The sequence below is a fragment of the Bacillus sp. K2I17 genome, assembly GCF_002209985.1.
GTDB classification, from domain to species: Bacteria; Bacillota; Bacilli; order Bacillales; family Bacillaceae_G; genus Bacillus_A; species Bacillus_A wiedmannii.
Genome location: NZ_NJGF01000012.1, coordinates 57,672 through 115,342, shown reverse-complemented (window position 1 = coordinate 115,342; position 57,671 = coordinate 57,672). Strand labels below are relative to the sequence as shown.

The 57,671-nt window shown below is 34.5% G+C and carries 48 protein-coding genes, 2 pseudogenes and 3 other annotated features (2 of these 53 cut by a window edge); of the genes and pseudogenes, 10 read left to right on the top strand and 40 right to left on the bottom strand.

Annotation, left to right across the window (positions count from 1 at the left end; all coding sequences use genetic code 11):
• Positions 1–243 carry the 3' portion of an Hsp20/alpha crystallin family protein gene (locus CER22_RS16085; protein ID WP_001288088.1) on the top strand. The gene continues 222 nt to the left of window position 1, outside the view, so the window shows 243 of its 465 coding nt (coding positions 223–465); its start codon lies off the left edge, out of view; it ends in the stop codon at positions 241–243.
• A gap of 34 nt (positions 244–277) precedes the next feature.
• On the opposite strand, the gene CER22_RS16080 is transcribed toward CER22_RS16085, so the two are convergent.
• Positions 278–865, bottom strand: coding sequence for an SCO family protein (locus CER22_RS16080; protein ID WP_088609135.1), 588 nt, complete (start codon positions 863–865; stop codon positions 278–280).
• 334 nt (positions 866–1,199) lie between these two features.
• On the opposite strand from CER22_RS16080, the gene CER22_RS16075 reads away from it, so the two are divergent.
• The gene (locus CER22_RS16075; RefSeq protein ID WP_088609134.1) at positions 1,200–2,174 is read left to right on the top strand and encodes an MBL fold metallo-hydrolase; all 975 of its coding nucleotides are present in this window, start codon (positions 1,200–1,202) and stop codon (positions 2,172–2,174) included.
• 199 nt (positions 2,175–2,373) lie between these two features.
• Here CER22_RS16075 and CER22_RS16070 read toward each other — a convergent pair whose 3' ends face one another.
• The 4 genes from CER22_RS16070 to CER22_RS16050 all read right to left on the bottom strand — a co-directional run bounded on the left by CER22_RS16070 (position 2,374) and on the right by CER22_RS16050 (position 4,920).
• On the bottom strand, positions 2,374–3,216 hold the full coding sequence (locus CER22_RS16070) for a DegV family protein (protein ID WP_088609153.1): 843 nt from the start codon (positions 3,214–3,216) through the stop codon (positions 2,374–2,376).
• Positions 3,217–3,368: 152 nt separating this feature from the next.
• A complete protein-coding gene (locus tag CER22_RS16065) occupies positions 3,369–3,620 on the bottom strand; it encodes a DUF2535 family protein (RefSeq protein ID WP_000629012.1) in 252 nt (83 codons plus the stop codon).
• Between the two features lie 328 nt (positions 3,621–3,948).
• On the bottom strand, positions 3,949–4,692 hold the full coding sequence (tatC, locus tag CER22_RS16055; RefSeq protein WP_000390128.1) for a twin-arginine translocase subunit TatC: 744 nt from the start codon (positions 4,690–4,692) through the stop codon (positions 3,949–3,951).
• A 42-nt stretch (positions 4,693–4,734) separates the two neighbouring features.
• Positions 4,735–4,920 carry a twin-arginine translocase TatA/TatE family subunit gene (locus CER22_RS16050; protein WP_000492443.1) on the bottom strand — a complete coding sequence of 62 codons (186 nt, stop codon included), beginning with the start codon at positions 4,918–4,920 and terminating at the stop codon, positions 4,735–4,737.
• A 213-nt stretch (positions 4,921–5,133) separates the two neighbouring features.
• Here CER22_RS16050 and trhA point away from each other — a divergent pair, with 213 nt between their 5' ends.
• Complete coding sequence (gene trhA / locus CER22_RS16045; RefSeq protein WP_088609133.1) at positions 5,134–5,790, top strand: PAQR family membrane homeostasis protein TrhA; 657 nt, start codon at positions 5,134–5,136, stop codon at positions 5,788–5,790.
• Between the two features lie 40 nt (positions 5,791–5,830).
• On the opposite strand, the gene CER22_RS16040 is transcribed toward trhA, so the two are convergent.
• From CER22_RS16040 to CER22_RS16015, 6 genes are all read right to left on the bottom strand, one after another.
• Entirely contained in the window at positions 5,831–6,550 is a 720-nt protein-coding gene (locus CER22_RS16040; RefSeq protein ID WP_088609132.1) for a lysophospholipid acyltransferase family protein, read from the bottom strand.
• A gap of 111 nt (positions 6,551–6,661) precedes the next feature.
• Entirely contained in the window at positions 6,662–7,297 is a 636-nt protein-coding gene (locus CER22_RS16035; protein WP_048541201.1) for an FMN-dependent NADH-azoreductase, read from the bottom strand.
• Positions 7,298–7,516: 219 nt separating this feature from the next.
• The gene (gene pbpC / locus CER22_RS16030) at positions 7,517–9,502 is read right to left on the bottom strand and encodes a penicillin-binding protein 3 (RefSeq protein WP_088609131.1); all 1,986 of its coding nucleotides are present in this window, start codon (positions 9,500–9,502) and stop codon (positions 7,517–7,519) included.
• Positions 9,503–9,657: 155 nt separating this feature from the next.
• Positions 9,658–10,146: a dihydrofolate reductase gene (locus tag CER22_RS16025; RefSeq protein WP_061679531.1), complete on the bottom strand. Its 489-nt coding sequence runs from the start codon at positions 10,144–10,146 to the stop codon at positions 9,658–9,660.
• A 19-nt stretch (positions 10,147–10,165) separates the two neighbouring features.
• On the bottom strand, positions 10,166–11,122 hold the full coding sequence (locus tag CER22_RS16020) for a thymidylate synthase (protein WP_088609130.1): 957 nt from the start codon (positions 11,120–11,122) through the stop codon (positions 10,166–10,168).
• Between the two features lie 107 nt (positions 11,123–11,229).
• Positions 11,230–13,812 carry an alpha-L-rhamnosidase gene (locus CER22_RS16015; protein ID WP_088609129.1) on the bottom strand — a complete coding sequence of 861 codons (2,583 nt, stop codon included), beginning with the start codon at positions 13,810–13,812 and terminating at the stop codon, positions 11,230–11,232.
• Positions 13,813–13,996: 184 nt separating this feature from the next.
• On the opposite strand from CER22_RS16015, the gene CER22_RS16010 reads away from it, so the two are divergent.
• Both CER22_RS16010 and CER22_RS16005 read left to right on the top strand, forming a co-directional pair.
• Entirely contained in the window at positions 13,997–15,454 is a 1,458-nt protein-coding gene (locus CER22_RS16010) for a serine hydrolase (protein WP_088609128.1), read from the top strand.
• A gap of 124 nt (positions 15,455–15,578) precedes the next feature.
• On the top strand, positions 15,579–16,862 hold the full coding sequence (locus CER22_RS16005) for a S41 family peptidase (protein WP_088609127.1): 1,284 nt from the start codon (positions 15,579–15,581) through the stop codon (positions 16,860–16,862).
• Between the two features lie 35 nt (positions 16,863–16,897).
• On the opposite strand, the gene CER22_RS16000 is transcribed toward CER22_RS16005, so the two are convergent.
• The 5 genes from CER22_RS16000 to CER22_RS15980 form a co-directional block, all read right to left on the bottom strand.
• Positions 16,898–17,830, bottom strand: coding sequence for an aminoglycoside phosphotransferase family protein (locus CER22_RS16000; RefSeq protein WP_088609126.1), 933 nt, complete (start codon positions 17,828–17,830; stop codon positions 16,898–16,900).
• 141 nt (positions 17,831–17,971) lie between these two features.
• Entirely contained in the window at positions 17,972–18,607 is a 636-nt protein-coding gene (locus CER22_RS15995) for an HAD family hydrolase (RefSeq protein WP_141540980.1), read from the bottom strand.
• Positions 18,608–18,712: 105 nt separating this feature from the next.
• Entirely contained in the window at positions 18,713–19,300 is a 588-nt protein-coding gene (locus CER22_RS15990; RefSeq protein WP_001134418.1) for a YpjP family protein, read from the bottom strand.
• Positions 19,301–19,583: 283 nt separating this feature from the next.
• Complete coding sequence (locus CER22_RS15985; RefSeq protein WP_088609125.1) at positions 19,584–20,783, bottom strand: ABC transporter permease; 1,200 nt, start codon at positions 20,781–20,783, stop codon at positions 19,584–19,586.
• A complete protein-coding gene (locus tag CER22_RS15980; RefSeq protein WP_088609124.1) occupies positions 20,776–21,486 on the bottom strand; it encodes an ABC transporter ATP-binding protein in 711 nt (236 codons plus the stop codon). Before CER22_RS15980 ends, CER22_RS15985 begins: the two co-directional genes overlap by 8 nt.
• Before the next feature lie 153 nt (positions 21,487–21,639).
• Here CER22_RS15980 and CER22_RS15975 point away from each other — a divergent pair, with 153 nt between their 5' ends.
• Positions 21,640–22,071: a GNAT family N-acetyltransferase gene (locus CER22_RS15975; RefSeq protein WP_088063244.1), complete on the top strand. Its 432-nt coding sequence runs from the start codon at positions 21,640–21,642 to the stop codon at positions 22,069–22,071.
• Positions 22,072–22,100: 29 nt separating this feature from the next.
• The gene (locus CER22_RS15970) at positions 22,101–22,628 is read left to right on the top strand and encodes an HAD-IIIA family hydrolase (protein WP_060488621.1); all 528 of its coding nucleotides are present in this window, start codon (positions 22,101–22,103) and stop codon (positions 22,626–22,628) included.
• A gap of 57 nt (positions 22,629–22,685) precedes the next feature.
• On the opposite strand, the gene CER22_RS15965 is transcribed toward CER22_RS15970, so the two are convergent.
• The 6 genes and pseudogenes from CER22_RS15965 to CER22_RS15940 all read right to left on the bottom strand — a co-directional run bounded on the left by CER22_RS15965 (position 22,686) and on the right by CER22_RS15940 (position 28,244).
• Entirely contained in the window at positions 22,686–23,126 is a 441-nt protein-coding gene (locus tag CER22_RS15965; RefSeq protein ID WP_048540883.1) for a GNAT family N-acetyltransferase, read from the bottom strand.
• On the bottom strand, positions 23,123–23,596 hold the full coding sequence (locus CER22_RS15960) for an SAM-dependent methyltransferase (RefSeq protein WP_087982557.1): 474 nt from the start codon (positions 23,594–23,596) through the stop codon (positions 23,123–23,125). Before CER22_RS15960 ends, CER22_RS15965 begins: the two co-directional genes overlap by 4 nt.
• A gap of 87 nt (positions 23,597–23,683) precedes the next feature.
• Positions 23,684–24,380: pseudogene (locus tag CER22_RS15955) on the bottom strand (aspartate/glutamate racemase family protein).
• Between the two features lie 147 nt (positions 24,381–24,527).
• Positions 24,528–25,730 (bottom strand): alcohol dehydrogenase EutG, encoded by a 1,203-nt coding sequence (gene eutG, locus CER22_RS15950; protein ID WP_088609123.1) that lies wholly within the window; start codon positions 25,728–25,730, stop codon positions 24,528–24,530.
• A 52-nt stretch (positions 25,731–25,782) separates the two neighbouring features.
• Positions 25,783–27,222: a GntP family permease gene (locus CER22_RS15945; RefSeq protein ID WP_088609122.1), complete on the bottom strand. Its 1,440-nt coding sequence runs from the start codon at positions 27,220–27,222 to the stop codon at positions 25,783–25,785.
• Positions 27,223–27,578: 356 nt separating this feature from the next.
• Positions 27,579–28,244 carry an HAD family hydrolase gene (locus CER22_RS15940; protein WP_088609121.1) on the bottom strand — a complete coding sequence of 222 codons (666 nt, stop codon included), beginning with the start codon at positions 28,242–28,244 and terminating at the stop codon, positions 27,579–27,581.
• A gap of 191 nt (positions 28,245–28,435) precedes the next feature.
• On the opposite strand from CER22_RS15940, the gene CER22_RS15935 reads away from it, so the two are divergent.
• Together CER22_RS15935 and CER22_RS15930 are read left to right on the top strand one after the other, a co-directional pair.
• On the top strand, positions 28,436–29,233 hold the full coding sequence (locus CER22_RS15935; protein ID WP_088609120.1) for a lipid II flippase family protein: 798 nt from the start codon (positions 28,436–28,438) through the stop codon (positions 29,231–29,233).
• 24 nt (positions 29,234–29,257) lie between these two features.
• Complete coding sequence (locus CER22_RS15930) at positions 29,258–29,833, top strand: nucleotidyltransferase family protein (RefSeq protein ID WP_088609119.1); 576 nt, start codon at positions 29,258–29,260, stop codon at positions 29,831–29,833.
• Between the two features lie 38 nt (positions 29,834–29,871).
• On the opposite strand, the gene CER22_RS15925 is transcribed toward CER22_RS15930, so the two are convergent.
• From CER22_RS15925 to CER22_RS15840, 15 genes and pseudogenes are all read right to left on the bottom strand, one after another.
• On the bottom strand, positions 29,872–30,786 hold the full coding sequence (locus CER22_RS15925; RefSeq protein WP_088609118.1) for an alpha/beta fold hydrolase: 915 nt from the start codon (positions 30,784–30,786) through the stop codon (positions 29,872–29,874).
• 37 nt (positions 30,787–30,823) lie between these two features.
• Positions 30,824–32,164, bottom strand: coding sequence for a sodium-dependent transporter (locus CER22_RS15920; protein WP_088609117.1), 1,341 nt, complete (start codon positions 32,162–32,164; stop codon positions 30,824–30,826).
• Positions 32,165–32,280: 116 nt separating this feature from the next.
• Positions 32,281–32,529, bottom strand: a binding site (T-box leader).
• A 99-nt stretch (positions 32,530–32,628) separates the two neighbouring features.
• Positions 32,629–32,791: pseudogene (locus CER22_RS34295) on the bottom strand (PepSY domain-containing protein); the annotation flags it as partial.
• Positions 32,792–33,387: 596 nt separating this feature from the next.
• Positions 33,388–33,843, bottom strand: coding sequence for an immunity protein YezG family protein (locus CER22_RS15910; RefSeq protein WP_088063235.1), 456 nt, complete (start codon positions 33,841–33,843; stop codon positions 33,388–33,390).
• Between the two features lie 21 nt (positions 33,844–33,864).
• Complete coding sequence (locus CER22_RS15905; RefSeq protein WP_088609116.1) at positions 33,865–35,292, bottom strand: WXG100 family type VII secretion target; 1,428 nt, start codon at positions 35,290–35,292, stop codon at positions 33,865–33,867.
• Positions 35,293–35,348: 56 nt separating this feature from the next.
• Positions 35,349–35,786, bottom strand: a complete 438-nt coding sequence (locus CER22_RS15900; RefSeq protein ID WP_088063233.1) for an SseB family protein — start codon at positions 35,784–35,786, stop codon at positions 35,349–35,351.
• A gap of 70 nt (positions 35,787–35,856) precedes the next feature.
• The gene (locus tag CER22_RS32580; protein ID WP_142293491.1) at positions 35,857–38,577 is read right to left on the bottom strand and encodes a hypothetical protein; all 2,721 of its coding nucleotides are present in this window, start codon (positions 38,575–38,577) and stop codon (positions 35,857–35,859) included.
• Between the two features lie 23 nt (positions 38,578–38,600).
• On the bottom strand, positions 38,601–41,276 hold the full coding sequence (locus CER22_RS15880) for a tetratricopeptide repeat protein (protein WP_088609115.1): 2,676 nt from the start codon (positions 41,274–41,276) through the stop codon (positions 38,601–38,603).
• Positions 41,277–41,358: 82 nt separating this feature from the next.
• The gene (locus CER22_RS15875) at positions 41,359–41,631 is read right to left on the bottom strand and encodes a WXG100 family type VII secretion target (protein WP_002141592.1); all 273 of its coding nucleotides are present in this window, start codon (positions 41,629–41,631) and stop codon (positions 41,359–41,361) included.
• Positions 41,632–41,758: 127 nt separating this feature from the next.
• The gene (gene essC / locus CER22_RS15870) at positions 41,759–45,766 is read right to left on the bottom strand and encodes a type VII secretion protein EssC (RefSeq protein ID WP_142293490.1); all 4,008 of its coding nucleotides are present in this window, start codon (positions 45,764–45,766) and stop codon (positions 41,759–41,761) included.
• A 31-nt stretch (positions 45,767–45,797) separates the two neighbouring features.
• Positions 45,798–46,160 carry an EsaB/YukD family protein gene (locus CER22_RS15865; RefSeq protein WP_000391141.1) on the bottom strand — a complete coding sequence of 121 codons (363 nt, stop codon included), beginning with the start codon at positions 46,158–46,160 and terminating at the stop codon, positions 45,798–45,800.
• Between the two features lie 29 nt (positions 46,161–46,189).
• Positions 46,190–46,960: a hypothetical protein gene (locus CER22_RS15860; protein WP_088063231.1), complete on the bottom strand. Its 771-nt coding sequence runs from the start codon at positions 46,958–46,960 to the stop codon at positions 46,190–46,192.
• A 14-nt stretch (positions 46,961–46,974) separates the two neighbouring features.
• Positions 46,975–47,739, bottom strand: coding sequence for a vWA domain-containing protein (locus CER22_RS15855; protein ID WP_044792564.1), 765 nt, complete (start codon positions 47,737–47,739; stop codon positions 46,975–46,977).
• A gap of 195 nt (positions 47,740–47,934) precedes the next feature.
• Positions 47,935–49,221 carry an aspartate--tRNA(Asn) ligase gene (aspS, locus tag CER22_RS15850; RefSeq protein ID WP_088609114.1) on the bottom strand — a complete coding sequence of 429 codons (1,287 nt, stop codon included), beginning with the start codon at positions 49,219–49,221 and terminating at the stop codon, positions 47,935–47,937.
• A 108-nt stretch (positions 49,222–49,329) separates the two neighbouring features.
• Positions 49,330–49,541, bottom strand: a binding site (T-box leader).
• A 66-nt stretch (positions 49,542–49,607) separates the two neighbouring features.
• A complete protein-coding gene (locus CER22_RS15840; RefSeq protein ID WP_141542758.1) occupies positions 49,608–50,963 on the bottom strand; it encodes a UDP-N-acetylmuramoyl-tripeptide--D-alanyl-D-alanine ligase in 1,356 nt (451 codons plus the stop codon).
• Between the two features lie 244 nt (positions 50,964–51,207).
• Between CER22_RS15840 and CER22_RS15835 the strand changes: the two genes are divergently transcribed.
• Complete coding sequence (locus CER22_RS15835) at positions 51,208–51,690, top strand: hypothetical protein (RefSeq protein ID WP_088609112.1); 483 nt, start codon at positions 51,208–51,210, stop codon at positions 51,688–51,690.
• Between the two features lie 103 nt (positions 51,691–51,793).
• Here CER22_RS15835 and CER22_RS15830 read toward each other — a convergent pair whose 3' ends face one another.
• From CER22_RS15830 to CER22_RS15820, 3 genes are all read right to left on the bottom strand, one after another.
• Positions 51,794–53,305 (bottom strand): M36 family metallopeptidase, encoded by a 1,512-nt coding sequence (locus CER22_RS15830; RefSeq protein WP_046959291.1) that lies wholly within the window; start codon positions 53,303–53,305, stop codon positions 51,794–51,796.
• Between the two features lie 332 nt (positions 53,306–53,637).
• Positions 53,638–56,739 (bottom strand): isoleucine--tRNA ligase, encoded by a 3,102-nt coding sequence (gene ileS, locus CER22_RS15825; RefSeq protein ID WP_088609111.1) that lies wholly within the window; start codon positions 56,737–56,739, stop codon positions 53,638–53,640.
• A 54-nt stretch (positions 56,740–56,793) separates the two neighbouring features.
• Positions 56,794–57,032: a binding site (T-box leader), on the bottom strand.
• Between the two features lie 99 nt (positions 57,033–57,131).
• Positions 57,132–57,671, bottom strand: the 3' portion of a protein-coding gene (locus CER22_RS15820) for a bacteriocin-processing peptidase family protein (RefSeq protein WP_088609110.1). It continues 3,663 nt past the right edge of the window; 540 of the gene's 4,203 nt are visible here — the last part of the coding sequence; its start codon lies off the right edge, out of view; its stop codon occupies positions 57,132–57,134.

Genomic DNA, 57,671 nt, shown 5'->3' with positions numbered 1-57,671 from the left:
CAAATTGAAATACAAAGTGAATACTTAAAAGTCTCTGTAAAAGAAGAGATACTTGAAGAGGTCGAGGAAGAAACATCTCATAACTATTATCGCCGAGAACGTTCCATTTCAGAAGCATCAAGATTGATTAAATTACCGTACTCAATTAATAAAAAAGCAGCGAAAGCTTCGTATCAAAACGGCGTGTTAGAAATTCGGGCACCAAAACTTCCACAACAACATGACATTTTATCCATAGACTAATGTAAAAAAAGAAGGGTGCTATGCACCCTTCTTTTTAATCCACTAATCTCTTCATATCACGTATAATGTCTTCGTACGGCGTATTACTAATACCACTATACTTTTTCATTACTTTTCCGTTTTGATCAATTAAATAAAATGATGTACCATGTATAACTTGACCATCCTCAGGTTTATCTACAAGTGATTGGAAATTATCTTTTGAAAACTTTGTAATATCTTCTAATGAATAACCCGTTAATAAATTCCAGTTACTAGTATTCTCTGTAAACTTTTGAATGAAAGCCTTCAAATTCTCCGGCTTATCAAGGTCTGGATCTACACTAAACGAAACAAACTGAACGTCTAATTTCTCTTCTTTGGCCATCTTTTGCAGTTTTGCCATATTGGCAGTCATTGGCGGACAAACTGTTTGGCAATTTGTGAACATAAAATCAGCAACCCAAACTTTCCCTTTTAAATCTTTTGTACCAAATGACTTTCCATCTTGATTTGTAAATTGGAAAGTTTCTAAATCCCAATTCAATGGTTTACGAAGCTTTGAACCCGATCCACTACATCCAGCAAGTACAAAGAGACAAAATACAACCATAAGACCAATTATTTTTTGATAACGCTTCATTTATAAACCTCTTTTCTCTATCCTAAATTTAAATAGGTTATGTTTATCATAACAAAAGTTAACACTACGAGAAAATTATTTACTACATTTGTTCACGAAATCGTACGAATTTACGTATGTTACTTCTTTATTTTAAGCCAATTACTAGACAAAATTTATTTTTTACTATTATTTCTCTAAATAGAAGTTGCAAAACTAATTTTATTGTTACTTTTGTAAACGCATCCCCCTATTTTTTAACAATTCCTTAAACATTCATCCATGTTATACACTGTATTCCTTAACAACATTTCGGTACAATACAATTACAACGATTTTAAATGAGGTGATGTTCATGACAAAACGTTATGAAAACATGGATAATGTGAGTACAAAAAAATCAATTCGTTCCTTTATACGTTGGCGAAAAGAACGAAAACAAAATAAAAAGGATTTTTCTTTTTTAGTAGAACAATCACCTGTTAAGCAAAGTAAATTTCTACAAAACAACTTTGAAAAGACGTCTGTAACTTGGATTGGTCATTCCACATTCCTTATCCAAACGAATGGGCTGAATATATTAACAGATCCAGTATGGGCTACTAAATTAAAATTAGTTCCAAGACTTACTGAACCTGGTCTTTCTATACAAGAACTACCTAAAATTGATATTGTCCTCATTTCACACGGTCATTATGACCATTTAGATTTTTCAACGCTTCGCCAGCTAAATGATGATGTTTTATACCTTGTTCCTATTGGACTGAAAAAACTATTTACTCGCAAAAAATTTACTCGTGTAGAAGAGTATAATTGGTGGGAAAATACGATCATTAATGATGTTTCCTTTCACTTCGTACCGGCCCAGCACTGGACGAGAAGATCCTTATTTGATATGAATACATCTCACTGGGGGGGATGGATTATTAATAATGAACCAACGAAAGAAACCGTTTATTTTTGTGGTGACAGTGGCTATTTCCAAGGTTTCAAAGAAATTGGCAGACGCTTTTCAATTGATATTGCCCTTATGCCAATTGGCGCTTATGAACCAGAGTGGTTTATGAAAGTATCTCATGTTTCACCTGAAGAGGCAGTGCAAGCTTATTTAGATTTAAACGCTACACACTTTATACCGATGCATTACGGAGCTTTTGCCCTTGCCGATGAAACACCTCGCGAGGCAGTAACAAGGCTCCGAAATAATTGGAATTTACGTATGTTACCGTGGGAACAACTGCATGTACTCTTTTTAGGCCAAACTTTTACTTATAATAGCGCAACAAACGATAAGCAAGTAAATGAAAAAATTGAAACATTACACGTATAACGTAACTACTTATTTTCTATATCCAACATATACTATAGAAAATCATAAAGTAAAACTTTAATCAGTGGGTGTTTTCTATGAATAAATATTTACAGACTCGCTATATCATTAGCGGGAGTGCCTGTATAACCCTTCTTATTTCTTACTTTCTATTCACATAAAAAAGCTACTTGAAAATTCATTTCAAGTAGCTTTTTTATTACTCTGCTAAATACATAAATCCGATTGCACCCGGACCTGTATGAGTACTAATAATAGGCGTTGTAAAGAAAATTTCTGATTGAGCAAATCCACTCACTTTTTCAACAGCCGCTTTTACATTTTCAGCTAAAGGAATTGCTTTCGCATGCGGAATTGCAACAGCTTTTACAACTTTTCCAGCTGTATCTTCCTCAAATAACTTAGCTAACGTTTTTACAATTTGACCTTGGCTACGCACTTTCGTTACAGGGTTATAAACACCATCTTCAAGGCTAGCAATTGGCTTTATATTGAGTAGCGAACCGATAAACGCTTTTCCTTTACCGATACGCCCACCCTTCACTAAATTTTCTAATGTATCTACTACTACATATAAACGAGTATTCTTTCTCACTTCATCTACACGTTTTAAAATTTCTTCTAGTGAGCGTCCTTCATTTGCCATTTTTGCAGCTTCTATTACTTGATATGCTAAAGCATGTGTAATAAATTGAGAATCAACAACTGTTACTTTTGTTTCGGTCATTGATGCAGCACTATTGGCAGTTGCCACAGTACCACTCATTCCACTTGTCATATGAATGGAAAGTACTTCACTTCCATCTTCACCTAACTTGTCATACATTTCTACAAATGTACCCATTGCCGGTTGTGATGTTTTTGGTAATTCCTCTGATTTGATCATTTCTTCAATAAATTCATCAGGTTGTAAATCAACGCGATCTAAATATGTTTGTCCATTTACAGAGATTGATAATGGTAGCACATGAATGCCATACTTTTCGATTACATCCTGCGTTAAATCTGCAGTTGAATCTGTTACAATTTTAATTTTTTGCATATTATATTCTTCCCTTTCCAATACGCTCTCCTTGTTATTATACTAGCATTCCCTGTGCTTTCAACAATTTCGAACAAATTTCACCAAATTAATTATATTTTTATACCTAAAATGAAAAAGACAGAGTTTACTAACCCTGTCCATACTTTGTATCATGCATTTTTTTCAAGGGTATTTGTTTTATATACATTTAAATAATCATTCCACTTCAAACAATTTTGCAAATATTCACGGAAAGAATACGAAAATCTTGGGTGCTTTTGTTTTTGAATTTTTGCAATAAATAATTGAAGACGAGACTGAATTAGAAACGATAATGGATGCTGTGCCTGTAGGACAGGGATTTCGAATATTTTAATACAATCCCCTGTTGAATGAGTGAAATAAAAACTTTTCGTAATCACAATATCAATCCTCTTTTTCATTGGATTTTTGAACTTCCTCTACTTTACGCTGTAACACGTTGTTTAAAGTGGAGACTTCTATGAATACAAAAGTATCCTTAGTCAATCCCTGTAGTCCTTTTGGTTAGAAGATTTATACTCTATTCATCCTCCATCCTAAATATCCGATCAGACAGGAATCCCGCTATCCGTATATTGCTTAATAATTTTAGTATAAACTTAGCAAAGCGCAAAGTTTGTCTAAATTTTGGAGATTCTATAATTTTTTTCTTCTATATATTGTATACGTTTATGTCTAAAGTATAACAAATAAATAAAAAAAGTGCCTTTATAACGAGGCACTTTTCGACTGTATTTCTTCTTCTCTTTTCTTTTTCCGCTTACTGACAATCTTTGATAAAGCGATACTAATTTCATAAATACAAATAAGCGGTACCGCTACTAAACTATGTGATAAAAAATCCGGCGGTGATATACACGATGCAATGATAATCAATGCTACGTAAGCATACCTTCTTATTTTTATTAGCAATTCCGCCGTTAACAGTCCAATACTCGTTAAAAACATGACAACTACAGGTAATTCAAAAATTACAGCAAATGGAACTGTTAAATTAAGAACAAAATGAAAATACTTTTCTGTCGTAAACATCGTATTAAACATTTCATTACCTATCGTAGTTAAAAAATGAAATAAAAACGGCATTACAACGAAATATCCAAAACATAAACCTGCAATAAATAATATAGACAATACCGGTATATACATTACTGTCATTTTTTGTTCATTTGGATGTAAACCCGGTTTTACAAATAACCAAATTTGTATAGCAGCAAAAGGAATTGTACAAACGATAGCAAATACTGTAGCAATCGAGAAAAAAATCCATAATACATCACTTGGACCGAGAACAGTTAATTTCATTGGTAAATCTTTTACTAACCAAAAATAAATATCCTTCGTAAAAGTAAATCCGATAATTAAAAATAGGACAAAGGATAGTACTGTATATATTACTCGTTTGCGAAGCTCAACAATATGTTCTACTACGCTCATTTCCCGATCTTCCATCTCGTTCACCACACTTTATTTATCCATTTCGAGGAAAATTCATTACATTTTTTCTTTCTTTTCCTTCTCTTGAAATGCATCATCAGTCAATTCTTTCGTTGATTTTTTGAATTCTTTTAACGTTTCCCCTAAAGCCTTTCCGATTTCCGGCAATTTTTTCGGCCCAAACAAAATGAGTACAGCTACTAAAATTAAAATTAATCCTGGAAAGCCAATATTTGAAAACATTTCTCCATCCCCTTTATTAGTAGATTCCTTGTCCTACTATTGCATAATTTTATTTTGTCAAAAAAGTTTGAAAACGTCAACAAATCCATTGCCTTTTGTCAAAAAAATTCAAAAATATAATCAATTATACAAATTTCATTTTCTATTGCCCTTGTGTATGATATGGTAAGGGAAGTGACATATTATTTTATGATAGTAGAAAGGATTTGCATTATGACTGAAAAAATGACACGAATGACACATTTTGTGAAAGAAGAAATTGCAAATGCAATTACACATGGTATCGGTGCCATTTTAAGCATCCCTGCCTTAATTATATTAATTATTCATGCCTCTAAGCATGGTACCGCATCTGCTGTAGTTGCATTTACGGTTTATGGTGTAAGCATGTTTTTACTGTACTTGTTTTCGACCTTGTTACATAGCATTCATCATCCAAAAGTAGAAAAATTATTTACTATACTAGATCACTCAGCCATTTATTTATTAATCGCTGGCACATATACTCCTTTTTTACTTATTACGCTTCGCGGACCATTAGGCTGGACGTTACTCGCTATTATATGGACACTAGCACTCGGAGGTATCATCTTCAAAATTTTCTTTGTACGTCGCTTTATTAAGGCATCAACATTATGTTATATCATAATGGGATGGATCATAATCGTTGCTATTAAACCACTTTATGAAAATCTAACTGGACATGGTTTTTCACTACTTTTAGCAGGCGGAATTTTATATTCTGTAGGGGCTATATTCTTCCTTTGGGAAAAGTTACCTTTCAATCATGCCATTTGGCATCTTTTCGTTTTAGGTGGTAGTGCGATGATGTTCTTCTGCGTACTCTTTTATGTCTTACCTACAGCATAAAAAAAGGTTTCAGCTTATATTAAGCTGAAACCTTTTTTTATTACTTATGTAATTGTGATGCGATAACATCCTGTGTATGCTTCGTTAATTCTTTAATATCCATATTCGCATACTCTTCAGCTGTAATCGGCTTAGAAATTGTTACTGTTGCATAAGCTGGTTTCATACGGTTTCCATTCGCTTCAAACATTTTATATGTCCCATCTAATGTTACAGGTAAGATTGCTACACCAGATTTTACTGCAAGGTGAAAACTCCCAGCCTTAAACTCTCCAATTTCGCCACCCTTACTTCTCGTCCCTTCTGGGAAGATTACGATTGAATGCCCGTTCTTTAACAGCCCAATTCCATCTTTAATCGCTTGAAGAGATTGACGACGATCATTACGAACCATAAATACACAATTCATAAGTTCCATCCAAGTTGGTACAACTGGAAACTTCTTAATCTCTGCTTTTGAAACAAATCCAATTGGTTTATTTAAGTAACCTAGTAAAACAGGAATATCCATATTACTCTGATGATTACTTACAACTAGTACCGGCTTATCTTTTGGAACATTTTCCAGTCCCTTTACTTCAACTGTCCCACCAGCTACACGTACCATTTTCTTACCAAACCAATTTGTCGTTTTATACACAACATTATCTTTTTCTTGTGGCGACATCGTATTTACTTGTCTTTTCAGACGCCACATTCTCGGTGTAATCGCAATTACGATTAAAATTAAATAAAAGATTTTAAAAAACGTTTGAATCATACAGAACCCCCACCTATTATCATTCCGACCTTCATTATACTAGACAAACGAAGGAAAAAGAAGAAAAAATGTCCAAACAGCAAGTGCTTGGACATTTTCAAGTATTCTATATTAGAAACGTTTTGCTAATTCACGAGCATTAGCAATTGCTGCTTCTTTAATTTCTGGTGCTTTTTCAGGGTTTGCATTCATACCTTCAACTGCAATGTATTCAGTTTCATTTACACCAATGAATCCTAATACTGTTTTTAAGTGATTGCGGCCGAAGTCTACAGCTGCGTATGCTCCTTCAGAATAAACGCCACCTGTTGCTTGAATGTGAAGTGCTTTTTTGCCTTCTAATAAGCCAACTGGGCCATTTTCAGTATACTTGAATGTTTTACCTGCGATTGCTAAGTTATCTAAGTATGCTTTTACTACTGGTGGATAGCTAAAGTTCCACATTGGAGTTACGAATACATAACGATCCGCATGCATAAATGTTTCTAAGTTTGTGTTCATTGCTGCAACTTTTTGTTGTTGAACTTCAGTTAAAGTTTCAAAGCCTTCACCTGCTGCAAATTTACCCCAAGCAGCAAATACATCCGCATCGATTGCTGGTACTGTAGTGTTGAATAAATCAATTGTTACAACTTCGTCTTGTGGATGTTCGTTTTTATAAGCTTCGATGAAAGCTTCTCCTACTGCCATTCCGAAAGAACCTTCTGCTGAATTTGGATTTGCTGTAATAAATAGTACTTTTGTCATTGTATTCTCTCCCTTTTACACATCTTATCTTTAATTTGAGATTTATAATTCGAAAGTAAATAACTTACCTTATGTAAGTATAATACAAAAAGTTATGTTCAATGTCAATAAAAAATAGCTACTTTTTTTTCGTAAGTTAATAAACACTATCTTTTCAATATGTTTTTGGTGAAACAAAAAACTACCTCCACATTCCATGGAGATAGTCTTCATCATTTTCTATTTTTGAAACACATGTTTCACTTTTTCAGCTGGAATATTACTTCCGCCTCTACCTTTTACATCTTCAATCATCATTGTAATGACCATATCTGGTGAATTTAAATCAAATGCAGCGAACCAGCCTAGTTCTTTTCCTTCGGCCTCTTTTGATACTTTTAATTCCGCTGTACCTGTTTTTCCAGCAAGAGTCATTCCATCAATTTTAGCAATTTTCCCAGTACCATCTGGATCATTAATTACTTTCGTCATAGCAGTTTTTAATATATCCTGATTTCCTTTTGAAATGACATTCTCTTTCCAAACTTTCGGTTGCTTATCTGTTTTAATAATATATGGAGAAGGTATGTTTCCCTCATTAACAATTGGTGCGTACGTTAACGCTAGATGGAGTGGCGTCATTAATACTTGCCCTTGTCCATAACCTGTGTCTGCCATTTGAATATCATTTTTAATACCACCATTTGCGATTTTAGAAGCTGGGAATCCATATTCAATTGGTAATTTCTCATCGAATCCGAACTTTTTCGCTTCACTCATAAATTTATCTTTTCCGATTTTCAAAGCCTCTTGTGCGAAATAAATATTATCCGAGTATTTCATTGCCTTATCAAAATCAATTGGATTTGCATCTTTTACACGTGTTACATAATAATTACCCCAAGAAGAATCTTTCGTCCATTTTAATCCTTCAATTTTTAACTCTTCTTTTGGATCAATTGTTTTCGTTTCAAGACCGATTGCAGCTGTAATCGGCTTAAATACAGATCCTGGAACTGATAATTGTGTAAATCGATTCGTCATCGGTTTTTTCGGATCATTATATACCGCATCACGTTGCGCTTTTGACGCCCCTCTTGTAAGGGTATTTGGGTTATAAGCTGGTGTGCTCACTAGTGCAAGTGTTTCTCCAGTCTTTGGATTAATTGCTGCACTTGACCCTACCTCATTTTTCATTTCATTATAAATTTCGCTTTGAACTGCACTGTCAATCGTTAAAGTTACATTTTCTCCATCAACAGCATCTGTTTTTGCTAAATTTTTAATTTCTTTCCCTTGTGCATCTTCTATGAAGACACGGCCGCCTTTTTTACCGCGTAGCTTTTCTTCCAGTACTTGCTCTAAACCAGCTTTACCTACTGGATCATCTGCTTGATAGCCTTTTTTTTGTAGCGTTTTTAAATCTTCAGCATTCACTTTTCCAATATAGCCAGTAAGATGTGCTGCTTCTTCTCCTAATGGATATGAACGAATATTGACTGGTTTTGTTGCAACACCCGGTAAATCTATGTACGTATTTTGTGTTGCTCCTTCAGGCAATATTCCCATTGGTACAAGGTAATTTGGTTTTACCCATTTAGCTGCTAGTTTTTGATCAATTTCTTCTACAGACATATTTAGCAACTTCGCTACCGTTTCTTTCGTTTGCGGAGCAGCATCCCCTAACTGTTCAGGAATCAATCCGATTTCAGAAGCTTTACCATTTACCGCAAGATATTTACCATTGCGGTCATATATTTCTCCACGTTTTGGCTCTGTCGTTTGCATGCGCACTTTACTATCTTTTGTCATCCCTGGGAAGATAAAATCAGGAGTCCAATCTATTTTCCAAGATTCTTTATCTCCATCTTTTTCTTTCACCATTTTTGCTTCATGACCAAAAGTGATTTTACCGCCAACTGTATCCATACTTACTTTAAAAGGAACAGGACCTTCATCTTTTTTATCTTCTTTTACTTCCCCTGTTTCTACTTTTAAATCTTTCACTTCAATGCCAGCATAAATTTTTTCATATTTCTCAGTGAAATCTTTCTTTGAAATATCTTTTTTTGCCTTTTCTGATAATTGATCATACATTTCTGCAAATTTTTGTTTATTCCATGCTTTTGCATATGTATCAAACGCTTCTTGTGGTTTTTCTTCTTTACCACATCCAACTAACATGAATGTTAAGCAAAGAAAAAGAATCCCCCATATCTTTCTCAATCGATTCTCCTCCTCTTTCTACATCAATACTTTAGAAAATATTAGCATTTTTACATGCTACCATTCATTATAGCACTATCGAATCTCATCTATAAACCTATATTGATGGATACAAATAAAAAGATTGATGCGAATATTCACATCAACCTCTATTATTATTGTTGCTTTTCATATACATGATAATAGTACGTATACGGATTTTTTTCATCCGTTAACCCTTTTTCAACAAAAATTTCTTTCCAATTTGCCATATCGATTTCTGGGAAGAATGTATCTCCTTCAAATGCATGATGAATTTTTGTTATATATAACTTGTCTACGTATGGTAAAAAGAGATCATAAATTTGCGCTCCGCCAAAAATAAAAATCTCTTCTTCATTTTTGCATAGCTCAAACACTTCTTCTACAGAATGTGCTACTTCACAACCTTCAACATGATACCCTTCATTACGAGTTACAATGATATTACGTCTTCCAGGCAGTGGTCTACCAATCGCTTCATAGTTTTTTCTTCCCATAATAAGCGAATGACCCATCGTTGTTTTCTTTACATATTGTAATTCACTCGGTAAACGCCAAGGTAAATTATTATCTTTACCAATTACTCTATTCTCGTCCATTGCGACCATAAATGAAACTATCATCTTTTCATCTCCTCTACAATTACACTGCAACCGGTGCTTTAATTGCTGGGTGTGGATCATATCCTTCAATCGTTAAATCTTCCATTTCAAATTCAAACACAGATTTCACATCTGGATTTAATGCAAGTTTTGGGAACGGACGTGCTTCACGTGCCAATTGCTTTTCCACTTGCTCAAAATGATTCGTATAAATGTGTGCATCTCCAATTGTATGAACAAATTCTCCCACTTCAAGTCCGCATTCATGTGCAATTAAATGTGTTAGTAGTGAGTAACTTGCAATGTTAAATGGAATTCCAAGGAATATGTCACCACTTCTTTGATATAACTGACAAGAAAGTTTGCCATCCGCTACATAAAACTGGAATAGCGTATGACAAGGTGGTAATGCCATACTTGGTACATCTTCAGGATTCCAGGCAGAAACAATTAGGCGACGGGAGTCTGGCGTTTTTTTAATCATTTCAATTACATCTTTTAATTGATCAAGCGTCTCACCAGCTGTCGTTTTCCAGGCACGCCACTGCTTTCCGTATACATCTCCTAAATAACCATATTTATTCGAGAAATCATCATCTTCTAAAACGTTCTTTTTAAACAATTCCATTTGCTCATCGTACTGCACTTTAAATTCCTCATCTTGTTGTGAGCGAAGACCGAAATCAGTCATATCAGGACCAGTATACTCATCGCTTTCTACCCAGCTCTTAAATGCCCATTCATTCCAAATATTATTATTATGCTGCAATAAATAACGAATATTTGTATCACCTTTCATAAACCAAAGCAGTTCACTTGCTACAAGGCGAAACGGCACTCTCTTTGTCGTTAATAAAGGAAAACCTTTACTTAGATCAAAACGCATTTGATATCCAAATACAGATACAGTGCCTGTCCCTGTACGATCTTCTTTCTTCGTACCATGCTCCATTACATGGCGGCATAAATTTAAGTATTCATATTCAGCATGTTTCATATGTAGTAAAACCTTCTTTCAATCTTATATGAAATTTATCATAACATGAAAAACAGTGAATTAAATAATCCTAATGAATAAAAATATATTTCTATATAAACAGAATTCTACTTCAATATATTTTTACAAAATGTAAATTTATAATCACCTGATCCTAAATCCCTTCCAACGTCATGTTCTGCTTTCCATTTTGTTTCGTCTATCCGTAATGTAGCGCTTGTATTAGCTGGTACAGAAATATATAAAAAGGCTTGTTCCTTTTCTACACGCCACTCAATCTTAATTTCTCCATAAGCTGTCTCACGTTTTACTTTAACCCATTCTATATTCGAATCAAAATGTGGTTGTACATAAAAATGTTTATATGCAGTTTTTGTCTCATCCATTTCTAATCCAATAATATATCGGTATATCCATTCAACAATAGAGCCATATGCGTAATGATTATAAGAATTCATGCTATCATTCCAAAGTGTTCCATCCTCTTTCACGCCATCCCAATGTTCCCAAATCGTTGTGGCACCTTTTTTCACTTGGTATAACCATGATGGATAATCTTCATAAAATAGAAGCTTACAAGCAAGGTCATGCCGGTTAAACTTGCTTAATATTAAATTCAAATACGGTGTTCCTATAAAACCTGTTGTTAAATGATTTTTATTTTCTTTTAATAGCTCAATTAAGCGATTAAATACTTTCTCATTCACATCATCTTTCACTAGTTCAAAAAGAAGTACTAATATGTGAGCTGTTTGTGTATTTGAAATTAACCTACCATTTGGTGTAACGAATTCATTTTGAAATGCTTGAACAATATTCCCATGTAACTCTGCATATAATTTAGCATCTGTATTTTCACCTAAAATCTCAGCAATCCTTCGTAAAAGCGATGTAGAATAGGCATAATAAGCTGTCGCAATAAAATGCTTGTCTGTTCCGCCTTCATATACATCTGGTTTCGTATCTAATGCGAGCCAATCCCCTAAATGATAGCCTGTATCCCATAAATACTCGTTCTCACCTTGTGAACGTATGTAATCTATATACTTCTTCATACTGTCATATTGTTCTTTTAAAATCGATACATCTCCGTAATGTAAATAATGAACCCACGGGCATATAATTGCTGCATCGCCCCAACCACCAGAAGTATGTAAATCAAAATCCGCTCTTTTCCCAAAAGCATCTGGAATAACTAAAGGCACAGCTCCATTAACATTTTGATCTAATGATAAATCTTGGAGCCACTTTTTAAAGAATAATTGTACATTCATAATTTGCGTAGCTGTCCCAATGAACATTTGTGCATCTCCGGTCCATCCAAGTCGATCATCTCGCTGCGGACAATCTGTTGGCACATCAAAAAAGTTCCCTCTTTGAGACCATTCCACATTATGATGAAGTTGATTGATTAATGGATTAGACGTTTCAAATTCAGTCGCTTTTTCCATATCCGTATGTAATACAACCCCTTCAAAATCTGCTATTTGAGGTGGCTGGGTTAATCCACTTATTTTCACATACCTAAAGCCTTGATATGTAAAATGAGGTTCAAACGTTTCCTCTTCTTCTCCTTTTGCTATATACACTATTTTTTGTTTTGCCTTTCGGAGATTTCCGGTGTAAAAACTACCGTCTTTATTCAATATTTCAGCATGATGCAATTCTATCTTTTGGCCAATATAAACATGACGGACTGTAAATTGAACCCAACCTACCATATTTTGCCCCATATCAATGAGCCATTCGTGATTCGGTAGTTTTGAAATAGAAATCGGTTTAATAATTTTCATTTTACGAATTGCTTCGTTTTCTTGCGCAACAATTATTTGTTTGGAATGCTCAATTACTTCAACATCTTCTAGCCCTTGCCTACTTTCTTCTATCCTAGCGTCGTAAACCTCCCCTTCATAAATTTCTGAATACAAAATTGGGCTTGGAGTTACCTTCCATGTTTCGTCTGTTACAATTTTTTCTTTCGTTCCATCTTCATACGTTATATGTACTTGAGCAATTATCACACGTCTTCTACCGTAATAATTACGTACATGATGCATGGTAAGTGGTCCCTTATACCATCCATTACCTAGCAGAACCGAAATAGTATTGTGCTCACCCTTTAATAAATGCGTTATATCATACGTTTGATACAGTACTCTCTTATCATAACTTGTCCATCCAGGGGTAAAATAACAATCTCCAATGCGCTCTCCATTTATAGAAACCTCGTATAATCCTAAACTTGTGATATATAAACGCGCTTTTTTAACTACTTTTTTAATAGTAAAATTTTTATTAAAGGACATAACTTGCGCTCGTTCTTTTTTCGCGGCAATCCAGTTCCCGCTCCAGTTATCTTGCCCTTGTAATCCAGTCTCCCAAAATGCTACTTCTGACCACGATGATTCTTCTCCGTAATTATCCCATACCTTTACCCGATAAAAATAACGCGTTTCCGCTCTGTATGAAAATGAATTGATTGGTATATGTAAACTTTGATCTGTTTCTACTTTTCGCGAATCAAACATTATAATTTCAAAATCTCTATCTTTCGCAACCTGCAATTGATAAGCAAGTTGTTTTACATTTCGGTTACTCGACTCAAGCAGCCAACTCATTTTAACAACTTTTGAATCTATACCTATCGGATTTTTTTTATTGTCGCAAAGCACTCTCTTTATTGTTAGCACACTTCTTCACCATCTTTTCTATATCTTAATTTAAATTAATTATAATAAAATTAAAATTCTAAATAAATAATAACTTTATTCATTCTTACAAAATTATTAACTTTCCAAATTTATAAAGGTTTTCATTTTCTATTACCGAAAGTATAGTGCGGTAGGATAAAATTTATATTTGGAGGTTAGAAGTATGTCTAAAATTGAAACTCCTGTTATGACTTCTTTACAAACAACGGTTGAAAAAATGATGAAGGATTTAAATGTTCCTGGCACTGCTATAGCTGTTATAAAAGATGGTGAAGTCATTATTTCAGAAGGATTTGGCTATCGTAATATAGAGACAAAAGAGGCTGTTACACCGAATACTCGGTTCGCAATCGGTTCCTCAACGAAAGCTTTTGGTACACTTTCATTAAGCTTGTTAGCACAACAAAATAAGTTTAATTGGGATACTCCTGTCCAGACTTATATACCTAACTTCTCTTTATCTGAACTACTTGCTAGCTCACAAGTTACCGGACGAGATTTAGCTTCTCATCGAACTGGTGTAAGCCGTCATGAGGCTCTTTGGTATAGCTCTTCCTTATCTCGAAAAGATCTCGTTGAAAAAATAAAATATTTACCACTTGATGCTCCGTTTCGTACAGCATTTCTTTATAACAACTTAATGTATGCGACAATTAGTTATATTGTAGAAAACATTACGAATCAAACATGGGAACAATATGTTGCAGAACATATTTTAGAGCCTTTAAATATGGATCAAACAAACTTCTCTGTTACAGACTCACAAAATACAGATGATTATGCATTACCTTACGTTGAAAATGACGGTAAACTAAAAGAAGTTCCATTCCATAACATCGATACAGTCGGCGCTGCTGGGTGTATTAATTCTACAATTGAAGATATGGCAAATTGGGTCCTTCTTCACTTAAACGAAGGGAAATTTGGAGATCATGAATTAATCTCCTCTGAATTATTACAACAAATGTATACACCACATAATTCCATTCCAGATCAACCAGTTTTATCACTTCCGGAATCTCCATTAAATAGTTACGGTCTTGGTTGGTTTATTAGCGCTTACCGTGGTAATAAGGTAATTCATCATGGCGGTAATATTGATGGGTTTTCAGCACTTGTTTCATTCATACCAACAGAAAACATAGGCCTTGTTATTTTAACGAATGCTGGAGGCACATTACTACCTACTTATCTCGCTAATCAAATTTATGACGAACTACTTGAAGTAGAATCCATTGATTGGCATAAACGTGCTGTAGAAGATACTGAAAAAATGAAGGAAATGATGAAAGAAGCAACTGAATCCATTCCTGAACAAATTGAAGGGACTACACCTTCTCACAGGTTAGAGGATTATACCGGTACTTTCGAGCATCCTGCATATGGAACATTACAAGTATACAAACGAGATGATTCGTTATATGTACAATTTATGGAGATGGATATTCAATTAGCTCATCATCATTACGACATCTTCTCTGCAAAAGTTGATTTATTCCAAATGAAAATGAGTTTATTATTCGCTTATGAAATGAATGTAAGTGGTGAATTCCCATCCCTTCAGTTACATGTACCAGCTATGTTAAGTACGCAGCCGCTTGTATTTAAGAAAATTAAATAAATATTTTAATAGAGGGAAGATAACACTTCCCTCTATTCCCCTTTTCTCTATGCAAAAAAAGGATAATACGTAAAGGATACAGAATTCTATTATTCAACTAATTAAATTACCAGGAGGAAAAGCTGTGTATACAGAAATTTTCAAAGAAATTGTTTCGATCACTCATCACGATTATTCAGGTTGTATAGATAAGAAAGGATGGGACGATCCTACTACATATTTACAGACAGTCGAGAAACTAGAGAAACAAGGAGAACTAACACCAATACAATTTACTGAAATTGTACGTGATTACTTACTAGACTTTAAAGATAATCATATGTTTTTCAAAATGAACTCTAACAATCAACCACTTAACAGTGCTGGCTTCCAAGTGAAAAGATACGAAGACCGCCTATATATTACATCCACTTCACAAGAAATAAGAGTGAAAAAAGGGCAGTCTATTCTAGCATTAGATAATATGAAAATCCCTGAGTTAATAATAAAATATAGGAAATATTTAAATGCGAATACATATGAACGTGAAAAATGGGATTATGTTTTATTACAATCATCAACTTGTACACTTATAAATGAAGATGGCGTAATCGAAACCATTACTTTACAAAAGTATAAACAAAATGAATACACGCCTATTTATTCATTTAAACAGCATAATAAAGACACACTCTTAATTACTTTGACTGATTTCGCAAATACTGAAGCGATTAATAAATTATTAGACTCACACAAAAATGAGCTTAATTCTTTTCCGAACTTAATTATTGATGTGCGTTTGAATCGTGGTGGAAGTGATGATGCATTTTTTAAATTACTTCCTTACTTATTCGAAGACAAAGAGATCTCCCTTTTAGATCCTTCAGATACAATGCAATTAAATCATACAGAACGAAACTTTCATTTACGTATGAAAGACATCAAAATGGAAGATTACGATTCTTTAGACGAACTTTCCAAATTATTCACTGATATATTTATTCAAGATTTAAAAAAGAATTATAAAAAAGGATTCGTTACATTTGATACTTCTGAGTTACCAAAAGAACTTCAATCATTAAAAATACACGGGAGAAAATCACCTAATAGAGTAGTTATATTAACAGATGTTACATGTGGAAGTTCTGGTGATTCTTTTGTAGAAGTTGCAAAAAAATCATTGAAAGTAAAAGTAATAGGTCGTCCTACTGCTGGTTTAAATGATTATTCTAATTTAGCGGTAATGGAATGGGCTGATACATTCGCACTTTACTACCCTACTTCACGGCTCTCTATTATAGATAAAGGCGAAGGAATGTCCGGAATTGGTATACAGCCGCATATACATATCCCGTGGACTCCGGAACATATACAAGAAGATGTTGATTTAAAATTAGCATTACAACTGCTTCAAAACGAAGAATGGTAAAAAATAAAGGTAGATGTGAATCACACCTACCTTTTCTATTTCATCTTAATCTTCTCTGGTTGAAACCAAATTGGCTTTAATGACTCAAAGTCTTTATGATCTTCTAAAACGATAGTAAGACGCTCTAACGTATCCTCTAACATATGTGGTGCTGCTCGTAAGGACCACACAACTGATGAGAAAACTGTCATGCCAACGTACACCGCATATAAGTTCCAGAACTCCTCTGGTATTCCCCCATTAAAGTAGCCTTCTATTTGTCCGATTGAATACGGAATACTAATGTCTCTTGCAAATAGTGCAATTTTTACGAAATCATGAAGTGGGTCACCCCAATCATAACCATTAAAATCAACAACACCTACATATTTCGCATCACGTACAATTATATTCTCTAAATGAAAATCATCGTGTTGAAATCGATTTGGGCGGTTCTTTAAATATATTCCATTTTCGTCTATAAACTTTATGATTTTATCATCATTTTTTATTTTTATTCCACATGTTTTATATGCCTCTACATATTTTTGATTTTTTTCCATTGCTCTTTCATACCATGGAAGGATATCCTTAGGAGCTTCATATGTATGCATTTTTGCTAAATCTTTTCCTGCTTCTATACCAATATCATATTGTTCTTTTGGTGTATATGTAGGCAATAGTTTCTTCGCATCTTCCCCTTCTAAATATGAAAAAATACCATAGCATAAATCTTCCTCTGCCAATAAACCCATTTCAATTGGTTTTTGAGCTTGCACACTACGTTTTTGCATTTCATTTAAAATTTGAAACTCTATTTTCTTTCTTTCATACTCTTTTATATCGCCTGTCCGTAATAAATATTTTTCATTATTCGCTTTCGTAATGATATATTTCTTATCAGGTGAGAAACCTTTAGAAATTTCTTCAATATTAACTGCATCTTTTACTATCTGTATATTGTTTTGCCATGCTGTAATTGTTTTCATTTTTATTCCCCTTACATTTCTACATTTGGTGTATACGCTACTTCTACAATAAACCCATTCGGATCTTAAAAAGAAATGGACTCCTCTAAATCCAATACCCAAAATTCAATATGATGAATAGCTGATTGAAGTGTATTCATATTAAGAATATGCCCCTTGTACTATTTGCACAATTTCCATTGGTGTATTGACCATGTAATCTGGTGCATCTTTTTTCACTGTTTCAATAACATCATATCCCCAAGATACCCATATTACATTCACCCCAGCCTTTTTACACGCTGCTACGTCTCGCTGTTCGTCACCGACGTATAACATATCTTTCTCTGTTATTTTTTTCGATTTTAAAAATCTTTTTATCATTTTATCTTTACCGAACAAATTTTTAGAACAATATACCTCTTGTATATTTTCTATATCATTATTGTGTAAAAATGCCCGAATATGCTCTTCTGAGTTAGAAGATATAACGGCAATTCCGTATCCTTTTTTATGCAGTTCATCTAATACATCCTTCATCCCATGAAACAAAATAAGATCTTTTATAGCGGGTTGATACAATTTATAAAACTCCAGCGCTAATATCGGTAGTTTATACAATGGTACATCAAGTTGTTTACATCTCTCTGGCATCGTTAATTTACGTAAATACTCAATTTCTTCTTCCCTTACCGTTTTATATCCGTGCTTTTCAGCAATTTGATTATAAATTGGTACAAATATATTTTGTGAATCTACTAATGTGCCATCAAAGTCAAAAACAATATATTTTTGCATCCCCATACTCCCTTTGCTTCTTTTTCTAAACCTATCTTATTCAACACCGTAGTTGTCTAAACCTTCTATATACATAAAAAAGAACAAGATTTTCTCTTGTTCTTTTTAAGAAAGCCACTTTGGCGGTATATTCGTATTCCAATAAATATTCCCTAATTCATGGTGTCCTGAGTACCCATCATCAAAACGGTGATAGTGGAAATTAAAATAATAACCATCTTGCGGTGGATGATCTCTTCTTACATGAAATCGCAATAAGTCATTTCCTGATTTCGTGTCATACACATGAAAAATCTTTTCATTATTTCCGCCAGCTGGTCTTTGAGAAATCGCTAATGATTGCAATGACTCCTCTGGCACATCACTTGCAAGCTCAGCAATTGCCTCTTCAATTTTCGGTAATATTACATCTTTAAACTCATCTTCAATTACTGGACCAATTTTAGTGCCAAACTTTTGCATCGACTGCTTCTCTGCTTCTTGCATTGCGTACGTAATAAAAGTATCAGTGGTTAACCTGTCATTCGTTTCTTCATATGTATAGGACGTACTCTCCAAATTTTGTTGCCCAGCTGTGCTCGTAGGCTTGTCCGCAGCTTTGGCATTATCAAGCAATATGGAAGGAGGCGTCACTAAACCAAATGTAAATACGGTAATTAATGCGACTAAGGTTTTTCTAAACCAATTTGGCATGTATGTTCCCTCCCCTTTCACTCATTATATTTTATATAACGGTTGTTCCTTCTATTATACAAAATGATTGTAATTTTTGCACTTTACAATTTTGTTAACGTTCACATATTTTTCACTTGAATATGAAATTGTAAGATTTCATACAATATAAATACAACAACAATGAGGAGGCAATCCGATGACTTTAGATGTCATGTATTCCGCCGCAAGCATACTCGTTTTGGTATATTTTCTTTATCAATGTGTAACAGATTAAAAAAAGAGCCATTTTTCGGCTCTTTTTCTATGGTAAAAATACAATCCAACCAATCCATACTATAAAAATAATCCCGGCAATTACAGCTAGTAATAAATCAAAATGAGAAAGTATAACTATTCCATACAAAAGCAGTACTGGAAGTAATAAATAGCGATCGGCCTTCCATCTTAACAATAATAATTTTCCTTCATCACAATATAGATGGAGAAACATTTTTTTCGTAAATTCATTCCAATAATCGCGCGCATAACGAGAAATTCCAACTAAAGCAAATGCAAGAATAATAGCTGCAATCCACCTCGGACTCATAATAATACTGACGGTGCTTATACATACAATTTGAATATAAAATATTCGTGCACTACTTGTACGGAAAAATTCTTTTAAAAAGGATTCAACAATACGAGATTCCTTTTTCTTCCCTAAAAACTTTTTAGAACGCGGAAACATCCACGGTTTTTTATTCGAACTACTCGGTTTAGCTGTATGACCACCAACTTGCATAATCCCACTCGTCCAGCGCATACTTTCTTCTTTCTCTTTCTCAACTTCTTTAAAAAAGCAATTTTTATAATTCCATTTTTCTTTTATCAACCCGATAATTAGAAAAACTGCTAGACCGATACTTAGTATAGAATAAACTGGATTTGTATAAATAAGAAACAGACTCAATCCAAAAAAGGTTAAACTTATAGAAAAAATTACATTTTTTATAATCCATAGTAGCCATCGTTTCCCCACACGTACATGAATAAATCTCGTTAATAACGACAACAGAAATCGAAATACAGTAAAAAATAGCCAAAATAATACGACTTGTATTTTCGTCACTCCGATACTTTTCATCAACACTGGTAACATAGTAACTACTACTATTACATTCGTTATAGCTATTCGAATAAACGTATATGTCATACCATACTGGATTAACTTTTGCATGTGAGCGGGATACGAAATTAAAAATAAACTATCTGCTTGTTCAAAAAATGAACGAACTCCTCTTGAATATGTAATCACATAAAATGCGAATAGACCTAATCCGAAATAAACTGTCTCTCCCATCGATAATTCTTCTATCCATAGTGAACGATAATAAATCCCCATAAATATAAGTGCTGGAATAATAATATATAGCGCAACTGTCCAATCAGTTATAGAACGTATGGACTTCCATTTACGCCTCAGTTCATGACGCAATCTTTTATAAAATTGTTGTTTAATCATGCTGTTCACGCCTTACGATTACATCAAAGCAGTCTAATAATGAACTCCCTGGCATTTCTACTAACGCTTGGATAGATTCTAGATTTCCATCTGCGACTAATGTACCTTGTGAAATGAGTAAAAATCTCTCACAAATTCTTTCAGCTGTGTCTAATACGTGAGTACAAAGTAATATACCTGCGCCACGTTCTTTTTCTTTATATAAATAACTTAAAAACTCTTTCGTAGCTACTGGATCTAAACCGATAAAAGGTTCATCAATGATATAAAAATCTGGTTCAGTTAAAAATGCCAAAATGAGCATCGATTTTTGTTTCATACCTTTTGAAAACTTTGATAAATACTCATGTTTATGTTTATCCATTCGAAACATATGTAATAACTCTTCTGCTTTTCTTTCCCAGCTTCCTACTTCGTTCTCGCGAGCAGCCATTAATAGTTCGATATGTTCCCAAAGCGTCAAATAATCATAATATGTCGGGTGTTCCGGCACGTATGCATAAGGATTTTTCTTTTCACCAAATGATATTTCACCATTCATATTTACAAGTAAACCGAGCATCGTTTTAATCGTCGTACTCTTCCCGGCACCATTCGCACCAATAAGTGCAACTAATTCACCTTTTTCAATTGAAAAGGCAATATCATGAATTGTCTTTTCCCCTATATCATATCCGGCAGAGCGAATATTCACTTCTAACATACATTCCCCTTCTTTCCATTTCCAATACAATCAAGGAAAAGAATAACATATAACTATCTATATATCATTATGAAATATTTATTTTCGTAGCAGGAATACATACTTTTTAATAGAATATTTAATGTTTGATTACATTTAATTGGAGTGGATAATATGTCTTTTCAAATTCGTGAAGCTACGATAGACGATATAGATGCACTTTGTTCTTTAACAACAGAATTAAAAGGTTCCTCTATTTCGTATGAAGATATGAACAACCGATTGCAATTCGTACAAATGAGTCCCTTTGATTTTTTATATGTTTATGAGGAAGAAGAAACCATATGTGGATTACTTGGGTTTCGTATTCGTGAAAATTTAGAAGATGTAACTCGTTATGGGGAAATTTCAATTATTAGCGTTGATTCTACAATACGACGAAAAGGCATTGGGCAAGTATTAATGGATTATGCTGAGCAATTAGCAAAGACACATAATTGTATAGGCACATGGCTAGTCAGTGGAACAAAAAGATTAGAAGCACATCCTTTTTACAAAAAATTAGGATATGAAGTGAATGGATATCGATTTGTGAAACATTTTTAAACTACTTATAAATGGAAAGGACTATAACTATGACAAACATCGAAGCTATTTTTATTGATCGTGACGGTACAATTGGTGGTGACACTACAATACATTATCCAGGCTCTTTTACATTATTTCCTTTCACAAAAGCAGCTCTGCAAAAACTAAAAGCCCAAAATATAAAAATTTTCTCTTTCACAAATCAACCAGGTATCGCAGATGGGATAGCAACTGTAGCTGATTTTGCACAAGAATTAGAAGACTTCGGTTTTGATGATATATACGTATGTCCTCATAAACACGGTGATGGTTGTGAATGCCGTAAACCAGGTACAGGTATGCTGCTGCAAGCAGCTGAAAAACATGGGCTTGATTTAAAAAAATGCGCTGTAATTGGTGATCGCTGGACTGATATCGTTGCAGGCGCAACAGTACATGCGACAACGATATTAGTTCGAACAGGCGCTGGATATGATGCTTTACATACGTACCGAGACAAATGGGCACATATTGAACCAAACTACATTGCAGAAAACTTTGAAGATGCTACAAATTGGATTTTAAATCAACAATAATACAAATTAAAAGAGACGTTTTCACAATGAAAACGTCTCTTTTAATCTTATATTTTTTTAAAACGTTAATTCATAATGGAAATAACGATTATCTCTCAAATAACCATTTTCAGCATATAATCGCTGTGCTGATAAATTATCAATCTCCGTTTGTAATTTTACACCTTTTGCACCATTTTCTAATGCAAATTCTTTAGCAGCTTCTAATAATTTTTTACCTGTTCCTGCTCCGCGCTTAGTTGCTTGTACAAATAAATCATTTAAAATCCATAATTCTTTCATCGAAATGGAAGAAAATGATGGATATAATTGTGTGAAGCCAATATATTCGCCGTCTTCAACTGCCACAAAAATAACGGATTCTTTTCTCTCGATCCGACTTCGCAAAAATACTTTTGCTCCTTCTAAATCGGAATCTTGTCTATAAAACATACGATAGTTATTAAAAACTGATGCTAGTCCATCTAAATCTGCAATTGTTGCCTCATATATTCTCATTTTACTCCATTCCCCTTCCAATACTGTCTCATTATATCCGTTGCCCATTTAGGCTGTACAATTTCTTCTTTCGGCATAAACTCTTTCATTATCGGCTTTATATCCAATATAGGTGTGCCATCAATAGCATCTAACCCCTCAACAATAATTGATTTACCCTCTCTTTTGATCACCTTTACAATTGTTGCTCCTATGCGATTCGGACGATTTTTCCCGCGCTGTGCAAAAATGCCTACTTTAGGATAATCATTATTATTTCTAGGATGTCTAGCAAAATATTGAATTTGTTCATCAGTTACTTTATGAAAATAAAAAACAACTTCAATATGAGAAAAATCTTCAATCCCTTGTATACTTTCCTCAGTATATATTTCAGTTAAAGTAATATAGGATCTTACTTCTCCCCACTCATCATCTTTTATTTCCTTTCTTTCATTATGTACAAATGCGATTGGTTGAACTGAAAACATACGCATTCCCCCTTAAATGTAACCACTTACATTATAAAGTATTTTCAGAATGTTTTCCACAAACGCGAACTAGGTTACATAATATAATTATGATCTATTTCGTAAAGCGAAATTAACTGCTTCAACTGCATGTATATAAGTTGTGTCGAATATCGGAACTGATACGTCTTCCTGCTTTATTAATAATCCTATTTCTGTACAACCTAATATAATTCCTTGGGCCCCTTCTTGTACTAGCTCTTCTATAACTCTTTTATAATACTCTCTAGATTGAGATGTTATCTTTCCTAAACATAATTCTGTATATATTACTTCGTTTATCTTTTCTCTATCCTTTTCTGATGGAACCATTACTTTTATACGATTCTCTTCTATGCGTAATTTATAAAAGTCTTGCTCCATTGTATATTTAGTTCCAAGCAAACCAACCCTTTGAATATCTTTCCTTTTAATTTCTTTCGCAGTTGCATCAGCGATATGTAAGACTGGAATATGAATATTCTCCTTTATTTTCTCAACTACTTTATGCATTGTATTTGTGCAAATAATTATAAAATCTGCTCCTCCCCTCTGTAACGAATATGCCGCATTTCCTAATATTTCTCCTGCTCCATTCCAATCTCCGTTAGACTGGAATCGTTCAATCTCTTCAAAGTCCACACTATTAATCATACATTTTGCTGAATGTAATCCTCCCAATCTCTCTTTTATTTCTTCATTTATGATTATAATATTCAGAAGTTGATTCCCAACTCATACCACCAATTAAACCTATTGTTTTCATTACACAACACCCACCTTATACTGTTTTTTAAAACTAATCACAACATTTTATTATGTATATTATACACAATAAAACAAGACTTTACGTTTATAATATAAAGTCTTGTTTTAACTATTTCCAAGGAAATTTTATAAGAATATTCTGAAATTATTTTTTTGATGTTTTTATAAAATCTTCATATTGATAATGAAAACATTCTCGATACAACTGTTTAATTTCATCATATGATGGCACACGTGGATTATTTGCTGGACTTCCACTTTCAATTGCATCTGATGCCATTTTAGAAATAGCTGTTTCAAATTCAACTTCACCAATTCCGTATTCTTTTAAATTTGGAATACGAAGATCAAAACAAAGTTTTTTTATTTCCCTCAGCGTGTAGTCGGCTACTTCTTCATCACAATAGGAATACAAATCTTTATTTAAACAACGTCCAATATCCGCTAGTCTTTTTACTGCACTAATTTTTGTATATTGTAAAACTGTAGGTAATAGTATTGCATTCGATATACCATGTGGTACATGAAATAACGCTCCTACCGGCCTTGACATTCCATGAACTAACGTAACAGATGCATTGGAAAATGCGATTCCAGCTTGTAAGGAAGCAATCATCATCGCTTCTCTTGCCTCCATATTCTCTCCATCCTCATATGCAATACGTAAATATTTCATAATACTTTCAATAGCGGAAAGTGCAAGTACATCGGTAAGTGATTGTGAAACTTTAGAAATATATGCTTCGACTGCATGACATAATGCATCTATCCCTGTTGCTGCTGTAATATGAGATGGTACCGAACGCGTTAATATTGGGTCAATAATCGCTACTTGCGGTGTGAAATTTGGATGCTTCATCATCATTTTTACATCTGTTCGTTTATTCGTAATTACTGCTACACTTGTTACTTCCGATCCAGTACCAGAAGTTGTTGGGATTGCAATTAGTGGTAGCGGATCGTTGTCTATTTCCATATCTTTTTGGACATAATCTTCCACTTCTCCACCATTTGTATTTAACACCGCAACTGCTTTCGCTGCATCAATACAACTTCCACCACCAATACCAATAATAAAATCACACTTTCCTTCTTTACAAAGTGTTAACGCTTCTAACACGTGTATATTTGTAGGCTCAGCATTTACTTTATTATATGTACTAACAGTAATACCTTTCGTATTTAATTGTTGTATGCACCTCTCAACATATCCTAAATTCTCCATAATTGTATCCGTGACTATAAACGCTCTTTTCCCCAACTTCTTAGATTGTTCCCCCAGCTTTTCAAGCGAATTTCTTCCATATAATACGGACTTCGGCATACGAAACTCAGCAACTTCTTGCAAGTACTCCACCCCTTCTTACCCTAATTAATGTTTTAGTTTATAAAATATCGACTTAATAAATTCCTGTTGCAGTATAGAATGCAATTACTAAAAATACGGCAACCGTTTTCAAAACTGTAATGGCAAAAATATCTTTATATGACTGTTTATGTGTTAAACCTGTTACTGTAAGAATAGTAATAATAGCTCCGTTATGTGGTAATGTATCCATTCCTCCCGATGCCATTGACACGATACGGTGCATTACTTCTAATGGAATATCAAATTGATTGGCCGCTGCAATAAACTTATCTCCCATCGCACTTAAAACAATTCCCATTCCTCCTGATGCAGAGCCTGTAATTCCAGCTAAAATATTCGTCGTTACAGCTCCATTCACTAGAGGGTTCGTGAATGTGGCAGAAATGCCGTCTCTCATAATCGCGAAACCTGGAAGTGCTGCGATGACACCACCGAATCCAAACTCAGCACCTGTATTCATCGTTGCAAGTAACGCTCCACCAATACTTGTATTCAATCCAGCTTGAAATCCTGTTACTACTCGTTTCCAATATAATAATAACGTTGTTACAATACCTATAATAAGTGCTAATTCTACTGACCAGATTCCAACTACTGCACTTAATTCTACTTTTCCAAATGCTTTCATACCAATTTCAGAAAAATCAAAACCATTCGGATACCACTTCGGTATCATAATAGTAAAAACTTTATTCATTACACCTACTAAAATAAGTGGTATAAAAGCAATCACTTGCTGAACTCTTGTAATTTCAATGCTTTTCAGTAATGGCATATCTTTTTGTTCTACTTGCAAAGAAGCTGCCATTTCAGTATCTCCATCGTTAAAACCAAAATACCCTTCTCCTGCCGCCTTCGCCTTCTTACGTCTACTCTCTAAATATAGTAATCCTAACGTCAGTACAAAAATTGCCCCTACAATACCCAGTATCGGTGCAGCATAAATGTCCGTTTTAAAAAATGTTGTAGGTATTACGTTTTGAATTTGTGGTGATCCAGGTAGCGCATCCATCGTAAACGTGACCGCTCCAAGTACAATCGTTCCAGGGATTAAACGCTTCGGAATATTCGCTTGTCGAAACAGCTTAGCTGCGAACGGATATACAGCAAACACTACTACGTACACACTAACGCCACTATACGTTAAAATAGCACCCATTAATACAATCGCTAAAATCGTACGTTTTTCACCAACTAACTCTATAATTGTCTTTGCAATCGAGTCTGCAATTCCTGACATTTCTACTACTTTCCCAAATATTGCCCCAAGTAAAAATACAGGGAAATATAGTTTAATAAACCCTACCATTTTCTCCATAAAGATATTCGAAAAGAAAGGTAATACAAAACTAGGCTCTGTCAAAAATACGGCAAATAATGCAAATATCGGTGCAAATAAAATAACAGAAAACCCTCTATATGCTACAAACATAAGTAAACTAAGTGCTAATAATATAATAACTAGCTCCAATCATACCCCTCCTTTAAACTGAAAATTCAAAATTTTATTGATAAACTTCTACTAATCTTTTATTTCTGACATCCCTCCTCTTATTCATACAAATTTTTCATGCTAAAAATGTCTAATTATAAGTATTCGATTACATATGAAAAATCCCTTTAAACATAAAGTGAAACTTTAATCAGTGGGGGTTTTGTTCATCCCCCACTGATTATTAGTTGAACCAATCGGACGTTTACGGACAGTTGATCCCCACCTAACTTCTTTGCTCCAACTGAATTTTGAGGTGGGAGTTTTACTGTCCGTTAACGCGGGATAAACGAATTCATCGTCATACGTTATAAAGGGATTGCTAGTCTCTATATTTACTGCTTTATCAAACTATTGTCTACACAAAAATGATGTAGTTCTTTTACATCATTTACTATATGAGTTGCACCAACTTCAGTCAATTCTGTTTTACTACCATAACCGTATAAAACGCCGATTGAAGCAATTTCATTATTATTCGCACCGATTATATCGTGCTTTCTATCTCCAATCATAACAATTTCTTCTTTATTTAGGCCTTCATTTGTTTGTAAAATATGAGCAATGATTTCTTCTTTTTTTATTCTCGTACCATCTAAATTACTTCCAATTATACCTTCGAAATAATTCGTTAGTTGGAAATGATCTAGTACTTGTTTTGCAAATACAGTAGGTTTTGAAGTTGCTATAAATAAACGATTTCTGGTATCTTTTAATTGTTTTAAAAGATTTGGAATACCATCGTATACCTTATTTTCTAACAATCCACGCTGCTTTAAATATTCTCTGAAATAAAAAACAGCGCGTTCTACTTCTCCTTCATTCATATTGTATCTCTCTATGAATGATTGCTGGATGGGTGGACCAATAAATGAATCTAACTCGCTTACATGTAATTCTTCAATTCCAACCTTTTTTAATGCATATAATACTGAATTTATAATTCCTTCTTTCGGATCCGTCAATGTTCCATCTAGGTCAAATAGAAATGTTGTGTACAAATTTAATCCCCCGCTCCTATTTAATTTACATATTATATAGAAGGCTTTTTTATGCCTACCTTTTACTATACTACCCTTATTTATCTTTTCGGAAATTTCTTCTTCTATGTCACATACGTTCAGTTACAAAATGTAATAGATATGATAAAGTAGAAAAGTTACAATTAACTAAATAGAAACTGGTGAACTAAATGTCAATTACCTTAATATTTATTCTGGCTTTCACAATTATTATCCACGCAGTCGAAACAAGTTCTTATAGTATTCGATTAGCCGGTGTTCGTTTAAAAAAGATTGTCGTTGCCTTATCCGTCGTAGGGATGGTACTGCTTATTTCAAGAACATCTAACTTACTACAAGCCTTTTTAATTGGCGGGATTGTCGATGAAGCAAAACTAGATTCTTCTATTGATTTAGAGCATATTATACGGCTCGTTCTATTATCTGCCTCTGTCGGTACACTGCTTGCGATTATTCTGTATCCAACTTTGACAAAACTATTTGGATATGTCATTCGAAACTTTGAAACAGACGGTTCTTTCATTCGAATGATGAAAACAAATAACATTCAAAAATTAAAGTATACAAAAAAATATGTACGATTTCCAAAATTAGAAATGATTCATAGACTACGTATTGGTGGTATTCCAAAACGTATTATGCTTATTAACATGTTGGCTACTGCAATTTATACAGCTGGTGTTCTTTCAGCCCTTTACGCTTCTTTTTTAAATCCAGATTATGCAACAAATGCAAGTACAGCTTCTGGACTTGTGAATGGTTTCGCTACTATTTTATTAACAGTGTTACTTGATCCACGTATTGCACTTTTAACAGAACGTGCTTTACAATCAGAAAATGGCGTTGAATCTATGAGTAAAATGTATGGTTGGCTAATGATATCTAGACTTCTCGGTACATTATTAGCACAGCTACTATTTGTACCAGGTGCTTACTGGATTTTATGGATTATTGAACTGATGCATTAATTTACTAGAAAGGTAGATTTATCAATGAATATAAAAACAGAGCAAGATATAATTCGCTTAATAGAAAACGACGAATGGATGATGGATATATTAAAAATGGCAAAATCACTAGAGCTACCAGATTGGTGGATTTGCGCCGGATTTGTTCGCTCTAAAATTTGGGATACTTTACATGACTACGAAATACGAACGGCTACACCAGATATTGATGTCATTTATTTTGATCAATTACATACAGATGAGGTATATGAGCAATCACTAGAGAAAGCACTGGTAAATATGGATGCTTCTATACCTTGGTCGGTAAAAAATCAAGCTCGTATGCATGTAGTGAATAATATGCCACCGTATTCTTCTTCTGTTGATGCTATTTCTAAATTTCCTGAAACAGCAACTGCTTTAGGAGTTACACTTGATGAATTAAACAACGTCATATTAACGGCCCCATGCGGTATTGAAGATGTACTTTCCTTACAAGTGAGGCCAACAGCTCATTTTCTTGAAACAAAAGAGCGATTACATATGTACAACACTAGAGTTAATAAAAAGAAATGGCAAAACATATGGCCTAACATTGCAATCACTTATCCTAAAATCTAAAAAAGGAGCTTCTCATTATACGAAGCTCCCTTTCTATTTTATTTCAAAAACTGAATGACTATTTCCGCAAATCGATCTGCTTCTTCATAATGCGGTGTATGACCACTCTCTTCGAATACAATACAATCCCCATTTTGAGCATCTTTATTAAATATTTCAATTTGTTTTTCACACGTTACTGCATCATGTTTTCCTACAATTAATAACATTGGATTTTGTATATCTTTTATTTTTTGTAATAATGAAGTATGAACTGCTCCTTCTATTTTTAATCTATCAAAATGAATTTTGGAGCGATTTGAAAATACTTCCCACTCTTCATCACTATACAAACTCTCGTCTGTCACATCTTCCTTATAATTGTAAATCTCCATTCTATTTTCTTCTAATTCATTGCTTAGTCTTATATAAGCTTCTAACAACTCTTCGGAACTAGCATTGCTAGATGAATAAGCAAGAGACTCTTCTGCTACTACTTCTTTTCCATACTTTTTTAATAAATACCCTGTCTTTTGTAACAAAGCTCTACTTGTTAATGCAAAATCGAAAGTTGGCGCTTCAAATATGATTTTCTCTATTGAACTTGGATATATCGACGCATATAACAATGCTAAATATCCACCGAAAGAATGTCCAATGACAGACCATTTCTCAATTTGTAATACTTTTTTTAGTTCCTCACAGTCTTCAATCAAATCATTTAATCCAAAAGCTTCGTCCTCAGTAATTTCTTCTGAGCGACAAACACCTCTTTGATCTATCATTATTACATATAAAGAATCTTTTAAACGTTCCGCTTGATGAAATGAAAAATCATAGCAACTTTCTCCTGGTCCACCATGCAAGTATAGGACTGGTTTATTTTTAGGATTTCCATGCGTTTCAACGTATAGTTTTTTCCCTCTAATATTCATATATTTTCCTACTTCTATCAAATTCGCTTTTATGACCATCACCTTCTTTTTTTACTGAATATTATAACATTTAATTTTAAATAATCCCTATTACATTTAAAAAGACGATGATTATTGCAAGTGGTGCTATAAATCGAAGTAAAAACGCCCAACAAATAAATACTTTCTTTCCATAATTTCCACCTACAAAAAACTCTGCTTCTAGTACCTTCTTTTCCATTTTGAATGAAACGAAAATACTAATAAATAGTGCACCAAGTGGCATTAGTATATTACTAGATAAGAAGTCTACTGCATCAAAAATATTCTTTCCGAAAATCGTAATATCACTCCATACTCCAAATGATAACGCGGATGGTATACCTACTAAGAAAATGCCGAAACCGATTATCCATGATAATTTCGTTCTTTTTTCTTGTTCACCATTTGCTAATGCTGAAACAACTGTCTCTAGTAGAGAAAATGCCGATGTTAATGTTGCAAATGTAAATAGTGCAAGAAATACTGTTAAGAACAACCCACCGAATGGAATTTGACTAAATACAGATGGTAATACGATAAATAGTAATCCAGGTCCTTCTGTCGGCTCCATTCCTAATGAAAATACGGCCGGAAAGATAGCAAGACCTGCAAATAATGAAACAAATAAATTCAATCCAACAATTGTAACTGCTGATTTTGGTAAACTTTCTTTTTTATTTAAATACGAGCTATAGGTAACCATAATCGAAATCCCGATACTAATCGCAAAAAATGATTGTCCCATCGCGAATAAAATACTTTCTGAAGTAATCTTTGAGAAGTCTGGTTGTAAGAAAAACTTCACACCTTTCATTGCGTTATCTAGTGTTAGTGAGCGAACAATAAGAGCGACAAATAAAACGAACAACGCTGGCAACATATATTTACTTGCTTTTTCAATTCCATTTTGTACACCTTTTGATACAACCCAAATCGTAATGAACATAAAAGCGAAATGTCCCATAATTGCCCAAGTCGGATTTCCAATTGTTTCAGTAAATAATGCTCCGTAATTTTGTCCTGGAATAATAAGTTGTCCTGTTAGTCCTCTGAACAAATAAATGAATACCCATCCACCTACAACACTATAAAACGAAAGTAATATAAAACACGTTCCGACGCCAAGACGTCCAATCCAGTGCCACCCTGTATTTGGTGCAATACTTTTAAATGCTCCAACTGCTTGTTTCTGTGTACTGCGACCAATCATAAATTCAGCTATAAGTAGCGGTAGCCCAATTAATACAGTGAATAATATAAAGATTAAAAAGAATGCTCCTCCCCCGCTTTTCCCAGCGATATAAGGAAACTTCCATATTGCGCCAAGTCCAATTGCCGATCCAGCTGCAGCCATTATAAAACCTAATTTCGAAGTCCATTGCTCCGTCTGTTTCATCTTATTTTCCTCCTAATTAAATCTTTTTATATAAATAATAGAATTTTATAAACCAGTCCAAATAAACCCTCCATTTCTATTTCCATAAAATAAAAAAATGGCCCAACGTCTCTATATAAAGAGACGCTAAGCCATTTACTTAACGCGGTACCACTCTTATTGATTCCATTATGAATCCACCTTAGTAGTAATCGTTTGATTACAAACCTAATATCGAAGGTTAACCGTTAAGATTTACTAAGAATGTGATTCCGTTCCACCTTACTGCTCCTAGGCGAGTTCAGGATGTCATTTGACTATGTCACACCAACCCATAGCTCTCTGTACAAATATACGACCTTACTACTCCTATTCAACACAATTAAATATTTAGAATATATTTTCTTTTGAAATTAATATGAAGTATATCGGTTATATTTGTAACTGTCAAGGGTTATATTAAAATTTGTTGAGAAACCTTTTTATTATCCTTCGTCATCATCACCACTATCAGCAGTACCTTCTTCTGGATCATCGTTATCTTGTTGTTGCGATGACTCCTTTTGTTGAATAGCGTTATTTACCGCTGTAGTAGACGACTCCACCTGTTATTGGATGTACTCTTACATCAACCGTTAAAACGTACTTTACGATGACTTCAAAACATAATACAACCCTTTAGTTTTTCCTCTACTATCGTCATACACTGTACAAATCCATTACAGTCTATAAAATTTAACACTTAATACACTTATAAAATTATACGTGTACCAACTTATTTCTACGCTAAAACACAAAAAGCACTTGTTGCCTTTAATTGACAATCAAGTGCTTTAAGTTCATATGTTTTTAAGTAGCATAAATTTGTAAGTTTTATAGTAACAGTATGACACCTTTTATATGTCATAACAACTACTACGTTAAAACTTACGAGTTTGTACGATTTGGTTAGTTTTATGTCCATTCAATGTCTTTATATTCGTCGCACAGTAAAATGTCATCTCGCCTAAGCTCGTACTTCTTTTCCTATTCTATCATTGCACATAATACACTATGATGGTACAACCATCATGAAGTATATACTTTTTAACAGCCTACTATTTTTCTGTACACTACATAACATGTTTTAAATTAATTACAGCAATACTTTGTCACTCCTGTATGCAAATGCTATTATACAAATAGATGCTAAAACTTTCATGAGTTATTAATTCAGTTTAAATATATCTATTACTATAAATTTTTTAAAGTTTATTATTTTTCACTTCCTCAAACCACTCATCAGCAATATGGCTAGCTGTTTTAACTTCATCATTCGTATATACTAAATCATACTTATATTGAGCTTTAAACTTGCCACTATGAACATCATATATCAATTTCATCTCAGTTGGCATGTCACGCTCATATTCTTTGCATAATTCTTCAATTTTCTCAATATCTTCACATATAATGCGTAATACCATAGACTGTCTTTTAGTAGAAACATCATATCTTTCGTCTTCATCTTCCAATGCATCATTTACTTTATGACGTTCTACATACTTATTGTTAATGCAATAAAAGAAACTTCCCGAAATAATTCCTTCCTCACGCGAAGCATAAACGTACACTTTATCCGCCCTATCTTCAACATATTCCATACATATAGATATCATATCTGCTTGCAATTCACTAAATTTATCTTCAAATTCTTTCATACTACTTTTTCACTCCTTAAATCAATTTTTAATAACTCTGAAGTCCGCCTTACCATCAATCGAGTAATTAACTATAAATTCCTTTGGACGCATATCATTGCCATGATAAATTATTTCAACATCAACTGTTACTTCTTTAGGGGGTTTTTCTTTCAAAGCTGTAGCCCATTCATTTTCAATTTTCTTATACTGCTTCATATTAACATCAGATAATTGCGAAACTAAATTGTCAATTTTAGGTGACCCTCCAAATCTATCACCAGCCAAATGTCCTGCATGATCTTGCCCTTTTACTTTTCCTAGTGTATTTTTGCTATGTGATAATCTCTTCTCTCTCTCAGTTAATTGTAACTTATCTGTTTCAAATTTTTCAATTCTTCCAAGATTATCTGTTTCATAAAAGTAATCATACTCTCCCGTTTTATATCTAATATTAGGCTTTAATCTATTTTTTCTTCCATTTGTAAAATGTTTCCCTTTGTCCACAAATGTTTTAACTTCACTTACAGTACTGCCGCCTTTACCCGTACCCTTAACAACCTTACTCTCCATATACTGATAAGCCTCTTTCAGAGAATACTGTCCTCCTCCTGAGACCTTTCCTACTCCAGCCATGGCGAAGCCTTTTCCCTCGCCTGGGATCCATTTGTATTCCAGTAATGTTTTTACTGCGTGCTGGATCTTTTCATTCCCTTGCAAGAAGGTTGTTTTTACGGTTGTGGCACCTTTGTTCCATAGACTTCCGATTTTATCGGCAAATCCTTTTGCTGTGGAGGCTACAAAGTTTACACCCTCTTTTACTTTGTGGCTGGCTGTTTTTATACCATCGACGGCTGCTTTTCCAGCTTTTCCGGCTACCATTGTTACGCCTTCACCTAGTCTTTTTCCTGCTTTTACAATTGTCTTCCCAAAGCTAGAAGCGACATACTTTATTCCTTTTCCAGCAAGACTTGCCACTTTTCCAACAGGAACAAAGTTTAGGAGTGTCCATCCTGCGGCGATGAGTCTTTCTTTTGATGATAATTCTTTTCCTGTAATAGGGTCTTTACCGGTAACTGCACGAATTGCATCATTTACTCCAATGAATTCAGCTGCTCCTTCTACTGTCTTTTCCCACCATGATTTTTCATTTTTCTTTTCTGTTTTATGGGTTTCTTTCAATTTTTCATTTTGTTTCTTTTGATATTCTTCATCTGCTTGACGAAACTTTTGAGCGATACGCCGTAATTCTTTTTCTGTAACTTGTAAGTTACGTATGTACGATTCCATGAGACTCATTGATCTCATATATTCCCCATAAAAATGCTGACTCGTTGCCCCTTGCCATTGCATTTGAATACTAAACATAGATTGATTGAGATTTTGTTGTATATTCTGGCTGTGTGTTTGCATCTCTGATATGTTTTTGGCAATTTGTTCGAGTTGTTCAGGTTTGACCTTAATTTCCAAACCTTCTCCCACCTTCCTCTATTTTATACCAAAAAGAAATAGAACTGCATCAATTTTTACTTATTCTCTTTAGAAAAAACATCAAAAATACTGTTATCACAAATCGCTTCAATTTCTTCCTTTACAAATAATTTTTGAAATTTTGTTCCTGGGTTTAATATTACATTTGCCTCTAAATCTATCGTCTTTAATAATTCAACTGCATTCATAGAGACATACGGACATTCTTCTGGAATAACCATTTCTAAATGTTTCAAATCAGAATACAGTGGTAACATTAATCCTTCTACCATTTCAAAATAATGAATTTGCAATTGTGTATTTTCAGTTGAAATCAAATTTCCTTCTTCATCTACAGTTGTATCGCCCTCTACCGAAGCAACAACGTACAAATTTGATTTCTGTAATAACTCATAAAAACGAACTCTTTTTTCTTCGTTCTGTAAAGCTTCCACTAACGCCTCATCTAATGGACAAATTTCTAGCAAACTCATTGAACTTCACTCCTTATGCGAAATAATTTCGCCATCTTACGCAAAGTAAGATGGCGAATGTTAAATCTAATTATTTTTTAACGTTCATAGATTTAATTTTTTCTACATTCTCTTTTGCTTGTTTCGTTATTTCTCCATTAATAGCATTTGCATATTTATCACGACTTAAAAATTCAAAACATTTATATGCATTATTCGTGTCAGTTGCGGACATATATCCTGCACCTTTATTAAACATTTTTAGAGCTACCGTATTCATCCATTCTTTTGCATCTGCTTCTGGATATCCTAGTTCCATAGAGTGGTAAGTTAATTCAATTGCTGAAGCTAAATCTTCAATCGTATCTTTATTCCCGCTTACCTTTGCAGCTTCAAATGTACTCAAATACTCAATTGCCGCTTTTACCCCATCTTTAATTCCTAATTCTTCGATACCTGGTGTTTTATATAAAATTTGATAGTTGTTTAACGCTGATTTATATTGCGTTTTTTCTAACTGTTTTGCTTCTTTAATTACAAGACTAGCAACATTAGAAAATCCTGCTTTGTCAACCACACCACGGGAAGCTGCTTGACCATAATAATGTAAAGCATTATAAAGGCTCGTTTGCCCTTCTTTATTTGCTTCATCACCTGCTAACTGAATAAGTTGAATTCCCTCCATTTTTTTGGATGCATTATCAATCATATTCATACCACTAATTTGGCCAATCGTTTTATCAATATCCTTTAACTGTGCAAGTAATGTGTATGATGGTAATAAGTTTTTACTTACTTCACTTTGCCATCCTGTCGTTCCATTTATTTTATTCCATTCATTTTCTGTCTCTGTCCATAATTTATTCGCATAATTAACCATTTCTTCTCTTGAACGCTCCAATGGGTGCTTTGTACGAATTGCATTTGCAATATTTAATACCGCTGTATAATATTCTCCATTATTTGCAGCATCGTTTGCTTTTCTTTCAAACATTAGCGGCATTAATAATTTATGAGATTCATCTTGAACAGATTTTTCTACTCTTGCCGTATTTGCTAATAAATTCGCTTTATTTATAGCATCTTCGACTTTGAAATTAGAATCTTTAATTTGTCCACGAAGTCCCTCTACAGCCGCACTAAATTGCTTTTCTAATTTTTCTTTTTGTTCTCCTGTTGCACCGTCAATATACTTATTTGCTAATAGTAAAGCATTTTCATATTGTGGATTCGCTGGATTTAAATATGTTTCTATTTGATCGATTTCTTGACTAAATGGTTCAGATTTTACTTGTGCTTTTTGAGTACTTGAATCGATATTACTTGTTTTCTCGTTATTTTTGGCACCTTCAGTCTTTTCATCTTTTTTGTTTTTCTCAGTTGTTGTACTTGTTTCCTTATTATCTTCTGTAACTGCTGTTCCTTCATTACTACTAGTATTTTCTTTTACAGGGCTTGTTTTTTCCTTTGCCTCAGTTGCAGACATCACTACTGATGTTTGGATATTAAGGTTCTGTAATTCTTCCTGTAATAGCTTGTTGAAAATATCTTCTACATCTTGATTCGCTTTTTCTACTAATGTAGGATCTACGCTTTCAAGTACTGATGTAACTAAATAAAATTTACTTAATGCTTGTTCTAAAGATGCTACATCCCCTGTATTTGACCACTCTCTTTTTTCTTCTGTTGCTGTTTGATAGACTTTTGCTGCTACAGATTTAATATAATCTTTCTTATTTTCACTCAGGTATCTTTGTAATTCTTCTTGTGTAGTAACCGATTCATTTAATACATTCATTTGATTACGTAAATAGAATAGTGCTCTCTCATTTGAATATTCACCACTTGTAAGAATTTGTTCTACATTATCTAACGCTAACTTATGTTCAGCTATTGATTTTGATTTTGATGGTGTATTTAATTGGCTAACGAGCGTCCAGTCTTCTTTTTTGCTATAGTAGTTTGTTAAATTATTTAATGCATTTTCATCCAGTTCTTTTTGACTTGTATAAAAATCATTAAAGAAAACAGATGAGTAGTATTTTCCATTTCCAGCGTACCACTCAACTAAAATATCGCCCGTTTTTGGTGATACTGTAATCGTTGGGTGTGTTGGTTCTGGTGGCTTCGGATCCACTACCGGCGGTTTTGGATCTACCACTGGTGGCTTTGGATCCACTGGCGTATTTGGATCTACTGGCGGCTTTGGATCTACTGGTGGCTTTGGATCCACTGGCGTATTTGGATCTACTGGTGGCTTTGGATCTACTGGCGTATTTGGATCTACTGGTGGCTTTGGATCCACTGGCGTATTTGGATCTACTGGTGGCTTTGGATCTACCTGTAACTTAGTGTCCACTGGTTTATTCGGCTCAGTTGGTGACTTAGGAATATCCGCCACAGGTCCCCCCATATTAGATGGCAAATCTAACTTTTGTGGAGTGGGTGCATCCGATAATTTGATTTGTGGATCTTTCTTTTCCACCGATACTTCATCTGGTTTATATGTTACTGGCGTAATTGGTGATTTATTATTCCCAATTAAGTCTGCTAAATTAATAGTTGGTTTTTCGCCGGGTTTTTCATCTTTTTTTGCAGGATCAGCAACTAAATTTGGGAACATAGACTGTAAATCGCCCCCTGTAATACGATCATCTTTTTTCTCTTCTGTATTACTTGCTAGTTTTACTTGTTCTTTTCCTGCTGTCTTAAAGCCTTTGTCATACACAAGATATCCTGATGTTCCTAGTAATGCTACCGACATTACGGATATAGCGACTTTTTTCCCTAAGTTATTATTGTTTTCCTCCATGTCCTTTTCCCCTTTTCCTATCTTTATTGAATCCAACCGTTTGCTTTCATTTCTGTTAGTTTTTCTTGCGCAGCTCTTACTTCGGATTCATTTTCATTTGCTTGCACTGTTTTTCTTAAGAAACGACTTGCTTCCTCGTATTTTTTCTGTTTAATTTTAAACATCCCGAATGCAAAATTCACATGTGGATTTTCATCGTTTTGTGCGTATGCTTCTGTGAAAAGCTTCTCTGCTTCATTCCCTTGTCCCACTTTATCGTATAAAATCCCTATATTTACAAGCGTATTTATGTCGCGTGTTCCACTGCTGACAACTCTATTGTAAGCTTCTAACGCTTGCTGATATGCAGCAGTACTCTTTGCACCATCTCGCGTTTCATAAAATTGACCCGCTTCGTAATACACAATTCCTAGTTGATTTAACAACTCAATATTTTTCATATCTTTTTGAATCGCTACTTGTAAAATGTGAGATGCTTGTTGATAATTCATTTCTTTCTTCGCACTATCAATTAGATTTGTTTTATTCCAAAGCACATATAAATTTGAAAGTTCAATTGTATATATGGCATTCTTTGAATCTTGCATAATAGCTTCTTTAAAGAAAGATTCTGCTTTATCTAACTGTACCGTTGCGGTTGATAATTGACCTTTTAAATACGAAACAATTGCTTTATCTTCATTTGTTTTCGTACTCATTTTGACAATAACATCTTCCGCTTTTTCAAATTCTTTCATTTTCATATGACTTACAGCTAAATCTCGCATTGCATCTTTTTTGTATGGTTCAATTCCTTTTGCATTATTCGCTAGCGCTTGTTCAAAATTTTGCACTGCTTCTTGATATTTTCCAATGCGGAAATTCGCTGAAGCTAATAGATAAGCAGCTTCATTATTTTCTTTATCGATTTCTCTATCTTTTATTAGTTTTGTAATATAATCGATTGCAATTTTATTTTTCCCTTCAGCAACGTAAATCGTTGCTAATTGGAGATATGCCTCGTCTTTCCCCTTCACAGCAATTGCCTGTCCAACAGCTTCTTCTGCTTTTGTATATTTTTTATCATCATAAGCTTGTCTTGCTTGTTCCATAAACTTTTGATATTTAGCGTTTGTTGTGTAGAAATAAAACAACGTCGAACCACCTATTACAACAACTGCAGTTGAACCAATAATCAAAATCCGCTTTTTATTCTTTTTCCACCATGTAGAAAAAGGTGATGGTTCACTTTGTTCATGCGCTACTGTAAGTGGTTGATTCGATGCTTTTGCATTTAAAATTTCATCATCTATATCATATTCCACTTGTTTTTTTGTTTGTTTTCGGCTCTGTAGAATGCTAGTTGGCACTGTAATTGTAGCTGCTACTTCTTGCTGTGCCTTTGTTCCTTGCTCTTCTTCTATCTCTTTAATAATGCTTTCAATTTCCTGTTTTAACGCCTGATCAATGTTTGGAAATTGTACGATTCGTGAATAGACGAAACAAGCAAATGCTGCATTGTTTTCTCGTTCCAATTCAGTAGCTAATTCCAAATAATGTTGTAGGACCATTTTATTATTTATTTCAGGCTCTTGACTCTCCATAGTTTGAATGATATATGCGAGTTCTTTTTGCAGAGCTGTTGATGGATTGAGTGAATTGAAAATTATTTTATATTCATATAATGCCGCTTGTTTAAATCCTCTCTCTTCTAATAATCTTGCAATTTCCAAACATTTTGATACAAAAAGAGAGTGTTCTTCTGTTGACTGCCTTTCCGCATCAATTTTTATTCTTTCTCTCGCGCTATTAAATACATCGTACCACTGTGCAAAGCGTGGGCATTCTGCGAAAGAATTACTACTCCATGCCTGCTTAAATAATTTTGCAATTTCCCCGTTCCATTGATTATGTAATACTTGCTGAAGTAACGTATATCTTTCACATTCTGTCTGCATTTCTTCCGTTTTAAAGTAACTTGCATCAGTCCATTTTTTATTTCGAACTTCTTCACTACACCAACTTAATATTTCTCCTAATAAAATAGCACCAGCAAATCGATCGGCTTCTTTTTGCCATACTCCACTTGTCAAATACTTTGGTGCGTAACCCGCTGAACCTGCTGGCAATAATGAAGGTCTTTTCGTTTTTGAGCCATACATTTGCTCAACATCAACAAGTTCGATATTGTGTTGGCCTTCAATTGCATTTTCACTTAAGAAAGGTACAAGTACGTTGCTAGACGATAAATCATTATGAGCAACTTCATTTTCTTCCATCATTTTAAGTGTTGTAAGAAATGCTTCTGCAATAAAGAAACATTGTTCTTTTGATAACATTCGTTGTTCTTGTAAAATATCAGCCCAAGTTGGACCTTCAATCCAAGGCATTACAATACTATTAGCAAGATCTTCTGATTTTTCGATAGCAGATGTATGTTCTTCTGTAGTAACGATATAGCGTGAACATACTTTCAGACCCGCTAAAGAAGAAAGTGGTTTCAGAAATGCTAGTTGATGTTTTTCCTCACGATAGCGTTCCTTAAAAACCTTTAATGCAATTCGGTCCACACCATTTTCTAGTTGTAATTGATATACTGTTCCTTGTCTTCCTTCTTGACCATAGGGCATTTCAATACCAATTACAGCTGGGTGTTTCTCAAAACGATACACATCTTTATTAAGGTTAATTTTTTCTCCTACTTCTGGTCGGAATCCCATTTTATCCCCTTACTCTCGTATAGCAATTTTTCAAAAAAAGACCAGGAACAATAGCTCCCGGTCTTTTGCGATTGTTCTATTCTTAGTATGCGTTATCTGTGTTACGGAATTTATCAGCAATACGTTTTAAATCTGTAGAAATCCCCTCTAAAATTGGAATGTATTGTTGCATTGCTTGTTTAGATTGAATAAATTCTCCACGGAATTTCGCTTGTGTTGCCCCAGCCCATTGACCTTCTAAACTATTAATGTCGCCCTCAAGTCTATTAATTTGGCTTTGAGCTTCTCCTGCTGCGTTTTTAAAATTTCCTGAGATTCTTTCAAGTTCTTCTGGTGTGATTTTAATTTCTGCCATCGTAATAATTTCCCCTTTCAAATCATAAATGATACAACAATTAGATTATAAACTATATTCATACAATTTTAAAAGAGTTAAATTACAAAAATATTCTATTTTCTAGTAATTTAACCCTATTTTAATATTATTTCACTTTTAATTCTGACCATTTCACACTAATTTTATCTGTCATCGTGCGAAGTAAATGTAATGGTGTATATGCACATTTTATTTTGATTGGCTTTCTACGTATGCAATATCCATCCCCACTTAATAATTCTTGATCCATTTCAGTATGTGGCAGTTTCATATTAAAGAAATACACATCGTTATTTTGTGTCGTTCCCAATAAATAACCAATACTTCTCTTTCTAATTTCTGCAAACCATTTTTCATGAGAATAGCTATTTAGGCTAGACGTAGTAGCGGCTGTCATAAAGTGAATCCCTTTATTTTTACAGTTTTGGACTATTAGTTCCATTTTATTTTTCGCCTCATAATCAGTAGATAATATAGTTAACATTTGATCGATATCATCAATCGCAATGATTATTCGCTTATATGAAATCTCCACTGTTGCGTTTGGATCTATCGAAGGCATTATTGGTTCTCTATTATTTATTAGCTCTAACAATTCATCTAACATTTCTTTTAATTGCATACCATCTGTAACTTTCTTCTTCACATGAGGTAAATCTCCAAGAGCTAATAAGCCTGTAGGTCTTTCACCAAGGTCTACTAAGTATAGCTCAACCTTTTCAGGAGAGTATTGGTATGTAGTAGTGAATAGAAGTGTTTGTAATAGCGATGTTTTTCCACCTTCTATTCTTCCCCCAATAAATATATGACTCATTTCATCTAAAGAAAAACTTTGCAAACGAATATCCTCTGTTTCTATACCTGCTGAAATATGAGCTCTTTCTAATTTTTCAATCATATGTTCTACAAATATTTCTTTAGGTACCATTGGAATAGCTTTTGCTTTTTCACCATTCCATTCTCCATTCATTTTTTGAATAATTGTTTTTAATTGTTGAGAGTACTCAATTTCACTTTCCCCAATAAACGGCAATGCTGCTTGGAATAATTCCGGCGGTTGCCCTTTCATTAATCCACGGCCAACAGGAACTTCAATTAATGGGAATTTAGGTCTGCCAACTAAGTTATGATATTCTGTTCCATCTTGCAATTCAAATGTAAGTGCCATCGGTATATTATTACGAACACGATCGAACATATCTATTGTTTGATTCAGAGAAAAATAGAAATATACTCCGTATGTGCTTGATTCACGCAATAATAATTCTAATACTTCATTTTCTTTCTCGAATTCATTTTTGAATCTTATATAACCATCTACCATTACTACTATTGCTGGTATTTTCTTTTCTACCATTCGGTTATACATAGAGAATGATTTTGCACCGATATTAGAAAAGCTCTCTTTTCTAATCGTGATTTCCTTCTTTAAAAATCCGAATAGACGTTTCATTTTCTCATTTTCGCCTTCTTGTATAATCCCGCCAATGTGAGGTAAATCTCTAAAATCTAAGAACATTCGACCAAAATCAATAACATAGAAATTCACTTCTGCTGGTGTATGAGATACGGCTAGAGACATAATAATTGTTTGCAACATCGTCGTTTTTCCTGTACCAGGCATACCATAAATATTTAAATGCCCTTCTTGTAAATCTAACTTCAGAGGAAATTGAGCTTGATTTGCAACATCATCAATTAATCCTACTGTTACTTGTAAATATTCTTTTGATTTATTCCACTCAGCAATTGTCCAATCTTCCATAGCATAAAATTCTTTTAACAATAATTTTTCCGGTAATGGATCCAGCCAAGGTCCTGGTAATGCTTTAATATTTTCTTTTTCTGATACGCTCTGTACATATTGAATAAAAGCTTGTAGTTGTTTTGGACTATTTGTCATTGGTTTTGGACGCTTTTTCACTTTTATTCTTTCACCCGAAAGCTTAACTTCTGTAAAATCAACAATATCAAGAACTTTCTCTTCATCTGGATTATAAGGTGCTCCGCTCCATGCTGATTGGAATAATTCCAATACTTCATTGCTACCAACTTGGAGATACCCTCGTCCTGGTACATTGATTTTTGATGCATCTGGAATCTTTAACATTTCACGACTATCCGCATCATCTTGTACACGTAAACAAATTCGAAAACGCGAGTTACTCCAAATCTTATCATTTACAACCCCTGAAGGTTTTTGAGTTGCTAATAATAAGTGAACTCCTAACGTCCTTCCTATTGCAGCGACACTAATTAGCTCGTCCATAAATTCTGGTTGTTCCTTTTTCATTTGAGCAAACTCATCAATAACAATAAACAAATGTGGTAAAGGTTCTTTTTCACGCCAGCTTGTTTCATAATATTCATCTAGATGCTGAACATTTCCAGCCTGAATGAATAATTTTTGTCTACGCTCTAATTCTGCCTTTAATGAAATTCTGGCACGCTCAATTAAGTTTGGATCTTCTAAGTTCGTAATAGATGCAATAATATGCGGTAATCCCGCAAATGTGTTTGACATTCCACCACCTTTATAGTCTATAAGCATAAATGCCATCTCATGAGGATGATAGGTTGCCGCTAACGCGGCTATTATAGACTGAATTACTTCACTTTTTCCTGATCCAGTTGTACCAGCCATTAGACCGTGCGGACCATGCCCTTTTTTCTCTATTTTATCGTGAATATTTAGAAAAACAGGTTTACTTCCTTCTCTTACACCAATTGGAACCGGCAATGAAGTCGGGTATCGATTTTCTTTCCATCTCTCTAGCACTTGTAACTCTTCCATATTTTTAGCTTGAAACAAGTCTAAAAATGTTAATACTTTCGGAATGTTGGCTGCTGTAGAACTTTTCATTCGAATTGGAGCAATGCTTCGCGCTCCTAGTTCACATCGTTCGAATGAAAGTCGATCTACTTTAAAACTAGCACGCGTTGTCCCACTATTTTCAGCTGAACTTGAAAACGTTTCTACTAACTCACCATTTTCTCCATTTAAACTTATTACAAGATCACATTCCATCGGTAACCGTTCCTTTTGTTCCGCAAAAATAAATGTAGAAGCTCCTACACTTTCACCTTCTCTAAGTAACATTGGAGTTAAAGGATCATCTTCTAAAAATTCTCTCGCGGATAAGAAAAAGATATACATCGGAATCAAAGGAACTTTTGCATCCGCTTGCGTAGAAGAATTATAGATTCTACGCATGTTAAGTGGGGTAAATAGTACTTCAGCTAGTTTCTGTGCATCTTGTTGATTTTCAGATAAAAAGCGCATACTTCTCTGTTCATCCCATACGTGAGGAAGCCACCTCATCCAATCCCACTGCTTTTTCTCTTTCTCATGATAAAATGCTGCTATTTTCACTTCATTTGGTGCATGATGCGTCATAATTTGCGTCGTTACAATTCGAATAAAGTTTAGTCTATCTTCTTTATTTCCAACTACACCAATTACATCGTTTTTTTTCAAAGAAATAGAAATGTGTCCATTTGGTATCGTATTGAAATCCCTTTTCACATTTTGCGCTTCTGTAACTAATGGATTTTCTTCATAACCTTTCTGTTCAGGCACCTTCAATTCTACAAGAAATGGTCTTTCTCCTGTACCAATACGAATATCTAAAAAGTCTGGACTTTCAGGTGTTCTCTCCCATAAATTACTTTCCCGATTTTCAATTCTTTGTACACTTTTTAATGGGCTTGGATTTTGTGTAATTAAATATTTTGCTTGTTCAACCTTTAACGTATCTAATTCCACTCGATGCTTTTGAATTTGCTCTAAATATCTTGTTTGTAATTGTTCAACCATTTGACGATGTTCTTTCTTTTTACGGAAATGCCCCATCGTTGTAATTATATATGATCCCAACATCGGAATACTTGAAACCATCATTAATGGCATATAACTTGAATTCATCTTCATAAATTTCATCATTACAAAATATAATACCAATGTTAAAACTGTCATCATTGCAGGCAGTAACATTGTTTCAATTGAAAACTTCGGCTCCTCCGGTATATTCGGTGGATCATGAATAATAACATCCCCTGTCGGTATATCTACTTTCACACGCGGAGAGCGTTGAAAATACGGTGATTTTTGCACAAAACATTTCTCCTTCCCCATCCCAAAACTATTACTCAATGATTTTCCATACATAATCTTCTTCACTAGAAGACATATCTTGTTTAACAGGTTCATTATAAACTTCTTCTGCTGGCATCATTTCAAAAGAAGGGATAATTGCTCCTTTTTTATGTAGCATTACATATTGTCCATCCCACACATCATTATCGCGCAACGTTTCATCATTTCGAATAGAATGCCACTCTTCTTTATCTTTTGCCACTCTAATTTCATAGATCCCGCTTAATGCTTCATCTATTTTTTCATGATGTAAAATCGCTTCAATAATTTGCACCACTTTTACGTCATTTGGAATTGCAATATCAATTTCTTCATTTGACTGTTTTATGTATGTCACAATAATCTCTTCCACGTTTATTCACCTTTTTTCCATCATGTTTGTTACCAAGAAACATCTAAAAATGAAATATCATCGCTTGTCGGAGAGTTCTGCGCCCTCTCAATTTCTTTTAGCACTTCCTCAAAGTTATACTGCTTAAGCGAAAGAAGTCCGTCTGAATGAATAACTAGCCGATTAACTTCTTGTCTAGACAATGTCTTTGAAAAAACCGCCAATTCCCCACCAATAACGCCTCTCTGTGTAGACCATCTCTTCTCTATATTTCTCTCAAACTTCATTACATTCGAACAATTCTCCTTATCTTGAAACAATTGTACAAATGAATCACCATGTGTAACTATCGTTATTTGTACTTTATCTTGATTTGGAATGCGTTCTATTTTCCCGCCAATAAACATTGCTTCACTACCTTTTTTTCGCTTTTCTTCCAAAACATCGCGTAGTAACCACGGTGTTTCTTCTGGCAAGCGAAATGCACTTACTTCCTCTGAAGCTTCTTCTATCCAATTATTTAACTGTTCATTTAATAATGTGGTAATGTTCATTCCATTTTCTTGACATGTTTCAAATAAGTTTACTAACTTCATACCAAGAAATTTCGCAGCAATTTCACCATGAAAAGATAGCCCTACACCATCACATAAGGCAAATACGAAACTAGTTCCATTATCTAGAAATACTAGAAAGTCTTGTCCACTCTCGTTTAAATCCTGCGTTTCTTTTGCTCTTACATAACTATATCTATAAGTAAAATGTTTCGTTTCCTTTTCTTGCAATACCGTTTCTTCCTTTTGCGATAGGGTATATTTCACCTTACTCCCCCCTCCTATCGAACCGGCGTTGCAGCAGACATTTGAAATCCAAGTGATACTAAGTCCGCATTTGTCCCAGGAAACATCATCACAGCACCATCTGCAATATGAAACCCATGTTCCGTCATCATCTCACGATAGCTTTGAGGTATAGGCGATGAAAGTCTTTGCAACTTTGCACCATATTCATCTGTAATCTCTGTATTTGGCATAATCCCTTCCCACTTCTTTATATTAGAAATTTGTTCTTGCATAATTTCATCTGAAATAAAAATATTTTCAATTAGTACGTTTCCATCAGGTACAGACATATTCATAATTCTTCGTACAATTAATTCTGGATCTTCACCAGTTGATGCCCCATCTGTCATATGACAAACAACAGGAGCTGGTCCATCTTGTAAATTTGGTAATTCCTTTTGCAATAACTTCTCCACTACAGAGAAAGCTTTTGCTGTATCAGTTAAACGATGCGTTTGAATTTTTTCTAATGGACGCAGTCTTGCTACCTCGTCTATTGTTTTCACACCACCCAATAAATCAAAAACATGATCGCTATAGGCTAAAATAGATAACTTATACCTTGGAAGCAAGCGACTACCTTTTGTTGAACGAAATACCATTTGGCGAATCGCTAAAGAAAGAGCATCCGTTACAATATCAATTCTTCTTTTTTCTTCTCCGCCTGCATCCATCATTTGGTTCATTGATGCGCTTACATCAAGAAGATAAATTATATAAGCTGGTGTTTGTTGTGTTGCTTGAGTTTGATATAACATGTTTCATACCCTTCCATACATTATTATATGAACTTTTTTTATATTCATATTTCATTATAACTTATGAATTTTCTTTTTCTCAATTCATTATAAAATGTTCTTAATATAATTTACATATTTTCACACAAAAAATTATTCCTTTTAACATGTGTTGAAAGGAATAACCCCCTTCTACACTATAGAAGGGGGTTATTCTTACGGTATAAGACGCGTACAATCTCTCGGAAAAGCACTCGCCTCTCGTACATTTGTTAATTCCAATAGTTTGTATACAACTCTCTCTAATCCAATTCCAAAGCCACCGTGCGAGGGACAACCATATCGGAATGTATTTAAATAAGATTGAAACGTATCTGGATGTAATCCTTTTTCTTTAAAAGAAGTGAGTAACATTTCGTAATCATGAATTCGCTGCGCCCCTGAAGTTATTTCTAGTCCTTTATATAGTAAGTCGAACGAATCAGTAATAGATGGATTCTCTTTATTTGGCATCGTATACATCGGCCTAGCTTCTTTCGGATAATGTGTAATGAAAACAAACTCACTCTTATATGTTTCCTTCACATATTTCCCTAATAGCTTCTCACCTTCTGTATCTAAATCCCCAATTGGCGATTCTTTCTGGTACTTACTTTTCAAAATTTCTTGCGCTTGTAACAATGTAATTTTCGGTATTTCTGTAATAACAGGTACTTCTATTTGTAATAGTTTTAGTTCTTTTTCACAGTTTTTTGCTACTTGTTGAAACATATATCGTAAAACATCCGTTTCTAGTTGCATCACTTCATAAAAATCATGAATAAATCCAAGTTCTACGTCTAACGATATATATTCATTCAAATGACGGGAAGAATTATGATGCTCCGCTCTGTAAACAGGTGCAACTTCAAAAACACGTTCTAATCCTCCAGCTACCATCATTTGTTTATAAAACTGAGGTGATTGTGCTAAATAAGCTTCTTTTTGAAAGTATGGAAGCTTAAAAACATTTGCTCCTCCTTCTGCCCCTTGTGAAACAATTTTCGGAGTAAATACACGTGTGAAATCGTTCTCTATAAGAAATTCACTAAAGCTCTGAACGAGCGTAGATTTTACTTTAAATATCGCGGCGGTTCGCTCATGTCTTAATGATAATACTCTCTCATTTAGAAGTTGATCTAAGCCAACTTGCAATTTCTTTTTATTTATTTCAAACGGAAGTGGTTCTGCGCGATTTAATATTTTCACGTCGTGAGCGAGCACTTCAACTCCTAATTCTGTTTTCGAAGTCTCTACTATTTGACCTACTACTTGAACGACACTTTCCACATCTACCTTATATCCAGCTAACTCATTTTCTAGTACACATTGCATAACTCCTGATCGATCCCTTATTAATAAAAAACTAATATTACCTAGATGACGAATTTTTTTTACCCATCCTTGAAGTAATACAACCTTGCCGCCTTGCTCCGTACATTCTTTTGTGAGTGAACGCTTCATTACATTTCCCTCCAGTAATTTTATATTTATTTACGTTATTGTTGTTGTCATCGTCATCATCCACGGTCACTCACCTCCTTTCAAAGAATACAAAAATCCGCCCCTATAAATAGGGACGGATTTTTCCGCGGTACCACCCAAATTGTCATAATGACCATCTTAGCCCTGATAACGGTAGGTACCGTTTGCTTTTACTAATTATCACGTTCAAAGCAACACTCACAGGTGTCTTTCCATCATGCGGTATCGCAATCTTCTCAGCAACCGATTGCTCTCTGTAGACCTTTGCATCATGTACTTTTCCTGATCCTCACTTTTTATATTTACAGAGTATTCTATCTCTTTGTTTTATAAAACGCAAGCCTTTTTAAATATATTTTGATCTTTCATATCCAATTTTGTACAATCTCCTCTAAAGCCATTCCACGTGAGCCTTTCAATAATATGATATCCTTTTTCGTTATAACTTTTAATACTTCCTCTGCTATCTTGGCTTTACTATTAAATGACTGTACTTTTCCTATATCATATTTCTTTCTCGCTTCTTCCGCTACAATTTCAGCTAACTCTCCATAAGTGAATACATATTGAATGCTCTCTTGATTTAACATTTTACCAATTTCTCTATGATATGTTTCAGCATTCTTCCCTAACTCCAACATATCTCCAATTACTATCATTTTTTTCTTATAGGCATTTAATGTCTGTAACGTTTCAATTGCGGCCTTCATTGAAGAGGGACTGGCATTCCATGCATCGTTAATAATTGTAAAACCTGTTTTAGCAGTTAAAAATTGAAAGCGCATATGAGTAATATTTACTTGTCGCAATGCTTTCTGTATTTTTTCTGTGGGGACATTATAAAATTGACCTACGGCGATTCCAACAATCGCATTTAAAATATTATGTTTTCCATGCAAGGGAACATCGTACTGTATTTTTGAATCATTTAATTTAAAATGAACACCATATTCATCTAATTGCACGTTTGTTGGAAACAAATCATTTGTATACTTTTCACCAAATGCCTTACAAGTTATACTCGATAAATTCTTATTTTTCAAAAGCAATGGCTCATCACCATTATACAAACATAATCCTTCATCTTTTAATCCATCAATAATTTCTAATTTAGCCTTCGCAATTTCTTCTTTTGATCCAAGCGTCTCTAAGTGAGAATGACCAATCATTGTAATGATCACTACATCTGGCTGTGCTATTATTGATAAGTTTCGAATTTGTCCTTTTTCACTCATCCCCATTTCAAGAATTAAAAACTCTGTATCTCGTTTCATTTCTAAAATAGTTAATGGTAAACCGATTTGACTATTAAAGTTTCCCTTTGTTTTATGCACACGACGAGTTGTACTTACAATCGTGCTTATTATATCTTTTACCGTTGTCTTGCCATTACTACCTGTAATTCCAATTACTTTTACATTTAGCTCTTTCCGATAAAATTGTGCCAATTGTTGCAAAGCAAACAAAGTGTCATCTACAAATATAATTGGCATCCCTTTTGGCGGAGTGCTGTAAGACTTTTTCCATAAGGAAGCGACAGCTCCATTATCGAATGCCTCTTTCACATAATCATGTCCATCTTTCACCCTAATGATTGGAACAAATACATTTCCTTCTTTAATGCTTTTGGAATCTATGCAGACACCATGTATCTCTATGTGATGAAACGATTCTTGTAACCCTTCACCGCCTACTACCTCTTCAAGTTTTTTCAAATTCATTTGAATCAAAGTATCACCCTTTCCATTTTATTACATAATTTCCGTTTTATTTACGCATATTGATAAAGTGAAACTTTAATCAGTGGGGATTTTGTTCCTCCCCACTGATTATCAGCCCTCACCAATCGGGCTTTTACGGTAAGCCCGCCCCCCACCTAACTTCTTTGCTTTCCCTGAATTTTGAGGTGGAGGGTCTTACTGCCCGGCAAATAGCGGGATAAAAATTTTATAGCGAGGTGTTTATATGAAAAAAGCGATTAGTTTCTTTCTTCTTTTGTTATGCCTAATTGCAGTGAATGAAACATACGCCTATTCACCAAAATCTTTACCAATCTCCCAAAACTCTGATCAATGGAAAGTGAATATTGATGAACCGAAGAACATAGGTAACAATATGCTTCAAGCTAAAGAAGATGAATTTAAAACATATCAATTTTCAGTAAAAAATGTTGGTAACAGTGAAGTATATAACGTACAAGTCGAAGTATTCCGCAACGAGCCAAAAACGAAAACGAAATATGAACTTTTCTCACGAAAGGAAAGTCGCTTAGCAAGTGGAAAAACTAGATTTGAACATGCTAATTTTCCAGTTGCTACAAAAGCAGATGAAGTTGATGTAATCATTACTTGGCAAGAACACCCTTTCCGCTCCATGAGAAACGGTCAAAAAGTTGAGTCTAGAAAATTTAAAGAGCATTTTGTTTTTAAAGACGAAAAAAACAACTAGAATGCGGATGAATTTACATTAGCATTCATATAGCTTACTTTACTAGTACCAGTTCTTAAGCAAATTAAAAAGTCGTGGCTTATAAACGCCACGACTTTTTATATTAATTCGTACTAATTCCTCTTGCTGCCCAAATACGATCGATATCAGCAGCATGTTGTCCGCCATATAAAAGAGCATCCGCTTGCTTAATCGCTTTTGCTCCATCACTGAATTTAGAGTTTGGTGTTAATGACCAGTGTGATTGTAAAATAATTTTCGTTGCTACATCACGTCCAAAAGCTTGTGCCATCTCATATTGACCTTGTGCCCAAATTTCCCCATCATCATGTACCTCATTTGTAACATCTTTCGGATACACTTTATTCGTATCTAATCGGCGCAAGCACGTCGGATCTGAACTAGAATAAGCTGTCGCATCCCATTCTCCAACACATGCTTTTCCGTAGCCTGTTGTCGATACTGCATCTTCATACGTAGCACCTAAGAAGTCACCAAATCCTTCTCCCATCGCTCCGCCTTCTGCAGAACTACCAAAGCCAGGCACTTGGTTATCTTGAATTGAATGCCCGTATTCATGTGCGATAATACCAGCATCTTCTGCATCATCTACTCCGCCAGTACCAAAAGTTAAAGCTTTCGTTGTCGGAGAATAAAATGAGTTATCAGCCGTCGTTCCATTCACATTCACTTTAATAGAGCGATTATTAATATTTTTAAATCCTAACCCTTGAATGTAACGCTGTAATGTATCGATATGATAATACGACATAACATCTTCAAAGCTATCATTTGCACGTGTATAGTTAAATTGTAAATTTGTAGATTTTGTTTTTGCTTTTGAAGAAATCGTTACATACTCTCCAATTAAAAATCCTGTCCCATCTAAACCTTTTAACGTAACAGTCTTCAATTGATTCGTTAACGCTGTTGAATCTGCATCGTTATTATCTTTTAAGCCTACTTTACTACCGCTAGATACGACTGGGTTAGGTAAAAATACTTTTCCTGTCCCTTCAGCTTTTCGGTTTATATCAACCTTTTTAATTAACTTCCCATTTTCCGCATCAATAAATGTTTCCCATGCACCAAATGGATTATTAGAATGGACTACCACTTTATATACTGGACGAGCAATTCCCTCTTCAACAATATATCCAAATTCTTTCTCTGTAGGAGCCCATAAGTTTTGCTCACTTGCTTCTCCAACATACGCCATTGATTTTTGTATTGCATCTTTTTCACTAATTTTTGTCGTTACTTCCTTCACACCTTTGACGGATTGATAATCAGAAACAGCAAGTACGCCCTTTCCCTCTCCGTTAAGAGTAACTGTAATTTGTTTTGAAAATACAGGTGCACCATTAACAACTTGCTGGAACCTAACATATGAAGCTACTGACGTTTCTGTTGTAGAAATATATTGCAAGTCTGAAAGGTCTGTTTTTAATCCATACTGCGCAGCATTTTCTTTTAAATATTCAGTTGCTTTTTTCTGCGGCGAATAAGCTTCTAGCTTTACTTGCTGCTGTTTTTCCAATGCCGAAACCGTAGAAATCGTCCCCATTACTAACGGCACAGTCATTGCCATTGCCACCATTTTTTTATTAAACATAGAACCACTCCCCCTAATAAAGTAGCTCAACCTTATCCCATTACCACTAGGCAATCATTCCCCACAAAATGGGGGGATAAAAATTGAATCTACGAGTAATTCTCTATAAACAATTCTATTACCTTTCCATTTAGGTTGAGTGAAATTTTCTCAATATTTATGTATAAAATGAGAAAAATACTGTAGAAATATATTTCTACAGTATTTTATTTAGTGTGCTATGAAGAAAGACATTTACTAGAGGACCTATCGAACGGATTATGAGGAAGTTAGCCGGATAAATTTCCATCATACAAAAAGGAAGTTGGAATGATTCCAACTTCCTTTTTTCTTTAATGAGCCGCGCTTAATTTAATTCGAACTTTCGCTTCACCTAAAGATAGTTCATCGTCTTCATTCGTTAAGTGATCAAATGTAAATTGCTTAACGAGTAAATTTTCTTCCAATAAATCTTTATGGTTCGTTAATGTTCGTTGTAGCTCTTCCTCTGTATCAAGAATAACATCTACTCGTAAATTAACCGGTAAATTTAACTGCTTACGATATTCTTGAACCGCTCGAATAAATTCACGCGCCACTCCTTCTTGTAACAACTCTTCTGTTACATTCGTATCTAACATAACTGTATATTGTCCGTTAGTCGTATTAGAGAACCCTGATTTCGCAACTTTCTCTACTACTACATCTTCAGCCGTTACAACTACTTCTTCTCCTGGTGCAGTTTCGTAAACTGCTCTTTCTGTAGATACAAAGTGTTGTACTTCTTCTTTTGATAATTGTTTTAACCATCCATTTATTGCATTCACATTTTTACCAAACTTCGGCCCAGCTGTTTTAAAATTCAGCTTTAATTGATAGGACGTATATTTCGTTTCATCGAGTTCAACATGAAACGCTTTGACATTTAGCTCATCCATGACGATATCACGATAAGATTCCCAATCCATATCATTTTCATTATGCGCTAGTAATACAAGTTCCGCTAACGGCTGTTTTACTTTTAAAGAATGTTGATTACGGTTACTTCTTCCTAGTTCAACAACTTGTAAAACAGCATCCATTTCCGCTTCTAGTTTCGGCTGAAGTAGTGATTCATTTACAACTGGATAATCCTCTAAATGAACGCTACTTCCAGTTAAATTTAAATGAATATCTTCAGCGACAAACGGTGTAAATGGTGCAATTAATTTACTAATTGTCACAAGCACTTCATGAAGTGTCTCATACGCAGCTGCTTTTTCAGCATTCATACCAGATTCCCAGAAACGATTACGTGATCGTCTTACATACCAGTTACTTACTTCATCTACAAGCGCCGCGATTTCACGAGCTGCATTCGTAAATTGATAATCATCAAGTGCTGTTCTCACTTTTTTCGTTGTGCTATGCAATCTTGATAATACCCATTCATCCAATTTCGTCCGCTTTGCGTCATACGTTTCTTTCGGATTATACTCATCTAAATTTGCATATAAAACGTAGAAGCTATACACATTGACTAATGTATCTACAAATTTAGACTTTGCTTCCAGTACTGTTCTTTCCGAGAAACGTTTCGCATTCCACGGAGCACTGTCAACGAGTAGCGCCCATCTTAATGCATCTGCACCAAACTGATTTACTAAATCAACTGGATCTAGTGCATTCCCTTTACTTTTAGACATTTTCTGTCCTTCTTCGTCTAATACATGCCCTAGTGATAACACTCGTTTATAAGGCACTTTTCCTGTATATAGTGCTGATACTGCTAATAAACTATAAAACCATCCACGTGTTTGATCAATGCCTTCTGCAATAACATCCGCTGGAAACTGTTCTTCAAATAACTCTTTATTTTCAAATGGATAATGATATTGCGCAAATGGCATGGAACCACTATCAAACCAAACATCAATTACTTCTGGTGTACGATTCATTGTACTTCCGCATTTTTCACAGCAAACTTGCACTTCATCTACATATGGCTTATGCAATTCCAAATCTTCCGGTGTTTCTTTTGTACTATGCTTTCTTAAATCAGCAATGCTTTTCGGTGCGAATTGATGATCGCAACTTTCACATTCCCATACGTTTAATGGTGTTCCCCAATATCTATTTCGGCTAATATTCCAGTCCACCATATTTTCTAAAAACTTACCAAAGCGTCCATGTTTCATATGGTCTGGATACCAAGTAACAGAATCGTTATTTTGCAAAAATGTATCTTTAATTGCAGTTGTTCGGATTAACCAACTCTCTCCTGCATAATAAAGAAGTGGTGAATCACAACGCCAGCAATGTGGGTAGCTATGTTCATACTTTTCTTTATGATATAGTAAGCCTTCCTTCGCTAAATGACGAACAATATCCACGTCACAATCTTTTACAAATTTCCCTTTCAAAAATGGTACTGCTTCTGTATACTCACCTTTCTCATCTACAACATGCAAGAATGACAATCCTTCACTTTGAACGACTCTATAATCGTCCTCCCCATATGCTGGAGCGATATGAACGAGTCCTGTACCACTATCTGCCGTGACAAAATCTGCTGCGATAACGTGATAGCCATTTGTAACTTCTTTCATTGGAAATGGCGGCATATAAGATGTGTTTACTAATTCTTCACCTTTATGAACAGATAATACTTCATAGTCTTCTTTTAATACATCTTGTACACGTTCTTTCGCAACAATGTATACTTGACCTTCTTGTTTCGCTTTCACGTATTCCATATTTGGATGTACAGCGAGCGCAACATTTGCTGGAAGTGTCCAAGGTGTTGTTGTCCACCCTAGGAAATATTCATTTTCACTATCTTTCACTTGAAACTTAACTGTTGCACTTAAGTCTTTTACTGTTTTATACCCTTGTGCAACCTCATGTGAACTTAGTGAAGTTTGACAACTTGGGCAGTATGGTGAGACTCTATGCCCTTTGTACAATAATCCTTTTTCATGAATCGTCCCTAAAATATGCCATACACTTTCGATATATGGATTCTCTAGCGTAACGTATGGATCATCCATATCTACCCAATAACCGATGCTTTCAGTGAATTCACGCCACTGCTTCTCATATGTGAATACACTCTCTTTACACTTCTGAATAAATGGCTCAATTCCATACTCTTCAATTTCATGTTTACCAGAAATACCGAGTTGCTTCTCAACACCTAATTCTACAGGTAAACCGTGTGTATCCCATCCCGCTTTTCGTAGCACTTTATAACCAGCCATCGTTTTATATCTCGCTACTACATCTTTAATTGTCCGTCCAAGTGCATGTCCGACGTGTGGTAAACCGTTCGCCGTTGGTGGTCCTTCATAAAATACGAAAGACTGTGCGCCTTCTCGATTCTGAATTGATTGCTCGAAAATACTTTGCTCGTTCCACTGCTTACGAATACGTGTTTCTCTCCCTACAGCTGACTCTTTTACATCTACTTTCTTCATCTACAATCACTCCTTTTGAATATTTTAAAGCACACAAAAAACCCGTCCCCATGAAGTAGGGACGGGTTTAACCGCGTTACCACCCTAATTCTATTAGCTCTTCGCTAATAGCACTTAGCAACGTACTATCATACGTGTTCTTTGTAACGGTAGACATCCGTCCGGGCTTACTTATTTCAGCCTCGGCTCCTCGGAGATGATTTTCAAATAACGTCTGCACACCGGCTTTCAGCTATACACCGGCTCTCTGGGGAACAATTCATTATTTTACTCGTTCTCGTCTTCAGATTTGTATACTTTATTAAAAGCTATTTTATGCCATTGGGCAATGAATTGTCAACTAATTCTAAATATATATTTAATTATACCCTTTTTTCACAATTCCTATACAATTATTTCTTAAATTCTTGTATTCCAGCTAAATCTTCATCTTCTTCAATAAGCTCAGCAAAGAATCCTGATTCATCCTCACGAAGAACAATTTCAAGCTCTTGCTTCGCCTCTTCAATTCTATTTAACTGTGCTAAATAACAAGCGCGATCGTATCTTGCTAACAAATCACTCGCATCTATTGTTAATACATCATTTGTTATTTTTTCTGCCTTTAGTGTTTGTCCGGCACCATGATACGAAGATGCTAAAGAAAGAAGAATTGCTGCTTCATTTGGATGGTGTATAGAAGCATTTTCTAATACATGAATTGCCTCTTCAAACCTTTCTTGACTTTGATACATTTCTCCTAAAGCAAGAAACGCTCTACTTACAAACGGTGTTTGCTCCGTTAATTGTAAGGTAATCTTTTCTGCTTTTCTTTCTTCTCCTATTTTAAAGAATACTTGTGCTTGTAAAAGAAGCGTATCATAATCATCTGGTAACTCTCGAACCATTTGCTTCGTTAATTCTGAAGCATCCCGTAACATATCTTCTTCCTC

What these genes read in the sequence shown, in the direction of transcription:
- CER22_RS16080 (WP_088609135.1), bottom strand. Translation starts at nt 865, where the DNA reads ATGAAGCGTTATCAAAAAATAATTGGTCTTATGGTTGTATTTTGTCTC.
- CER22_RS16075 (WP_088609134.1), top strand. Translation starts at nt 1,200, where the DNA reads ATGACAAAACGTTATGAAAACATGGATAATGTGAGTACAAAAAAATCA.
- CER22_RS16070 (WP_088609153.1), bottom strand. Translation starts at nt 3,216, where the DNA reads ATGCAAAAAATTAAAATTGTAACAGATTCAACTGCAGATTTAACGCAG.
- tatC (WP_000390128.1), bottom strand. Translation starts at nt 4,692, where the DNA reads ATGGAAGATCGGGAAATGAGCGTAGTAGAACATATTGTTGAGCTTCGC.
- CER22_RS16050 (WP_000492443.1), bottom strand. Translation starts at nt 4,920, where the DNA reads ATGTTTTCAAATATTGGCTTTCCAGGATTAATTTTAATTTTAGTAGCT.
- trhA (WP_088609133.1), top strand. Translation starts at nt 5,134, where the DNA reads ATGACTGAAAAAATGACACGAATGACACATTTTGTGAAAGAAGAAATT.
- CER22_RS16040 (WP_088609132.1), bottom strand. Translation starts at nt 6,550, where the DNA reads ATGATTCAAACGTTTTTTAAAATCTTTTATTTAATTTTAATCGTAATT.
- CER22_RS16035 (WP_048541201.1), bottom strand. Translation starts at nt 7,297, where the DNA reads ATGACAAAAGTACTATTTATTACAGCAAATCCAAATTCAGCAGAAGGT.
- CER22_RS16025 (WP_061679531.1), bottom strand. Translation starts at nt 10,146, where the DNA reads ATGATAGTTTCATTTATGGTCGCAATGGACGAGAATAGAGTAATTGGT.
- CER22_RS16020 (WP_088609130.1), bottom strand. Translation starts at nt 11,122, where the DNA reads ATGAAACATGCTGAATATGAATACTTAAATTTATGCCGCCATGTAATG.
- CER22_RS16010 (WP_088609128.1), top strand. Translation starts at nt 13,997, where the DNA reads ATGTCTAAAATTGAAACTCCTGTTATGACTTCTTTACAAACAACGGTT.
- CER22_RS16000 (WP_088609126.1), bottom strand. Translation starts at nt 17,830, where the DNA reads ATGAAAACAATTACAGCATGGCAAAACAATATACAGATAGTAAAAGAT.
- CER22_RS15995 (WP_141540980.1), bottom strand. Translation starts at nt 18,607, where the DNA reads ATGCAAAAATATATTGTTTTTGACTTTGATGGCACATTAGTAGATTCA.
- CER22_RS15990 (WP_001134418.1), bottom strand. Translation starts at nt 19,300, where the DNA reads ATGCCAAATTGGTTTAGAAAAACCTTAGTCGCATTAATTACCGTATTT.
- CER22_RS15985 (WP_088609125.1), bottom strand. Translation starts at nt 20,783, where the DNA reads ATGATTAAACAACAATTTTATAAAAGATTGCGTCATGAACTGAGGCGT.
- CER22_RS15980 (WP_088609124.1), bottom strand. Translation starts at nt 21,486, where the DNA reads ATGTTAGAAGTGAATATTCGCTCTGCCGGATATGATATAGGGGAAAAG.
- CER22_RS15975 (WP_088063244.1), top strand. Translation starts at nt 21,640, where the DNA reads ATGTCTTTTCAAATTCGTGAAGCTACGATAGACGATATAGATGCACTT.
- CER22_RS15970 (WP_060488621.1), top strand. Translation starts at nt 22,101, where the DNA reads ATGACAAACATCGAAGCTATTTTTATTGATCGTGACGGTACAATTGGT.
- CER22_RS15965 (WP_048540883.1), bottom strand. Translation starts at nt 23,126, where the DNA reads ATGAGAATATATGAGGCAACAATTGCAGATTTAGATGGACTAGCATCA.
- CER22_RS15960 (WP_087982557.1), bottom strand. Translation starts at nt 23,596, where the DNA reads ATGTTTTCAGTTCAACCAATCGCATTTGTACATAATGAAAGAAAGGAA.
- CER22_RS15935 (WP_088609120.1), top strand. Translation starts at nt 28,436, where the DNA reads ATGTCAATTACCTTAATATTTATTCTGGCTTTCACAATTATTATCCAC.
- CER22_RS15930 (WP_088609119.1), top strand. Translation starts at nt 29,258, where the DNA reads ATGAATATAAAAACAGAGCAAGATATAATTCGCTTAATAGAAAACGAC.
- CER22_RS15925 (WP_088609118.1), bottom strand. Translation starts at nt 30,786, where the DNA reads ATGGTCATAAAAGCGAATTTGATAGAAGTAGGAAAATATATGAATATT.
- CER22_RS15920 (WP_088609117.1), bottom strand. Translation starts at nt 32,164, where the DNA reads ATGAAACAGACGGAGCAATGGACTTCGAAATTAGGTTTTATAATGGCT.
- CER22_RS15910 (WP_088063235.1), bottom strand. Translation starts at nt 33,843, where the DNA reads ATGAAAGAATTTGAAGATAAATTTAGTGAATTGCAAGCAGATATGATA.
- CER22_RS15900 (WP_088063233.1), bottom strand. Translation starts at nt 35,786, where the DNA reads ATGAGTTTGCTAGAAATTTGTCCATTAGATGAGGCGTTAGTGGAAGCT.
- CER22_RS32580 (WP_142293491.1), bottom strand. Translation starts at nt 38,577, where the DNA reads ATGGAGGAAAACAATAATAACTTAGGGAAAAAAGTCGCTATATCCGTA.
- CER22_RS15880 (WP_088609115.1), bottom strand. Translation starts at nt 41,276, where the DNA reads ATGGGATTCCGACCAGAAGTAGGAGAAAAAATTAACCTTAATAAAGAT.
- CER22_RS15875 (WP_002141592.1), bottom strand. Translation starts at nt 41,631, where the DNA reads ATGGCAGAAATTAAAATCACACCAGAAGAACTTGAAAGAATCTCAGGA.
- CER22_RS15855 (WP_044792564.1), bottom strand. Translation starts at nt 47,739, where the DNA reads ATGTTATATCAAACTCAAGCAACACAACAAACACCAGCTTATATAATT.
- aspS (WP_088609114.1), bottom strand. Translation starts at nt 49,221, where the DNA reads ATGAAGCGTTCACTCACAAAAGAATGTACGGAGCAAGGCGGCAAGGTT.
- CER22_RS15840 (WP_141542758.1), bottom strand. Translation starts at nt 50,963, where the DNA reads ATGAATTTGAAAAAACTTGAAGAGGTAGTAGGCGGTGAAGGGTTACAA.
- CER22_RS15835 (WP_088609112.1), top strand. Translation starts at nt 51,208, where the DNA reads ATGAAAAAAGCGATTAGTTTCTTTCTTCTTTTGTTATGCCTAATTGCA.
- CER22_RS15830 (WP_046959291.1), bottom strand. Translation starts at nt 53,305, where the DNA reads ATGTTTAATAAAAAAATGGTGGCAATGGCAATGACTGTGCCGTTAGTA.
- ileS (WP_088609111.1), bottom strand. Translation starts at nt 56,739, where the DNA reads ATGAAGAAAGTAGATGTAAAAGAGTCAGCTGTAGGGAGAGAAACACGT.